Genomic DNA, 57,671 nt, shown 5'->3' on the forward strand with positions numbered 1-57,671 from the left:
CCCTCTAATTCATCTAAATAAAGAGAGATTATAGTTACATATATAAGAGCTAAATTAAAGCTTATGCCAAAAATATCTATATAATTTGTTATACTATTTTCTATAGTCATAAGCACAATCCCCAATAGACAAAGTAAAACTTTTTTCATTGTTTTTATCCCCTTTATCCTATATTTCTTGGTTCTATGACTACAACGTCATTTATATTTTTAAAATCAACATAAGGTTTTACAACTACATATTTTAATGACTTATCTTTATCATCAACCACTTTTTCAACTTCACCAATTGGTATACCATCTGGGAAGAATCCAAGACCTGATGTTGTTATTATATCTCCTTGAATTACATTATATGATGAGTCAAACATATATCCTTGCAAATATCCTTTGCTATTATAACTATCTTTATTGTCTAAAGTAGTATTTTGAGTAATTGTACCTTTAGCACTTGCATCCTTTGCTAGTTTAAAACTTACAGATGCCTTAGAATCCAATAGTGAAATTGCCTTACTATAATTGTTGGAAACTTCATAAACTATACCAACTAACCCACTGCCATTCATAACTATACTGTCTTTTTTTACACCTGAATTTTTTCCTGCACCTATGACAAAACTCTCATACCAGTTTCCATCATTTTTACCAACAACACTTGTAGAAATACTTGTCGCCTTATATTCTTCTTGTACAAAGTTAAGTGTCCTTTTTAACTCTTCTAGTGATTCTGTTTTATCTAATTTCGCATTTAAAGCTATCACATCTTTTTTAAGTTTTTCATTTTCTTCTTCTAATTTTTTTACCTTTTTAGAATTATCTTTGAAATTTGCTATGTCTTTAAAACCATTTTTGATAAAAGAAAATCCATCATTTATTCCTTTACCTACACTTGTAATAACATCTGAAGCTACTCCTAAGTTTACTGGACTACCACTAGAAAACTTACCAATTGATATACCCACAATTCCAATTAAAGTGATAGCAACTACGCCCGTTGCTATCACTTTAAAATTAATCCTTTTTTTCTCATTTTTGTTCTTGTCAAATCTCAAGGCCATCACCAACTTTTAATTTTTAGCATTCATCATTAATACTTTTTCAAAGATTTCTTGGTCTTCAACAGATTTTCCTGTTCCAAGCGCAACACAATCAAGAGGTGTTTCTGCTATTTGTACAGACATACCAGTTTCTTGTGTAATAAGTTTATCAAGACCTCTAAGCAAAGCTCCTCCTCCTGTTAGCATTATTCCGTTTTCCATTATATCTGATGCTAATTCTGGTGGAGTTTTTTCTAGTGTAGATTTTATCGCATCTACTATTGAACTTACAGGTTCTTTTAATGCTTCTCTAACTTCTGTAGAGCATATTTCTATTGTTTTAGGTAACCCTGAAATTAAATCTCTACCTCTTATTTGCATATTTATTTCTTCATCATCTTTAAATGTAGAACCTATGCTAATCTTAACATTTTCAGCAGTTCTTTCACCTATCATAAGGTTATATTCTTTTTTTACATAAGCAACTATAGATTCATCAAACTCGTCTCCACCAATTCTTATAGATTTAGCAGTAACGATTCCTCCCAAAGATATTACAGCTATTTCTGAAGTACCTCCACCAATGTCAACTACCATATTACCTTCTGGTTCTTCAACTTTTAATCCAGCTCCAATAGCCGCTGCCATTGGCTCTTCTATAAGGAATGCATCTTTAGCTCCTGCTTGTCTTGCAGCCTCTTCTATAGCTCTCTTTTCTACTTCTGTAACTCCAAAAGGAACACATATAGCGATTCTTGGACTTACAACACCTTTTTTGTCAGCTGCTTTTTGTATAAAATAGCTAATCATTGACTGAGTTATATCAAAATCAGCTATTACCCCATCTTTCATAGGTCTTATAGCTACTATATTTCCTGGTGTTCTACCTATCATTTTTTTGGCTTCCTCGCCTACTGCTAATACCTCTTTACTGTCATCTCTTATTGCGACAACTGAAGGTTCTCTAACAACAATACCTTGCCCTTTTATGTAAACTAATGTATTTGCAGTCCCTAAATCTATTCCCATATCCTTTGTCATCTTATTAAAACTAAAAAAACCTTTTTTTTCTTTCTTTTTTTCCTTAGCCATGATTTTACTCCTTCCTACTATTAAGAATCATGTTTAAAACATTCTCCTCTTATTTTATCACATATAAAGTCAAATTATCATATTTTCTTTAAAGCTAAAGTATAATCCATCTCCAATAATTATATGGTCTATTATTTCTATTCCAATTATTTCTCCACATTTAACAAGTCTTGATGTGATATTCTTATCTTCACTTGATGGTTCCACACTTCCTGAAGGGTGATTATGCATCACTATTATCTTACTTGCACTTCTTCTTATAGCTTCTTTAAAAACCTCTTTAGGATGGACTAATGACGAGCTTAAAGTCCCTACAGATACATCTACATCAGATATTATCTCATTTTTTGTGTTTAAAAGAACAGCTTTAAAAACCTCTTTTTTTAAATACCTCAGGCTATCCATATAATACCTCTGTATATCCCAAGGATTCTTTATTTTATATTTCATAGGCTTAAAACTAGCCACTCTAGAGCCTAGCTCTAAAGCTGCTTTAATTTGGGTCGATTTTGATAACCCAATTCCATCTATATTACACAGCTCCTCTATTGTCATGTCTTCTAAATGTCTAATACCCTGAATATCTCTATTTATTATATAGTTGGCTAAATCAATAGCATTTTTATTCTTGTTGCCAGTTCTTAAAAGTATAGCTAATAACTCAGCATTTGATAAGCTTTTTACCCCCTTAGCAAGCATCTTTTCTCTGGGTCTTTCCTCTGGTGCCATTTCTTTTACCTTAATGGTTGAATTAAATGACTTTTTCAGACAAATCACACTCCATAAAAAAGATTTATACTAAAATATTTTTTTAATAGTTCACCTAGCCTTGAAATTGGAAGACCAACTATATTAAAATAATCTCCTCTAATTTCATCAACTAACAAAGCTCCATAGCCTTGTATACCATACGCTCCTGCTTTGTCAAATGATTCATTAGTTTTCAGATAATCCTCAATATCCTGTTCTGATAACGTTTTAAATTTCACATCGCTGATTACATAGTCAATTACTTTTTTATCTTCGCACAAGTTTATTAAGCTAATACCTGTTATTACTTGATGCTCTCTTCCAGATAGTCTTTTTAGCATATCTCTTGCACAAGACTCATCTTTTGGTTTTCCTAAAATAGCATTGTCTAAAACAACAACTGTATCAGCTCCAATAACAACATCTTCATTATGTTCAGATGCTACATACATACTTTTTTCAAAAGCTAACCTCATAACTAAATGTTTTGGTGCTTCACCTTCCAATATAATCTCATCAATTTCACTTTTAATTATATCAAATCTTACATTTGTATTCTCTAGAATTTCTTTCCTTCTTGGAGAGGCTGATGCCAAGATTATATTCATTTATTCACCTCGTTTGTACGTAATTTGTACCTATTTAGTCTATCACTATATTGTAAAAAATTCAACAGAAATGTCGAACCTTTTTTGTTACACTATTGTTATATTTATTACCATTAGAATAAATATACATAAAATAGAGGTATGGAAATTATTCCATACCTCTGTTTTATGTACTCATTAGAGATATGGAAATTATTCCATATCCTTATTTTGTCCATATTACAAAATTTTAATAGCTTTCTTTGGACATTTTTCCATACATAAATGGCATCCTACACATTTATCTGCATCTACCTTATGTTTTTCTTTTAATTCTCCCTCTATTGCATCAAACTTACATTGTTTTTTGCACACTGTACAACCAACACAAAGTTCTTGGTCGATAGTAACTTTCTTCTTCTTAGTTATATCACCTGATATTACTTTTGTAGGACATTTCGCTACACACTGCATACAACCTACACACTTATTATGGTCTATCTTAGCTATTTTGTCTTCAAATATTATCGCATCAAATTTACAAGCTTTTACACACATTCCACAGCCAATACATCCAGCAGTACATTTTTCTTTAACAGCTTTACCAAACTCTTTGCTATTACACTCTACAACTACCTCGTGACTTTCTGGTTTTGTGATTATTATACCCTTAGGGCAAACTTCTTTACATTTTCCACAGTTTACACACTTTTCTTCATCTATTACTGCTACTCCATCAACTATAGAAATAGCGTCAAATTTACAAGCAACTTTACATGTTCCAAGACCTAAACATCCAAATTTACACATCTTAGCACCTGAATTTAAAACATTTGCTGCTCTACAATCAGATATTCCCTCATACTCATATTTATCTTTTGCACTTGAACAAGTTCCTTTACAAATAACTTTTGCTACTTGTTTCTCACCTGCTTCAGCACTTATTCCCATTATTTCTCCAACTTTTGCACCAACATCTGCTCCACCTACAGGGCAACCGTTAACTGGTGCGTTTCCTTCAACTATAGCATTTGCAAGACCTCCACAACCTGGAAATCCACAACCTCCACAGTTGGCTCCTGGAAGTACTCCTAGTATAGCTTCCACTCTCTCGTCTACTTCTACAGCAAACTTTTTAGATGCAAAATCTAGTACTATCCCGAAGATTAAGCCCATAATTCCTAAAACTAATACAGCTGTAAGTATCACCATTTTCACCCCTCTTTTTTATAGCTTTATAAGTCCTGTAAATCCTAAGAAAGCTATTGACATTAAACCTGCTGATATAAGCGTTATAGGGAAACCTTTAAATGCTTCTGGTATATCAGCTAATTCTAGTCTTTCTCTTATACCTGCGAATATTACTATTGCTAAAGTAAATCCAGCTCCTGCTCCAAATCCATTTATTATTGTTTCTACTAAGTTATAACTTTTTTGAACATTAACTAGAGCTATACCAAGAACTGCACAGTTTGTAGTTATAAGAGGTAAATAAACTCCTAATGCTTGATATAAAGATGGACTCATCTTTTGAATTACCATTTCAACGAACTGAACTATAGAAGCTATAACCAATATAAAAGCTATTGTTTGTAAGAATCCAGTTTCAGTTTTTACTAATAAAATTTGTATAAAATAAGTTATAATTGAAGCTAAAGTTAAAACGAATGTAACTGCAACTCCCATCCCTACTGCTGTATCAACTTTCTTAGAAACTCCTAAGAAAGGACATATACCCAAGAACTGAGATGTTATAACGTTATTGACAAGAACGATACTTAAAAATAAAAGTATTAAATTCATTTATTACACCTCCATTATGCTTTTTTACTTCTTAATTTATTAAATCCTGCAAATAGGAATCCTAATGTTAAGAATGCACCTGGTGGCAATATAAATATTAATACCGGTTGGAAAGATGCTCCAAATAGTGTCATTCCAAATAAACTACCATTTCCAAGTAATTCTCTTACTGCACCTATTATTGTAAGTGCAACAGTAAATCCAAGCCCTTGACCTACACCATCAACTATTGAAGGCATAGCTCCTGTTTTGAAAGCAAAACTTTCTGCACGAGCTAGTATTAAACAGTTAACAACTATTAATGGTATGTATATACCAAGAGCCTTATCAAGAGCAGGAACGTATGCTTTTAAAAGCATACCTACTATTGTAACAAATGTAGCTATAACTACTATAAATATAGGTATTCTTATCTTATCTGGTGTAATTTTTCTTATTAAAGATATAACTAAATTTGCACATATTAAAACTGCTGCTGTTGAAAGACCCATACCGATTCCATTTATTGCTGAAGTTGTAACGGCTAGTGTTGGACACATACCTATAACTTGAACAAATGTTGGGTTCTCATCTATTAGCCCATTTTTAAATACTTTAGCTAAATTCATAATTAACCCTCCTTATTTATTAAGAGCACTATTGAAAACATCTATAGCAGCATTTACTCCTGTAGTAACTGCTGTAGATGTAATAGTTGCACCTGATATTGCTAATATTTGATTATCTGCTGTTGTACTTCCTTTTGCTACTTCAAGAGGTTCAGCAGTTTTTCCTTTGTATTGACCCTTAAATGCATCATCCTTAGCTTTTGCTCCAAGCCCTGCTGTTTCTGACATATTACCAATGTCAACGCCTGTAACTTGACCATCAGATGATATACCTACCATAACTTCAACTTCTCCACCATACCCACTTGGCTTAGCTTTTAAAGTATATCCAACTACCTCAGAACCATCTAAGCCTTCATACACTTCAGCTATAAGATTATCTCCAAGGTTTTTATAAGTACTTTTATCCATTTCTTTAAACTCTTTTGCTTCTGGAAGTACTGCTTTTCTAAGTTCATTATTTGCTTGTATATTCCTTTGTTCTATTACTGGAGCTGTAACCTGATTTGTAGCTCCAAGTGCTAATGCAGCTATCGCACTTATAGCAAGTAAAGTTCCACCTAATCTCACCATACTATTCATTATTTAGCCACCTCCCCAAATACTCTATTTCTAACAAACTTATCTATAAGTGGAGCAAGACAGTTTACTAGTAGTATTGAGTAAGATACACCTTCTGGATATCCACCATACATTCTTATAACAGTCGTTATAAGACCAGCTAATACAGCGTATATTATTTGACCTTTTTTAGTCATAGGCGAAGTCGTATAATCTGTAAGCATGAAGAATCCACCTAACATAAGACCTCCAGCAAACAGCTGATATATTGCGAAACTTATATTAAATCCACCTAAAAGAAATGTTAATATAAATACAGTTGCTATGTAAAATACTGGTATAACATAATTTATTATGCCTTTATACATTAGGTATACTCCACCTAATAATAATAATATTGCTGATGTCTCACCTATACATCCACCAATATTACCAATCATCATATCAGCAAGCCTAATTCCATTGCCAGAAAGGTCTGCTAATCCTGCTGCTCCATTTTTTAAAAAGCTTAATGGAGTTGCTGTAGTAACTGCGTCTAAATTTTCACCTATCCAGTTGACACCTGGTTGAGTCCAAGCAGTCATTGCTACTGGGAATGATGCTAATAAAAATGCTCTTGCAGCAAGTGCTGGATTGACAAAGTTACATCCAATCCCACCAAATACCATTTTAACTACTAGTATTGCAAATATACCTCCTACTAGACACATCCACCAAGGAAGTGATGCTGGCACGTTAAATGCTAATAATAATCCTGTTACAACAGCTGAAAAATCTCCTATAGTACTTTTTTGCTTCGTAAATTTTTGATATAAAAATTCAGTACCTACTGTACCAAGTATACAAAAAAACATAGCACTCAAAGCATTAAGTCTAAAGAAGTATACTCCTGCTACTGCTGCTGGAAGGAGTGCTATAATAACTTGTTTCATTATATATGAAGTATCTTCATTACTTCTCACATGAGGAGAAGATGATACTATCAACTTATTTTCCATCGTTTTTCCCCCTTAACTTTCTTTATTTCTGAGCAGCTTGCTTTCTTCTCTTTGCTCCTATTTCTCTCTTTGCTGATCTTATAGATTGAAGTAATGGTCTTCTTGCTGGACAAATAAATGAACAAGACCCACATTCTATACAATCCATTGCTCTATGATATTCAGCCGTGTCATAGTCATCTTTTAAAGAATATGCACTTATGAAAAGTGGTTGTAAGAATGCTGGGCATACATCTGTACATCTTCCACATCTTAAACAGTTTTGAATATCTGGAGTACGTGATTCTTCTTCATCCAAACATAAAATTCCTGAAGAACCTTTATTAGTTGCTATTTCAGTAGTATACTGAGCTATTCCCATCATAGGTCCACCCATTATAACCTTACCAATCTTCTTATCTTCTTTAAATCCACCACATTGTTCTATTATTTCTGAAACTAATGTTCCAACTTTTGTTATTAGGTTCTTCGGTTCTTTGATGCAACTACCTGTTACTGTAGTGATTCTTTCTACCAAAGGCATACCTGTTTTAATAGATTTAGCTATTTGTGCTGCTGTGGCAACGTTGTCAACAACTGCACCTGCTGCTATTGGTAATCCACCAGATGGAACTTCTTTGCCTGTACACGCATAAATAAGTTGTTTTTCTGCTCCTTGTGGATATTTCACTTGAAGACCAACAACTTCTATTTCACTATAATCTTTAGCTACATTTTGAATTGCTTCTATAGCATCTGGTTTATTTGTTTCAATTCCTATAAATCCTTTTTTAACATCTAATACCTTCATTAATGCTCTTAAGCCAAATACAACATCTTCTGGATTTTCCACCATTAATCTGTGGTCTGCAGTTAAATATGGCTCACATTCTGCACCATTTAATATAACTACTTCTGCTTTGCTATCTGGCGGAGGTGATACTTTTACATGGTTAGGGAATGTAGCTCCACCCATACCTACTATTCCTGCCTCTTTTATGATACCTACTATGTCTTCTTTGCTCAAATCCTCTAACTGACCTTTTGGTTGAACACTCTCATGTAATTCTTCCTTAAAGTCGTTTTCGATAACTACACATTGAGCTGAACCACCTGGTACTTCATGTTGTTCAATAGCGATAACTTTACCTGATACTGAAGAATGAACATTACATGAAACGAACCCTTGTTGTTCACCTATTTTTTGCCCAAACTTTACTTCATCACCAACTTCAACAATAGGTTTAGCTGGTGCCCCTATATGTTGCTGAAGAGGAATGTAAACAATCTTTGGAGCTTGAGCTTTTTCAAGTGCCTTTGTGTTAGAGTACTCTTTTCTATATGGAGGATGTATCCCTCCCTTAAAAGTTAAGAGTTTCATTATTTTACCCCCTTATCTATAAAAAAACTTTTTTTCTGCCTTCTATAAGTATACTATATATATTAAAAAAGCTTAACAATTGTTAAAAAAATATCCGCATTTTTATAATTTATTTTATAAATCAAGCTCTATATATTAAGTCAAAGCGAGGAAAAGGATTGCTTAATTACACAATCCTTTTTATATATATTTCTAAAGTCCAAATATTCTGTATTTTATTTTATAGAATTTATAAACAGAGAATACTCTTGCATAGATGATAAAAGCAGACTTTTACTTACACTATATTTTTCTTCATTTGCAGCTTTTGAAGCTGTATCAATTTTTTCATTCACATTCTTTACATACTCTATTAAATTATCTTTAAATAATCTCATTTCAGAATAATCAATCTTTTCAGCTTCTTTTGATATATTTTGTGATATTGCCTTTCTATTTGTCAAAATAGTATTATATTTTTCCATATCTACATTATTTTCAGCATTCGACCAAAAACTTGATTCTTCTTTAAAGTTTGTTATTAATTTATTTAATTCTTTAGATATACTGTCTATATAAGCGTAATTACTTGTGTACTCTAAAGACAACATAGGTGCATCTAAGTGTGATAAAAATGCATCTGGAAACACCTTTCTTACACTGCTTATCTGCTTTCTAACATCATTTTCATCAAAAGAAGAATATGTCTGTATTTTTTTTACTCCATCCTTCTCCATAACTGAAAAAGGTATATCATTATTGACTAATGATGTTTGTATTTTTTTCAAATCATCATTATTATCTATTGCAGCAACTTGAATAGTATACATATCCCAGCCTTCTATAGTAGCCAATTTCACTTCTTCTGGTTCTTTAGCGTTATTTACTGTTTTTTCTGGATTAGTTTCTTGTTTATCATCTGAATTGGTTTGTGATTTAGATTTTTTTCCATTTTTTATTGAATTTAATTCATCAGATATATCTTTATAAGTTATATCTGATGAATTATTTAGAAATGGTATTTTAGCCGATACATACTCCAATATTTCTCCATCTTTTATTTTTGTATAAGAATAATAGCCAATAAGACACAAGCAAGCAATCGTTATAACATATTTACGCAAATCAATCTTATGTCTATTATTATTAAATCCTCTGTATATCGTTTTTCTTCTATTCATTAGTTTGTCCCTCCCAAAATTATATTATTAATAAAGTATATTTTTAAGAGTCACAATTTATGAATATAAATAATTATTTATTCTAATTTTTTAATAAGAAATTGTATTTATTAAGCAAATCTCCTTGCCCCAAGTAATGCTTTAGACCAATATGAACTGGTTAAATTGTCCACTTTAACCTTGTTAGGATTAGTCTGAGTACCACTACAGTGAATAAATTTACTATTACCTACATATATACCTACATGATTAGTTGTTCCATCACCATCAGTATCAAAATAAACTAAATCTCCTGGTGCATAATTCCCCATAGAAATTGCACTTCCAGATTTAGCTTGCTCTCTAGAAACTCTAGGAATAGAAACACCTACAGAATTTTTAAAAACATATTGTGTAAATCCAGAACAGTCAAATTTATCAGGTCCTGAAGCTCCCCATTGATATGGTATTCCAATAAGAGTATATGCAAAATCTACTACTGTTGAGCCTTTTGCTGTAGACTTATCTGAATTTCCAGTAAAGGATGAATTTGAGTTACTATTAGATTGAGAATTCTGATTAGATGATGAATTTGGATTTTCTTTTGTACCTTCATTAGTCTCAGAAATATAACTGGCACTCACCCATCCAGTTGTTCCACTCGATAGCTTTACCTTATACCAACCATTATTTTTAGCCTTTAATTCAACAACATCTCCACCATTTAATTTTCCTATTATAGAATAGCTTGTCCCAGGACCACTTCTTACATTTAAGCTCACAGTAGATATTACCTTACCATTTTTTCCCTCAATTGCCTCTTCACTAGATGGTTTTTTATCAGAATTATTAGTACTACTTGAACTAGAATTATTTGAATTAGAATTATTTGTCCCAACATCTTCTGACGTTTTTGAGATATATTGACTACTAGCCCATCCAGTAACTCCATTTGATAGTTTTATTTTATACCATCCATTACTTTGTTCTAATAACTTTACTACATCTCCATTATTTGCTTTACCAACTAATGAATAGTTAGTACCTGCACCACTTCTTACATTCAGTCTAGAACTCACATTTACTTTACCATTTCCACTGATAGTTGTTCCACTTGAAGTTGAATTATTTTGGTTTGATGTACCTTCAGACGAACCACTTGTTGATATGTATTTTGCACTTCCCCATCCAACAACAGAACTTGATACCCTTACTTTATACCATCCATTAGATTTTTCTAAAATTTCTACAGTTTTCCCTTTGTATAATTTTGCTACCTTGTCGCAATCAGAACTTGGCCCACTTCTTATATTCAAGGCACTTGCTGTCACTATTCCTTTTTCAAGGGCACTTGCATTTATGGAGCTAACAGATACTGCTACTGCTCCAATTCCTAAAGCCGTTATAGCTTTCTTCACTACTATCACTCCCCCAACAAATTTTTATAGTCATAAAGTCATAACATTATTATCCATTTTTAATACCTACAATTTAATGATAACTTATTCTATTATTAATTGTAAAGAAATTATAAACATATACTTAAAATTAATGATTTTTAGGAAGTATTTCAATCCAATAATTATCCGGGTCTGCTATAAAATAAATTCCCATACTTTCATTTTCAAAACATATGCAATCTAAATCTTTATGAAGTTTTTTTGCCTCATCAAACTCCTCAACTTCTAAAGCTAGGTGGAATTCATTATCTCCTAAATTGTATGGTCTGTCCCAATCTCTAAGCCAAGTTAATTCTAATGTATGACTAGTAATGCCATCTCCTAAATAAACTAATATAAAACTTCCATCTTCTGCTTCCTTACGCTTTACTTCTTTAAGCCCTAAAGCTTTTTTATAAAAATTTAAACTTTTTTCTAAGTCAGTTACATTGAAATTGTTATGGCAAAAATTAAACTTCATTTTGAAATCACTCTCCAATTTTTATTTTTTTTTATTATATCATTATTATAAATTTATTTAAATCACATTAAGTTAAAAATTTGAATAATTGTGTTCAATTACTAAATAGTGGTAAATTATTTAAAATAATATGTCAAAAAAAGAATAAGCTCTTTCAAACACATAAAAAATTTATAACCTAGTTATATTTAATCATGCAAATTGACAGAACTTATTCTTTAAAATTTTTATAATTAATGTTTCACTTCATCCAATTCCAAGTAAATCAATTAAAACTTTAATTTTTAATCTTTTCTTTGATAATATAATTTATTACTTTTTTTCTAATATCCTCAGCATTATAATCATCTTCTACTTCTATATCCAAAAGTTTTGCTATTGACTTCATATCTTCCCTAGTCTTTGACCTATAGCTCGATATTAATTCATCTTTTATTTTCTCAGGTTCTAAAAGATATTCTTCATCTCCTCTTTTGAAAACAACATATTTTTGAGCATATGAACTTCTATTATAGTATATATATCTTGATATTTTTCTTAAAATTTGATTATATGAAAGCCGCTTGTTAATATCAAGTTTTAAATACTCTGAAAAGGCAAATAGCTCTTTTTTTGATTTAAATAATGCTTCTTTCTTTATAGTTCTTGATATCGAAGTTACACTTTCTTGATATGCACACTTTTTTAACATTTTTAAATATACTCTATTAAGACCAATACTTTGATTGAATTTTTTTATGTTATTATTAATAATCTTATCCAAGTTACCTTCAAAGTATTTTTTTGCTCCTTTTTGTGATACATAACTCTCAAGTTCTTTGTGGGCCATATCAAGTATCATTTTTTTTAAATCCTCTTTATATCCCCTAGATTCCATGATACTCCCTCCCTTAGCTATTTATAGTATATTCAAAACGTCTAAGAAATGTGAGTCATTACAAATTTTTTTTACTTTTTATGTATATATTAATTTAAAAGAGGAGATAATAGTAATGTAAAATCAAACATACTCAATCTCCCCCATTTTTAGACCTCTATTACTCCCCAATAGAGGTCTTTTTTTAGTTTATTTTTTATTCAATTCCCTTTAATTCAAATCCTAACTCTGCTATTACTTCTTTTAACTTTTCAATTGACACATCGTCTTTCATATCTACAGATGCACACTTGTTTTCTAAATCTACATCTAAAACTTTAACACCATCTATGTCTTCTGTTAATGCAGTTTTAAGATGATTTACACAATGACCACAACTCATACCTTCTACTAATAGTTTCTTATTCATTTAATTACCTCCTTATACCCTATAAGGGTATTTTATCATATAGTTTATACTTTTTAAATAGCAATTAATCATTTAATTTAATTCATTCGATTTTATATCTAGATTAGATATTCCGTCATATACATCAAAATCATTTGGAGTAATTTTACCTTTTAATCTACTATTACTTACAATATAGTTGTTTCTGACAGCTAAACTTATAAATGTTGCATTATCTTTTACATATGTCTGTACATATTTGTATGCTTTTTTTGTTTCAATTTCAGATGAAGAGCTTGTAAGTGCAGACATATATCCATTTAACTTATCATCAGTATATCCACTACTTGCTATGATACTGCTTGCATCTGGTATACTTGATAATTTCCACCCAACCAATGCTAAATCATAGCTTTTAGAATTAAGAGCATTTTTCATGTCTTTATCTGATAGTTGATTTATTGTATTATTTATTCCTATAGCTTTTAAATTTTCACTTATTATATTTGCAGTTTTTATTCTCTCACTGTTATCTCTGTTTACTATTATTTTTAAGTTCATCTCAGAAAGTCTTTTCTTTACTTCCTCTTTTTCTCTCTTTTTTTTCTCCTCAGCTTCCTTTTTGATTCTATCCTCTTCTGCTTTTTTAGCTTTTGCTTCTTCTTCTGGAGTAAGTTTCTTTGTTTTCTTTTTAGTTAATTTTTTCTGCTTTTTTTCTGTTTTTTTGTCCTTTGGATTTACTGGATTTACATTTGCATATTCTACTTTAGCAAGGCATTCTATTGCTTTATCTTTACTAAACTCTAAATCTTTCATTTCGCTATTATAATATTTTGACTTTGAATTAAGTGGAAAATTAACTGGAGTAGCATCATCCATATAACCTTCACTAATAATTCTATCTTTATCTATAGAATGCGCAATTGCTTTTCTAAAATTAACATCTTTGAAAAAAGGATTATTATAATTAAATAATACACACTCATAATCTCTACCTTGATATTTTGTTATATTAAACTCTTTTTCTTGAAACTTACTTAAATCATTTAATGTAACATTGGTTATATCACTATCAAGAGCCATAACCATAGATGTCCTTGCATCTTCATTAGGCACCATACCTACTTTTATGTTTTTCATAGTATTCGGAACTTCTTCATAGTAATCCTTATTTACAGATAAAACCAGTCCTTCTCTTTCTGTATATGATTCTATTTTATATTTCCCATTTCCTATCATATTATTATTCTTGTCATTTACATCTTTTGAATCTAAATGATTTTGAGATACGATTGGAAAAATTAAACTATCAATCGAGAAAGCATATCTAGCTTTAAATTTTATTGTAAAATCTTTATCTGATTTAATATTCACAGAAGCTATGTTTTTAGTAAATTCATTATATGGACTATCTGTACTCTTTTGAATTAAACCAATAGTATAATTTATATCATTTGAAGTAATAGCTTTTCCATCATGCCACTTTGCATCTTTTAATTCTATATCTATGCTCATTCCATCCTGAGCTATATTATACTCCTTAACTAATTGAGGAGTTACATTGTAGTTCTCATCTATCGCAAATAAACCATCATAAACTAAATTCATTATATAACCAACAGACTTGTCAGTATTAGTTATAGGATTTATAGTTTTTGGAGTTACCATTGTTAGGTTTATATACTTAGAATTTATAGAACTTTGACTTTTTAAACTTGAATCGCTACTACTTTGTTTTGTTTTAGTATTACTACAACCAACTACCATAAGAGTTATAGCTAAAATAAATGTTAAGACTTTTATTCTCTTCATTAGTTTTTTCCTTTCTTGCCATATATCTCATTATAATGTTTATAATTATTTTTAACTTTTTCTACATATTTTGAAGTTTGCTCAAAAGGTATGTCATGTAGATTTTCTCCATCTTTACTATAATCATTATTTTCTAACCACTTCCTCACATTACCTGAACCACCATTATATGCAGCTATCACTAAATCCAATTTACCAAATTCTTTGTATAATTTATTCAAATACCAACAGCCAAGTCTTATATTAGTCTCTGGGTCGAAAATATCCACATTTTTTAGATTTAGTTCCTCTGCTCCCCAATCTCTAGTTATATCTAATATTTGCATTAATCCCTTTGCTTCTTTTTTTGAAACAGCAGAACTATTAAACTTACTTTCGGCTTTTATAACACTGTAAACTATATTTTCATCTAAATTAAACTCTTTAGAATACTTTTCTACATATTCTGAATATTTTTTAGGAAATAAAAATTTATGTATTACTTTGCTTTCCATTAATAGTGCTCCAAATAAGATTATAAAAATAGATAGAATCAATACTTTCTTACTATTCACGCCAATTCTCCTTCATGTACTCAATAAATTTATGTGCTTTACTTTCTAATTCAGTTATTGTTCCCGAATTATCTATTATATAATCACCATATTTGGATTTTTCTTCCTGACTCATTTGTGAATTTATCCTACTAAGTGCTTCCTGTTCACTGCAATTATCCCTCTTTTGTATTCTACTAATTTGTACTTCTTGTTCGCAAGTAACTACTAATAGCTTGTCAACCATCTCTAAAAAACCACTTTCTACCAATATTGCCGCATCTAAGACTACTATACTTTCACCTTTTTTTCTCAACTCTTCTATTTCACTTATTATTTTTTCTCTTATTCGTGGATGAGTCAAATTATTTAACTCCTTAAGTTTTTCTTTACTATTAAAAACTATTTTCCCAAGAGCTTTTCTATTTAGAGTTCCATCATCATTTTTTATATTTTGTCCAAAATGGTCAAATACTTTTTCTAATAACAGCTTATCATCAAATATCTTTCTAGATATAATATCAGCATCCACTATAGAAATATTAAGATTTCTAAATATATTTGATAGGCTGCTTTTTCCACAGCCTATTCCTCCTGTAAGCCCTAATATCAACATAAAATCACCTACTTTGTCTCATACCAAGAACTACCGACATTTAAATCTACATCTAAGTGAACATCCATATTCACGGCATTTTCCATTTCTTCTTTTACTATTTTCTTAACTATATCTATCTCATCATCAATTGCCTCAACTATCAATTCGTCGTGAACTTGTAGTATAAGTTTTGACTTCAAATTATTCTCTTCCAATTTTTTATGAACATTTATCATAGCAATTTTTATTATATCTGCTGCACTTCCTTGTATTGGTGCATTCATTGCAAATCTCTTTCCTCTATTTCTTTCCATAAAATTGCTTGACTTTATTTCTGGTATATATCTTCTTCTGTTTAAAATTGTTACAGCATATCCATCTTCACTAGCCTTTTCTACTGTCGTATCCATAAACTCTTTTATTTTATGGTATTTAGCAAAATAACTTTCGATATATTCTTTTGCTTTTGGGACAGGTATATTTAAATCGTCTGCCAATCCAAAATCACTTTTACCATATATAATACCAAAGTTTACTGCTTTAGCTGCACCTCTCAATTCACTAGTAACATCTTCCATAGGAACATTAAAAACTTGTGAAGCTGTTTTGGTATGAATATCTTCATGATGTTTAAATGCTTCTATCATATTTTCATCCTGACTCATATGTGCAAGAACTCTAAGCTCCACTTGTGAGTAATCGGCATCAACCAATTTACAGTTATCATCTGCAATAAATACTTTTCTTATTTTTCTACCCATTTCCATTTTTATAGGTATATTTTGAAGATTTGGTTCTGTAGATGAAATTCTTCCTGTAGTTGTTATAGTTTGATTAAATGATGAATGAATTCTATTACTTTCTGGATTTATTATATTTAAAAGTCCTTCAACGTAAGTAGAATTCAACTTTACTATTTGTCTATACTCAGTTATCTTATCTATTATTGGATGTTTATCTCTTAATTTTTCTAGAACATCTGCATTAGTTGAATATCCAGTCTTAGTTTTTTTAATTATTGGAAGCTCTAATTTTTCAAATAATATAACACCCAATTGTTTTGGTGAATTTATATTGAATGGCTCTCCTGATAATTCATAAATTTCCTTTTCTAATGTAGCTATTATTTCTTTAAACTCAATACTCAACTCATCCAAGATACTTTTGTCTACTTTTATACCTTCATACTCCATATGCCCTAAAACCTCTACTAATGGCATCTCTACATGATAAAAAAGACCATCCATACTCATATCCATTAGACTTCTTTCCATCATAGGAACTGTTTCTTTCACTGTGCATATTATTTGCCCCATATACTCAGCCAAATCCTCAAATTCTAAATCTTCATAGTTTTTGGATTTAACTCCTTTTCCTAACAAATCTTCTTTTGATTTAACCTTTTTTGATAAATATTTCATGGCTATTGCACTACAATCATATGAAGTGGATGAAGTTGAATCTATTAAATACTCAGCTATAGTTATATCAAAATACATATTTTCCAATTTAATATTATATGGCTTTAAAGATATATAATCATCTTTTAAATTATATCCATATTTTTTAATTTCGTTATTTGAAAGTATACTATCTAATTTTGTTACTTCATCTGAATCTATATAATATATTTTTTCTCCATCTACACTTATAAAAATATATATTATATTTTTTTCAATTATATTACCTTGTCCTCTAACAGTTTTTAAAATAACCTGTCCTTTTTTATTCACTTCATCTATAAATTTTTCTATATCTTTTAATTTTAATATTTCTATTTTTTCTTCTACTTGCTCTGTATCATTTGTATCAACTAAATCAACTAATCTTGATAAGAGACTTGTAAATCCAAAATATCTAAATTTATCTAAAAGCTCATCTTTATCATAATCACCAAAAATCATGCTATCTAAATTTACTTCTATTGGTACATCTCTTATAATGGTTGCAAGTCTTTTACTTTGAATAGCAATTTCTCTATTTTCCTCTATTTTCTTTTTTACACTTCCTTTAAGTTTATCTGTATTCTCTATTAAATTTTCTATACTAGAAAACTCTTTTATAAGCTTTATACCTGTTTTCTCACCGATTCCAGGTACTCCAGGTATATTATCCGACTTATCTCCCATAAGACCTTTTAAATCAATAAACTGCGTTGGAGTCATCTCATATTTTTCAATTACAGAATTAAAGCTGTATTCTTCAACTTCTCCAACCCCTTTTTTTGTTATAAGAGTAGTTGTATTATCTGAAGCAAGTTGAATAGCATCTTTATCTCCAGTTACTATGTATACCTTATATCCATTCTCTTCTGCTTTTTTAGAAACAGTACCTATAATATCATCTGCCTCATAGCCATCTATTTCTAATCTATTTATTTTAAATTTATCTAAAAGGTCTTTTAGTGGCTGTAATTGTTCTGCCAATTCATCTGGCATTCCCTTTCTTCCAGCCTTATACTCTTTATATTCTAAATGCCTAAATGTAGGTGCTTTCCTATCAAAAGCTACACTTATATGTGTTGGTTTATATATATCTATCATTTTAAATAGCATTGTTGTAAATCCATATATAGCATTGGTTTTTAACCCTTCTTTATTATTCATTTCTGGCAGAGCATAAAAGGCTCTATTTATTATTGAATTTCCATCTATTATAATTAATTTTTTTTCCAAATTATATCACTCCTAAAAATTATCTATTTTTGTAACATATATATTATATACCAATATGCTGTTATTTAATATTCCCATAATAATAATAGTATATTAAAATTAAATATGTTGCAAACAATATATTTTTTTGCTATAATAATAAACATGAAATACCCGAGTGGTGGAATTGGTAAATACAATGGGTTCAAAATCAAGTGTGTTGATTCATAAGTTTTTGTAATAAAAATCTAGTATTTATGATATTTTACAGTTTGATGAGTATTTTGTATTCAATATTTCTCTTGCATATTCTTGGAAAATCTAGTAAGATATACAAGTAGCTCGGATTTAAAATATAAGCCGCTGTGGCGGAACTGGCATACGCATACGACTCAAAATCGTACGGGAAACCATATGGGTTCGAATCCCATCAGCGGCACCAATAAAAAGAAGTCTTTAATGTACATTAAAGACTTCTTTTTATAATTATAGATATAAATAACATCTATCTTAATGGACTGTATAGAGCCACAACCAAAGGCAAACACCTATAGTTAAGTAATGTGTCCGTAATTTTTCTTTATTATTTTATTGAAATAGCTTTATTAATTCATTATAATATTATATCATTTTAAAAAAATTATGTAAAAAGTCAAAATTTACATATAGATTAATTAAACTTGTAAAAACACAGTTAAATTTGTACAATTAAGTACTTAAAACTTGTAAATACTTACTTTGCTATATATTTTAGATAAAGATATAATTGATTTAGTTGTTTTATTTATTATTCATTTATTAAATAATAAAAAGATAAGGAGTCTAATATGATATTCAGTAGTTTAATATTTTTATTTTTATTCTTTCCAGTCACACTCATTTGCTATTACTTGGCAAATCCTAAGTATAAAAATGTTATGTTACTTCTAGCAAGTATTGCCTTCTATGCATGGGGAGAACCAAAATATATTTTTTTGATGATGCTATCAATAATAGTAAACTATATATTTGGTATTAAAGTTTCTGACAGTAAAGATAAAAAAATATGGGTTGTGCTTTCTGTGATTTACAATATATCTATTCTTGCTGTATTCAAGTATAGCAATTTCTTTGTAGATAATATTAATTTTTTATTAAATACAAATATAACTATACCTGAAATTAAATTACCTTTAGGTATCTCATTTTTCACATTCCAAATAATGAGCTATGTAATAGATGTATATAGAAATGATGCTAAAGTTCAAAGAAAATTAACTAATCTAGCATTGTACATAAGTTTATTCCCTCAGCTTGTAGCAGGTCCTATTGTTAGATATCAGACTGTGGCAGATAGCATTGAGCATAGAGAACACAATTGGGACAAATTTACTCAAGGAGTAAACAGATTTGTTGTTGGTCTTGGAAAAAAAGTAATTCTAGCAAATCAATTAGGTGTAATCGCAGATGGTGTATTTAATAAGTCAGCTGGAGATTTATCAAGACTTGAGGCGTGACTAGGTATAGTTTGTTATACACTTCAAATATTCTATGACTTTAGTGGATATAGTGATATGGCCATTGGTCTAGGTAAGATGTTTGGATTTGAGTTTTTAGAAAATTTCAACTATCCATATATATCTCAAACAGTATCTGAGTTTTGGAGAAGATGGCATATATCTTTAGGTACTTGGTTTAAAGACTATGTGTACTTCCCATTAGGTGGAAGTAGAGTCTCTAGGGCAAAACTATATAGAAACCTATTTGTAGTATGGTTTTTAACTGGTATGTGGCATGGAGCTAGTTGGACTTTTATTATATGGGGTCTATATTATGGAATATTAATATCAGTAGAAAAAGCATTCTTAGAAAAGTTTCTATATAAGATACCAAGAATTGTAAGACACATATATCTACTTCTTATAGTCATGATTGGATGGGTATTTTTTAGAGTTGATGATTTAACAGCAGCTATTAAATTTATAGGTATTATGTTTGGTTCTGGAAATTATCCACTTGTCAGTAATGCATTCAATGTATTTATAATTGAATATTGGTATATAATTGTTGGAGCAATCATTCTATCAACTCCTATTGTAGAAGTTATAAAGTCATTAGTAGTTAAGAAGAATAAAAATACACTAAATATCACAGTGTGTCAAGTTACTAATGCGGCTTTCATAGTTGCTTGCATGTTTATTGTAATGGTAATGTTAAGTAGCTCAACTTATAATCCATTCTTATACTTTAGATTCTAATTTTGGAGGTACAGACATGAATAAAAATAAGCCAAGGATTGTTGCCATTTCATTTTTAATTATAATATTTGGATTTTTTATATTAAACTTCGCACTGCCAAAGAAAAAATTAAGTATAACTGAAAATAGAAATCTTGCAAAATTCCCAACTATAGAAAATTTAAAAAAAGGTGATTATATAACTAAGTTTGAAGAGTACTTTAATGACCATTTTGCATTTAGAGATAAAATGATATCACTAAACACAAAGTTCCAAGTTAATTTAAATAAAACTAAGGTAGGCAACTATTATTTAGGAGAAGATAACTGGATATTAGGTATGTTTCCAAAAATTTTAGATCAAAACCAATTAAACAGATATAAAGAGTCTATCAATTACTTATCTGGTCTAAGTAAAGATCTTGGAAAAGATGTGTATTTTACAATGATGCCACATAAATCTAATGTGCTAAAGCATTTATATCCTAAGTATGTTGATAATACTGGTAATATAGATATAAATTTAAAGAATTTTAAAAATACATTAAATCCAGATTTAATTAAATATATAGATATGGATGAGTATTTTTTAAGCAACTATTCAAATAAAGAAAGAGAAAATTTATATTTTAAAACTGACCATCACTGGACTGGATATGGAGCGTTTGAAGGCTTTAAAATGATGGCATCAAATATGGACTTAGGTCTATCTAAACAAGATTTAGACAAGCATTTTAATAGCTATAAAAAGTCTATAATTACTGATAAAAAGTTTGTGGGAAGTTATAATAAAAATATAGATATGCTAATTAAAGAAAAAGAAGATATAGTTTATATGACAAAAGCTAACCAAGATTATAGCTTTGATATAAATGGAAAAGAAAAAGAAGAAAAAGAAGTCTATGCAACTAAAAGAAATGATAAAGAGTGGGATTATGGTGGTGCATACATTAGAGGAGCTAAAACTAATATATTAACTATAAAAAATCCTAAAGCATTAGTAGCTAAAAAAATACTAATATTTAGAGATTCATACCAAGCTCCTACAACACTTTTATTTGCTGATATGTTTAAAGAAGTAGAGATAGCAGACCCTAGAAATATAAACGCAATAGATAAAACATACAAAGAAATTATTGAGGAAAGTAATGCAGATATTGTAATGTTTATGTATAATAGCTCTGGGTTTGATTCGATGATAGATGCAATGATAGATAAAGGAATAAAATAAACAATAAAAAACCTCTATTAAATTTTAAATTTAATAGAGGTTTTTTATTGTTTATTTTTTATTACTTTGGTAAAAATAAGCTAATCAAAATAAAAATAAGGAGATGTAGCACATTGAATAAAAGACATAATCTACTTATAGTATCAGCGATATTACCGATAGCTGTAATTACCTTTAATAATAAACAAAATGATATTACAATAAAAGAAGTTTTTAATGAGCATATTATACAGATTCAAAATAAAAAGATTGAACAAAGATATTACCTAACTAAAGATGGATGGCTATTAGGCAAATTCGCTAATTTATTACCCGATTATCATATTAAATCTTACTCCAAAGCCATTAATGACTTGAGTAACTTAAATAAGGAAAAAGATTTTTATTTTGTTTCACTTCCTCATAAGACAAACATGCTTAAACACTTATATCCAAGTGATATAGAAGGTAAAAATAATATAGATATTAACAAAGAAAACTTAGAAAATCAGTTAACAGATATAAATTTCATAGATATAGATGATTACTTTTATAGAAGTTTTACAGAAAAAGAAAGAGAAAACTTCTTTTTAAAAACAGACCATCATGGAAATTCATTAGGATCATTTGAAGAGTATAAGTTTATGCTTGATAAATTGAATCTTGGCTTATCTAAATCAGAAATAGATAACCATTTAAAAAGATACAGTACTCGATATGTAAATGACAAAATCTTTATAGGTAGTTATAATAAAAAGATGGGATATCCACTTAAGAAAAAAGAGTCTATAAGCTATGTTGAAATAAGTGATGCAAAGTACAAATATTTTATTAGTAATGGTACTAAAGACACTGAGATTAATGAAGATATCATAAAAGCCAAATTAAAAGATAAAAAAGAATGGGACTATGGCGGGGCTTATATGAGAGGTTGTGATTGTCATATACTTAAGATTAGAAATTCAAGCTCTTTAACTAATAAAAAAGCTCTTATATTTAGAGATTCGTATCAAGCACCTATGACCTGGATGTTGGCTGATACTTTTAAGGAACTTGAAATACTAGATCCTAGATATATTGAAAATATAGATATGACTTATGATGAGATAATTAAAAACAGTAATTCAGATGTAGTTTTATTTATGTATAATAGCTTTGGATTTGCTGGAATGATACAGGAAATGATTGACAAGGGAATAGTATAACATAAAAATAGTAACTAAATTAAATTTAAGGGGTTGTTTCAAAATAAAAATTTGAATCATCCCTTTTTTGTACCAACCTTTGATGCCAACTTATAAATTTTCAAAGCACTATATAGCTTCTATCAGTGTAGCATAAGTAATAAAAAAATACTCCCATACATCTGTTTAACAATAGAAATAAAATCACAAATATTTTTATATAGCCACTTATTCTTATGTAATACTATAGTACTTCTCTTTAAAACATATAGAATTCCATATAAAAAAGCCACAATACATAATACTTGTGGCTTTTAAAAATTTATAAAATTTGATATTTAGTATTATAACTTTTTATCTAATTTATTATATACAACAACACCACAAATAAATTGAAATAAAATAAGCAATCCAAGAACAATTAAAACCCATTTACTTATTACCATTACAGAGAATACACTCAATATAAAAACAATAAATATAAGAATTACTAAAACATAAAGCATGATTTGGTTAGTAATACGTCCAGATTTATCACGTAACATAATTCTTCTTTCATCATTCATCTCTATCCTTTGATTCTCTACCTTTTCTTCATATTCTAAAGCTCTTTCTGGTTTACTCCAATATATATATTGAAAAATCATACATACCCCAGGACCCAAAGTAGCCCCAGATAATCCCCAAATAAAAGCCTCAAATGAAAACTCTGTAAATGTAGCCAATAAAACAAGTAAAATTCCACAAATAAAATATCCAATTCCAACATATAATCTATTCTTTTTCATTTTTACTCCTCCTCATAAATAAATATTTCTTCAATATTCATATCAAAATATCTTGCTATCTTAAAAGCTAATATGATAGAAGGATTATATCTACCATTTTCTAATGAACCTATAGTTTGTCTTGATACTTGCAAAACAGATGCAAGTTCTTCTTGTCTTATGCCTCTCTTTTTCCTTATTTCTTCTAATCTATTTTTCACTTTGTTCTCCTTTAATATATTATTTATGTAAAGTTTCCTTTCCATAATTATACAACTATATTCCTTTTTTGTAAAGTCTCCTTTCCATTTATCAAAAAAAATTACAGACTATTTCTAGTCTGTAATTTTAAAAGTTTATGTTATTCGTTAATTTGGGGATTGTTTTTTAATTGGAATCCAAACTTCTGTAGTATAATCAGGAGCATTAACATCACCATTAGGATAAAGTTCAATATCTGGTAAATTAGCATATACATATCCGGAGCTTGGTAACCATTCAGTAATAATTCTTTTTTGTAGTTCTTGTATTGCCAAAGCATTTGGCATTGGAGATACACATTCAAATACTGCCCAGGTACCTGAGGGTATATAGTATTCATAAGTATCTTCTAATGCAGGCTCATCCGTTGAAGCAGCAATATAGTAATCTAAGCTTTTATTATCTGTGCATACACTAACTCCAAGCAACCCATGAGGTTCGTTATTTATTAACTCTGAAAGTTTATCAATTGTTCCATTTTTTATGGATTTAGCCCACAACTTGGGAACTTTATCAAAACACTCTTCTACAATCATATTCATACTTTCTTTTATACCAACAATACGGAATCCTTTCTTTTCTACAATACGATACTGCATTTCTACATTCCCTTTTACATAAATACTTAATGTCATCTTAGGATATGCTTTTAAAACAGCTCCCTTTGCTCTAGCCGCAGACGGAGAAATACTATGTATATTTTGAAAAGCTCTATTAAAAGATGTTGGTGAATCATAACCATATTTCTCAGATAGTTCTAAAATTTTAATGCTACTATTCTGTAGTTCAAATGCCGCTTTAGTCATGCGTCTTCGTCTAATATATTCAGACAATGGTACTTCTGCAATATATGAAAACATCCGTTGAAAATGAAAGGTTGAACAGCATGCGATTTTTGCTGCTTCTGCATAATCTACCCCATTTTCAAGATTATCTTCAATATAATTAATAGCTTGATTCAATTTATTTATCCATTCCATTTGATATTACCTCCAAGCAAATTATACAATCTAATAAAATAATATACCTCTCAATTCATGCACAAAATTGTAAGTATTTAAATTCGTAAGTATTTTTTAATTCATAAACATAATAAATAGAAAAGCTGCATTATACAATAAAAAGTTCAATAACATTATATTAAGAATGTTATTGAACTTTTTATAAAAATTAATTTAAGTGTAGTTAAATTAGGTATTAAACTATTTTATATATTACAATATCCAACTATCTTATAATCTTCTGGCACTTTGTAATCTTTATCTGGAGTACCTAAATTCCATTTCAACTCAAACATAGTTGCACTTATTATTGTTGCAAAGTAAAGCATAACTATACCTGTATCTATTTTTTCTTCGTATATACTAGTGTGCCCATCTTTTCTAACAGCTAAAACTACAACGCCTCCATCAACTATAAATCTCCATGGTTGCCTGTTTAATGTAGATGGTGCTAATCTTGCATAGTGAAATGCATCAAGAAGTGCTCTTTCTTCTAAGATTTCTATGCTTGCTTTATTTTCCCATTCATTCATATAAACAACATCTTCTACCCCTAGTCTAGAAGAACCCTTATCTGTTACAACTTGTATATCAGATTTTGAATAATTTTCCCCAATCTTTGTAGCATTTAATACTTTAGCATTACTTGCATTTTCTCCATATCCAATAGCTATAATTCCTGTTACCTCTTTATCTGAATTAATTCCAAGTTTTTCTTTTACCTTTTTGCCATCTTCAAAAGTAACCCAACAAGAACCTATTTCAAGTTCTGTTACTTTAAAGATTATATTTTCTCCTATGTATCCTGAATTTTCAATGTAATTATCTTTTACATCAGATAATATTATAATATAACTTGGAGAATCTATCATATTTCCTTTATACCCTGCCACTTTATCTAAATTATCAAAAACTTCACTTCTATTCATAATTCTTATATCAACATCTATTTCTGGAACTAGTTTCTTGCAAGATTCTGAGTATTTCTTAATTTCACTAAGATATTCCTCTTTAATATCTGTGTTTTTATATTCTCTAACAGACTTTCTATTTAATATGATTGTTTTATAATTCATAATTTTATCCTCCCCAAACTATTATTATTTTAATTATATACCCATTAATATAATACTTTACTCATTTACTTAATAAATAATAATTACAATTTTGTAATCATTTTTTATTAATAATATTCCACTTTTACATTAATAATGACCAGTTGTGCAAAATCCATTGCCAACCTTCAAATAAAAACATATTATAAAAGTAATATAAAATAACAAACAAATCTTAACAAAAAATTAAACTTTTTTTACACGAAAGAAGGCTTCCCGTTGCCTTCTTTATTTTTATAAAAAATAAGCTGTTTCTAAAATGATTTCACATTTTTGAAACAGCCAAGTTATTTTATAATGACAACTATAATTTGAGGATATGAGGGAGAGTTGTCATTATAATTTTAGGGTAATTATATTATGTTTTAAGCTAGTTCTTTCTATATTTATATAATACATTCTATATATGAATTTTATATGAGATTTGTATAAATGATACATGAAATTACATATATTTATTATATTAAATCTTATTATTACACTTTCCACAACAATACTCATATATCTCTACATTATTTGGAATATTTACAAATACAAATTCTTTACAATTCTCACAATACTTTAATATAGATATAGTTCCACAAGTGTAACATTCAAACGTTACACAATCCTCATTTTCCTCCACTATCTCAAATTTTTTACTATGTTCACCACACTCTGGGCACTTGTGATTATTTACATTCATAAACACTCCTCCTTATTAGTATAGTTACATGTCAAAGACTTAATTAATGTATTTATATTACTTATTATATATTCTATAATAAATCATATTCTAATATAATAAAACAAATTAAATAAAAAAAACCATAAATTTTAAATTTATGGTTTAATTCTTGTAATGATAACTCTATTTAAGGATGTGAGGGAGGGTTATCATTACAATAGGGTATTATATTATGGTTTTAAGCTAGTCTTTCTATGCTTTACATAATACATATTCTATATGAATTTTATATGATTTTTACATAAATATTTTATGAAATTTAAATTTTTTAGTCATTCTGAAATTTGTAAAAAGTTCTCTGAAAATCCATAACATCATAAACAGCCAACATTTAAGTAAAACATCATAAAAAAATTTGTTCAATAATTTTAACAAGTAATATCACCTCATCATAATTATTGACACAAACTTAAATAGACAATCTATAAATCTCCTATAAAACTTAATTTTAACACTTATTGATAGACAATTTCTCGTTTATCAATCTTATTTTGCATCTCCAAGAAAATTGCTTCAACTGAATGGTCAAATATATTACCTAGATAGATTCTTTTATCTTTTTGAAGTGAATAAGATTTTACACTACCATCAGAAGAAATGTATAAATGGCTCCATTCTGCACCATATTTTGAAAATCTTTCTTTTGTATCTATAAATCTCATATCTTCTATTTTTATTGCTTTTTCCCTATCTCCTCTTACTACTGTATGCCCTCTTTTTATTAAACTAGTTATTTTTATATCTTCCTTTAACTTTACATGTGTATCATCATTTTTTGAATATACTTTCCATATTACTTTATGACGATAATTATCTAATTCTTTTATTAAACTCCTATCAATAGTAAAACAATCCTTAGTTACTACAATTAAATCAAAATGGTCTAGCATATATTGAAATACTTTTCTCATATTTTTATTTTTTAAGATATCCTCACCAATAATCTCGATAAATCTACAGCCTTTCTCATACATACATTTTAATAAACTTGTGATTTCAGAAAAATACTTACTAGTATTGTTATTTCCATCTATTTCTATAGTAAAGTATAAAGGAGTAAGATACACTTTATTTCCTGTTATCTCAAATACACTTGACAATGTTTGTATCTCATCTTCAAAGGTTAAATACACATTCTCATAAAACATAAAAAATTCCATAATTTGGTCTCTCACATCAGGAATATTCCTATATCTATTAGATAATATATTTATTATATCTTCAGTAGTATTTTTCCCATCACATTCTGTCAGTACAATAATTTGTTTCCAACTTAAGCTATCCACATTTCCTATACTTTTTTTATATCCATTTTCCTCATCATAAATAGGAGCAATTATAAGGTTCTCCTTTGGCCACATATGAACCCTAGTTCCATCTTTTAGTTTTGGATATTTATTTTTTACAGACTCATAAAATCTACTTGTATTACCCATGATTTTTTACTCCCCCCATACTTTAAATATTATATGCTAAAAATAGCACTTTATTTTTATTAATTCAACACTTATTCAAAATTGGTCACTGTACGTGTTTAACTGGATTTCACATCAACTCTATTTATATGTTATTGATGTTTATATATACAAAGTCTTATTGATTAGACTTCAATGTAATCTTAACTATTTCTGGTTTACAATTAAACCTAATTAAAACTTTTGAGCCTCCTAAGCCTTTATTTAAAATCATAGTGCTGTTATCTTTTTCATATTTTCCCCAATCATACTCAGGAAAAAACTCTCTATTTGGAGATAATACACCTCCAATAAAAGGTATTCTTATTATTCCACCGTGAACATGTCCCGCTAAAACTAAATCAGCTCCCCATTTTGCATACTTTTCAAAGAAAAATGGTGTATGAGCTAAAAGTACATTATATTCATTTTCTTTTACTTTACCTAGAGTATCTTCTATAAAATCGTCACTTAATTCTAACTTTTTATTATTAGCAAAAAAATATGGATAGCATTCCAATGGTATGATTAAACCATACAAATTAATATGACTATCTCCTCTATATATTCTTACACATTCATTTTTCAGATTTATTATTTTCTTTGAATACAACTCCTTAAAATAATCTTTATATAAATGCTTGTACTTTTTTATCAAAGATTTTTGTTCGTGATTTCCAATTATATGGTATACTTCATATTTTTCTACTAAATTATCGATTAAATCTAATGCAACTTGAAAATTTTTATTTTCTCCATCAATTAAATCGCCTGTTATAAATATAACATCTGGATTTAATGACTCAATTTTATCTATCAATACATTATTATTTTTGTCAAATACCTTATTGTGTAAATCACTCACTTGAACTATTTTAAAGTTATCAAATTCTTTTGGAATTTTTTTGTTGAAAATATTATATTCTGTCGTTTCTATATGTTGAGTTTCATACTTATACAGAATATACAATAATGCTAATACTATCAATAAAACCTTTATAATCATATTCTCTTCCTCTTTATTCTATTTTATTAATATTATTATAATGCTTTTATGTTTTTTTTAAAACAATACATCAACATATATATATAAATCTTTTCGACATTATAAAAATAAGTCATCCTTTTCTAAAATTGTCATTTATTTTAGAAAAGGATAACTATAAAATTATCTATAAACTTCTATATTGTGAAATATAGTTTTTCCTTTATTTAAATTCTTATATACATGCTCTAAAGTTCCATCAAACCTAATAGAATGTCCAGACTCTAAAATATAAGTTTTCCCATCCACATTAAGGTCAAGTTTCCCTTCTATTACGAGTACATATTCTTCTAAAACATGACTATGTGTAGATGAAACATGAGTGCAATTTTCTTCAAGCTCAATTATAAAAAGTTCAAACCTTCTTTGAGGACTGAAAGGGTATATTGGATATAACTTCATATTCCCTTTTTGCTCAATAATAGGCTCTACTTCTTCTTTTTTTATGACCTCATAAGTATTTGTATTTTCATTTAATAGTGTTGTAAAATTTATTTTAAATCCAGATGAAATTTTCCATAAGGTAGATACTGTTGGACTTGATTCACCTCTCTCAATCTGTCCAAGCATTGCTTTACTAACACCTGTAATCTTTGAAGCTTTATCTAAACTTATGCCCATTTCTTGTCTCAATAACCTTAAATTTTCTCCCACATTAGGAAATTTATTATCCATGTTAAAATCCTCCTGATAGCTATTTGTATTCTATTATTTTCACTCCTGTAAGTTCTACTATCTCTTTTAATTTTAACATATGATTGTTACAAATTTCATCAAATTCATATATACAATCTTCAAGTCCTAATACCTTATATTTATCAATTCCAAATTTATGATATGGGAGCAATTCCATCTTTCCTCCTGGAACATTCTGTTTGACAAATAATGCAGTATTTCTTATATTTTCTTCACTATCATTTACTCCATAGATAATTGGTATTCTTATAACCATAGATTTATTCAACTTTGAAAGCCTACATATATTATCTAATATAATTTTATTACTTACCCCTGTATATTCTTTATGAATATTATCGTCCATAGATTTTATATCTACAAATATATGGTCTATTTTCTCAAATACATCATTTACTTTATTCCAATCAAAATATCCGCAAGTTTCAATTGCGATATTTATACCTTTATCATAAAAAACATCAACTAATTCTCTTAAAAAATCAATCTGAAGTGTGGGTTCACCTCCAGAAAAAGTTACACCTCCATTAGATTCAAAGAAAAATATAAAATCTTTTTCAACTTCCGTTACTATTTCTTCAACACTCATTTCTTCAGTCATTATACAGATAGCATCTTTGAGACATGCTTTGACACATTCTCCACATAAATCACATTTATTGTTTATTTGAGTTCTATCAAATAGTGAACTTATATTTTGATGACAAACATCTATACATCTATTACAAGATACACATTTATCCTTCATAACACCTAACTTTACTATATTACTCCACGAATCTGGATTAGAACACCACTTACATTTTAATTTACATCCTTCTAAAAATATAGTAGTCCTTATTCCATCTCCATCATTTACTGAAAAATGTTGTACTTTTACAACTCTACCTTTTTTGCTCATAATCTACCTCATAATTAAAAATTACTATGTGAATTTCTAGCTATTATAGCATCTTGCATTTCTCTTGATAAATTAACAAATTGAGTACTATATCCAGCAACTCTCACTAATAAATCTTTATATTCTTCTGGATTTTCTTGAGCCTTTAATAGAGTATCATTTGCTACTGTATTAAACTGTACATGGAATCCTCCTAAAGCAAAATATGATTTCACCATAGATGTTAGATTTCTAAGCCCTCTTTCTGTTTCTACTAAATCTTGATTCAGTCTTAAATTTAGAAGTGTTCCACCAGTATGAACATCATGATTTATTTTTGATGCAGACTTCATAGCTGCTAGTGGACTTGTTGTATCAGTACCAACAAATGGAGAAACTCCCTCTGTCAAAGGTTTTGTCGCTTTTCTTCCACATGGAGTTGCACCTACGATTTTTCCCGTTGGTACATAGTTTGATATTCCCATAAATGCACTATTAAATTTAGAACCAAAAATATCCTTGTATTTTCTAGTTTCAGTATAATAAAAATCAGAAACTTCAATTGCTAATGAGTCTACATAATCATTATCATTTCCATACTTAGGAACATCTAATGCAAGTTTTCTTAACTCTTCATAACCTTCCCAATCATTATTTAGTGCTTTTGTTAATTCTTCTAATGTAGTAACCTTATCTTCAAACACTAATTTTTTTATAGCTGCCAATGAGTTTGAAACCACACCTAACCCTATACCAGTTAATACAGGTCCTATATTATATTTTGCGCCTCCTTTGCTTAAATCAACCCCCTTATCCAAACATCCATCTACACAAGTAGATAAAAATGGTCTTGGTACCATTTCTTTATGAATTTGTTGAGCGACAGTAGTTCCTATAACAGAATTCTTTACAAGATATGCTAATTGCTTTAAAAACTCATCCTTAAGTTCTTCAAAAGAAGTAAATTCTGTGATATTTTTTGTATCTATCCCCATTTTTTCTCCAGTTAGTCTACTCTTACCTTCATTCATAGCATATTCTAAAGCTGCTGCAAAATTGATATTTACAGCTGAAGTCCATTGTCCTGTTTTTCTAAAATGAGGAACTACACAACCACAGTTACTCCAATCTCTAGCATCTTCTGCATCATATCCATCTTGTAATAACATTTGTGCCCCTGCACCATCACTGTGTATAGCAGGGAAACCAGTACCTTGTTTTACCAATTTGGCAACTGCCATAACAAAATTATCTGGTGCTCCCTGACTTACTCTAACGCTTAACCCTGGTTGATGAGTTTTTACACTTTCTGTAGCCTTTAAACACATATATGAGATATCATTCGTTCCATCAGTACCATTTCTCTTTTTTCCACCGACAGTAAGATTTTGGAATTGATTATATCCTGCAAAATAATTTGCCGTATTTGCTGATATAGTCCATACCCATTCTGATAACTTAATCCAAAGTGCTTCTATCAATTCTTGAGCTTCAGATTCAGTTATTTTACCTTCTTTAACATCATTTTCATAATATGGATACATATATTGGTCAAATCTACCTAAATTTAATGCCAATGGATTTTCTGATAGAATACCACCAAGTTGAACAAACCATACAAATTGTATTGCTTCATAAAAATTGGTTGGAGGATTTGCTGGTACATTCATACATATCTCTGAAATTTTTATAAGTTCTAACTTTCTCTTTTCATCTATTTCTTGTTCACTCATCTGTTTTGCAAGATTTGAATATCTTTTTGCCAGTATCATAATCCCCTCTGCAACTATAGAAACAGATTTGTAAAAATCTATTTTTTCAATATTTTCTGAAATCGATATATCTAATTCTTCTATTTTCTTATCTGAATCTTCTTTAATCCCTTTATATCCTTTTACAAACAGTACATCTTGATAATCTGGTGTTACCTCGCCTACTGCCTGTCTCCACTTAGAATCATTATCTATTATTCCTGTATCTACCAATATCTTAGCTGTATCTTCTGGAATTCTTGCTAAAAAAACTTCTTCTAAAGATTTTCCCTTCCAATATGGAAATATTTCTTTTCTTATAAATTCTATTTGTTCTTTTGATATTACATATGGGTCTTGAGTTCTTTTATCAAAAGTATCCATTTCCTTGTCTACCCATTGCCAAGAAAACTCTGGTGTCAATATCCCTGTTCTTCTAAATTTTCCTGCTGTACCTACAATTAATTCATTTTCAAATATTTTTATAGGAAGCTCTTTACATGTCTCCAAAAAAGCTTTAGCTCTTCTTATACATATAGCTTCTCCCTCAGTTTTTTTGTGTGATTCTGTAAAAATTCTAGCCCTTTCACAACATATCATAGGTTTAGAATTAATATATTCTTGTCTAAATGCTTCTATTCTATTAGTTTGACTCATTTAAAATCCCCCTTTGGATAAATATATACTATATTTTTGTATGTTATAACATACTTTAATTATATTATACTGTCCTTTAGTATAAAATGGAAGCAAAATAACTTATATTTTTTTCATGTACCTTGAACTACTATATATTAATACTTTCTTTGTTAAATCTATAAAGTCTAAAAAATTTATCTATGATATATTTCTATATTGTTATAGTTTTTTATGGTATATTAATGATTTGATTGCTTATTGCACTGTAATATGTTTATATTCTCTTTATATTAAAAATTTATTATTCAATACATATCACCTTCTTATGAAATTCTTATAACTTACTATTAGTAAAATTATAAGTTCCTTATTTTTTTGTATCAATATATGTACCCCGACTAGTAACTTAATCGACCCTACTGTCAGTACCTTGGTTTAATGGTATGTATATATTCAGTATAAACTCATCCTTATTATCTTCAAATAATAATTCTCCATTATATTTTTGTAAAGAAGATTTTATACTCTGAATTCCTATTCCATGCACAAACTTATCCATTTTGTCTGTTAACAATATATTTTTTTTGAAAGTAAGATGATTTACCTTACTATTTTCACATTTAAGTACAAAAAATGACTTTGTTATAGTTCCTTTAATTCTAATATATTTATTACTACTTTCATCTATTATTTTGTCACATGCCTCTATTGCATTATCTAAAGTATTGGAAAATATACTCGATACATCTATAGGTTTTACAAAATTTACTTTTGAAAAATTTATACAGCAAGTAAATTTAATTCCCTTTTTTGCACATATTTTACTCTTTTCATTGATTATAATGTCTAGTATCATGTTACCTGTATTATAAATATATTTAAACTCTTTAATTTCATCTTTTAAATTGTTAACATATTCATCAATTTCTTTGCTATTATTTCTAAGATTATCTATACAATAAATGTGGTTATTTATATCATGATAAAGTTTCTTAACTCTCATATGAGATTCTTGAATACTCAAATAATGTGCATATTGCATATCTAACTTATTTTTTATTAATTCATTTTGAGATTTTAATCTGTTTTCTTTTATTATTTCTTTAAACAATAGTATAAGAAATATACTACTAGCACCTACCAACTTTGGATTAACAAAATTATCAAAATAATATCCTTCTGAATATAATGACCCAAACCGTTCTAAATTTTTTAATATAAAATTTACAAACATATTCATTGTATTAGCTAATAAGGCAAATAATAAATATACATAGTTTCTCTTATCTTGGCTAAGTAATTTTATAGACTGCCTAAAAAAACTAAATATAAGATATATAAGAATAATTATTAAATTACTATATATCTGAATTTTTATAGATTCTAAGCGAGGTACCAATAAGGATTCTTTAGCCGAAATAACATTACCTGTAATTACAAAAAATAGTATTCTATATATAACAGTATCCAAACACTCATAATATACACTAAATAAATAAAAGAAAATAGAATACTTAATATAACCCATCCTGTAAAAATAATTATAGTATCCTCCCCAAGCAATAAATGCTACTATAGAAAATAAATAGTTTATATTATTAAAGTAATTTCCTCTATTAAATAATCTACTTATTTGAACTATAATATAAATCAGAAACAACAAAGTATAAAATACTATTTTTTCATTTTTTTCATCATCCTTTTTATAAATTAAAATTCCTTTCATTATAGAAAACTGTATAAATATAGATAAAACTACTAATAGCTCAGTCATAAAATTTAACATATTGTATCACCAAGAAATTTTAAAAATTTCTCCTTAACTTCTTTATATCTATATCTACTAATAGGTACTTCTTCTCCACTTTCCAGTATTGCAGTATTAGGCTTTATATTTTCAACATATCTTAGATTTACTATAAAGCTTTTATGGCATCTTATAAATTTATATAGATTTAATTCTTTTTCTATTTTACTTAAACTATATCTTATATTAAAATTCTTATTTATTGTGTGTATTAGCATATCTTTCTTTTGAACTTCTATATATTTTATTTCATTTAAATAAATCTTATATGTATTAGACTTATTTTTTATTGTAATATGACTTTCCTTATTTATTTCAATATCTTTGATACAAGTTAGCACATGTTTTTTTAGTTCTTCTAACTCTATTGGCTTTAGTAAATACCTATAAGCTCTTACCTCATATCCTTCTTGCACATAATCTATTAATGAAGTTACAAATATTATTTCCATTTCATTTTCTACTTCTCTAATCTTTCTTGCAGTATCCATTCCATTTAGTTTTTCCATTTTTATATCAAGAAGTAATATATCTATATCTTTTAAATTACTTTCCAGTAATTCTTCTCCACATATATACTTTTGTATCTCATATTCTATACTTATATTTTTTAATATATTCTCAAGGTAATCTTCTATTAAAAGTTGTGTTTCTTTTTCATCTTCACAAACTGCTATCTTAATCATAAAATACCTCCTTATATAATTTCTAGTTAATACAGTTAAAATATTTATAATATATTTAAAGATAATTTTGTATATCTGATACTTCATAATAACATTTTCAAATTATTTTTATCAATACTCAATCCCATATAACGGTTATTTTGATATGTCAATTTAAAGACAGAAATTACTATAATTAAAAACAGTGCTTACTGATAAAAGAAGGTGTCTTAAAATATTTAAAAAATAATTTTAAGACACCTTCTTTTATTTATTTAAACTTTTTAAGCTTTAAATAATACATTAATCTTCTAGCCATTTCTCTATCTTATCAGGTGAGCTATACCAGTCAAATTTGAACTTTATTTTCTTTTCCATAATACTCACTCTCCAAAATGATGTTTTTAAATAGCTTAAAAATCTATTTAAATAGTAGTAAACTAATAGCCATAACTCCCATTCCTGCAATCAATCCATAAATCGATAAATGATGTTCACCATATTCTCTAGCTGACGGTAATAATTCATCTAGTGATATAAATACCATAATTCCTCCTACAATTGCAAATACAATTCCAAGAGTTATATCGTTTAAAAAATTTCTGAGAAGTGCATATCCAATAATTGCTCCTAGAGGCTCAGACATACCAGATAAAAAAGAATAGTAAAAAGCTTTCTTCTTATCTCCTGTAGCATAATAAACTGGTACAGATACAGATATACCTTCTGGTATATTGTGTATAGCAATGGCTACGGCTATCGGAATAGCTATTGTAACATCATCAAGAGCTGATATAAATGTAGCTAATCCTTCAGGAAAATTATGAATTGCTATAGCTATTGCTGTAAATATACCTGTCCTCAAAAGAGATTTATTTTTTTTAATATTCTTTTCTTGTATATTTTCCATTTTCTTTATCTCATGTGGATTTTCTTCTTGAGGAATCAACTTATCAATAATAGCAATGATAGCCATGCCTATAAAAAAGGCTATTACAGTTGACCAGCTTCCCAATTTCTCTCCCATAGATTTTGTCAAAGCATCTTGTGCTTTAGGAAAAATTTCTATCATAGACACATAAATCATAACGCCAGCAGAAAATCCTAAACTTATAGAAAGAAACTTAGTATTTGTTTTTTTAGCAAAAAATGCTATACAACTTCCTATACCAGTAGATAAACCAGCCAATAATGTTATCAAAAATGCAAATACTACATTATTCAAATAAATCACCTTCTTTTCAATCAATATTGATTATCATTTTCTTTCATGCTATCATATATATTTTATATGGTCAATATTTATAAAAAATATACACAATAAAAAAACAGAGATATAAACTTAGTCTCTGCTTTTTCTTAATAGTATATTAAAATTATTTATTCAGAAAATCCACTGCATATTGAACGTATAAAGCAGTTCCAATTTCTAAAGCATCTTCATCTATATTAAAGCATCCATGATGATGAGGATAACAAGCACCTTTTGACTCATTTCTAGCTCCTACAAATGCTAGTGCACCAGGTGCTATGTTCATAAACTCAGCTAAATCTTCTGCTCCTGTTACTTTTTCAAATAGTGTTATACATTCTTCTCCAAATAACTTAACTGCTGCATCTGTAGCTATCTTTGAACATTCTTTGTCATTTATAACTGCTGGTGTCAAATACCCATACTCTAATTCTGCTTCTGCTCTATATGCTTCTGCTGTAGATTTTGCTATACGTTCTAAAATTCCAGGAATTTGCTTTCTAAGCTCCGGATTAAATAGTCTTATTGTACCTTCTAAAACAGCTTCACTAGCGATTACATTAAATCTAGTTCCAGAATTTAAAACTCCAACACTCACAACTAATGGCTCTAGAGGACTTACTTCTCTACTAACCATAGATTGCAGGTTCATAACTATTGCTGAACTTGCAAGTACTGCATCAACACCTTGGTGAGGAAGTGAACCATGACCACCTTTACCCTTTACAGTAATTTTAAAGAAATCGGCAGAAGCCATTCTTGGACCCTCTTCTACTGATATAGTCCCAGATTCTACATCAGTCCAAAGATGTATTCCAAATACACCATCTACACCTTCCATAGCACCATCTTTAATCATAGCTCTTGCACCTTTACCAACTTCTTCTCCTGGCTGAAAAAATAATTTTACAGTTCCATTAATACTATCTTTAATATCATTTAACACTTTTGCTGCTCCTAGAAGCATTGATGTGTGACCATCATGACCACAAGCATGCATAAGTCCTTCATTTTTTGATTTATATTCTACATCAGTACATTCAACAACCTGTAGTGCATCCATATCACCTCTAAGTGCTACAGTCTTTCCTGGATTAGCTCCTTTTATAGTTGCAATTACACCTGTACCTCCAGCTGACACATATGGTATCCCTATTTTATCAAGTTCTTCTTTAACTCTCTTTGATGTTCTAACTTCTTCCATACTTTTCTCAGGATTTTCATGAAATTCCCTTCTAAGCTTAATTACATAGTCTTTATAACTTTTTGTTATTTCTTTAATATCCATTCCAGACCTCCAAATAGTTCATATTCTTCTTATTTAAAATACTTTTTATCATTTAAATACTATATTAGATTTACAAAAATACCTGCTATTACTACAGATGCTATTGTAACTGTAGTAAATCCTCCAACAAGCATCTTTGGAAGCATTTTATCCATTAAAAATTCTTTTTCTTCTGGTGTTTCAGCCAGAGCCTTTACTGCTTCTTCAGTTAATATATAGTTTGGTGGGAAACCATAAAGTGCTGTAAGCGAAACTGAAAAAGCCATTTCTTTACTTTCACCTAAAAGCTTTCCTGCTATAATAGAGAAAATTCCCATACCTATTACACCAAATATTATGATTCCTACAAGAGGAACTGCCATTTCAGCAAGCATTGCTGGTGTAGCTTTTGCTAACCCTGCAAATATAAAAGCCATCAATGATGTCATTAACCATCCAAATGAACCAGACTTATTAAGCGGTTTTCTATCAACTATTCCAAGTTCTGATGCTATTACACCAAATATTAAACATATAACATATCTTGATACGACTTCATTTGTAAGATTTGTAAATTGTACTGCTAACCATGCTACAAATCCTAATCTAAGTATTATCATATATGTTGTATCATACTTTTCAGGTAAGTCTGGAATTATCTTAAATCTACTTTTTTGTTCAGGTAAATCCTCAACTTTTTCTTCAACCTTATTTGCTGTTACTTTTCCACTTCTAAAATCTGATAAAAGTCTTTTTCCTTCTTTTTTAAGCATTAATGCTGTAATAGGATAGCCTGCAAATCCTTGTGCAACATACATTAAAATTGCAAGTACTGCCAAACTTGCAAGACCTTTTGCTGTAGCTGCATCTGCCATCATTATAGATGCAACTAGCCCTCCAGTAAGAGGTGGTGTAGCTATTACTGCTGTATCCCATCCAAATACTAATGTACCTAATGCTAAAGCTCCTATACATACTCCTGCGATTCCTGCTAGAGCTATTACAATTGTTTTCCATTGACCTGCTAATTCTTTAATACTCATCATAGTTCCCATATGTGTTATTAATAAAAGCATTCCCAATTGAGCTAATGGTGTTCCTAAAGCAGCTAAATCTACAATATTTTCTGGGAAAAAAGTCCAAAATCCTACTATAAATATAATTGCTGATACAAAAACTGATGGAACAAAAGCTTTAGTTTTTGCTGAAACTACGTCTCCTATCGTCAGTGATACTAAAACTAAACAAAAAGCTGTTATTGCCTCCATACAAAATCCCCCCTCATAATAAATATATTTTTATAAAATGTATGTATAGTTATCCATTATTTTACTACTTTTGAAAAACATTTCAAGTCAAAATTCGATTTTTTTCACAAAATTTCATAAATTCGATAAATTAAAGTTAGTTTTCTAAATTATTCTTTTCATAAAAACGTTATCCCAATCATTGGCTATTTAACTCTATCCTTATATAAAGAATTAAATGTAATTTGCAAAAAATAAAACATAGAATACATTTTATTCATAAAACACCTCTATAAAATGAATTGGCTTTATGAATCTTAACATATTCTATGTTTGTAAATTTAATAGGTATGTTAGCTATAGTGTAAAATTTATATACTAGTTATTGTGTAACCTACTATATACTCCATTTTTATTTACCAACTCTTCATGAGTGCCTCTTTCTTCAATTCCTTTATCCGTCAACACTATGATTTCGTCAGCATTTTTTATAGTAGTCAATCTATGTGCAACAACTAAATTTGTTCTATTTTTACTTAATTCTTCTAAAGACTCTTGAATTTCTCTTTCTGTTACATTGTCCAAAGCAGATGTAGCCTCATCCAATATTATTATTGGAGGATTCTTTAAAAAGATTCTTGAAATTGAAATTCTTTGTTTTTGTCCACCCGATAATTTTACTCCTCTTTCTCCGATATAAGTATCATATCCATCTGGCAAATTCTCTACAAAGTCATGTATCCTAGCTTTTTTAGCAGCAGCTATCATTTCTTCATCTGTAGCATTAGGGTTTCCACAAAGAATATTATCTCTTATAGTTCCTGTAAATAAAAACACATCCTGTTGAACTATACCTATATTTTTTCTCAATGATTTTAAACTGACATCTCTTATACTCTTTCCATCAATTTTTATATCACCCTTATCAAATTCATAAAATCTTGGCAATAGGTTACATAATGTAGTCTTTCCTCCTCCAGAAGGTCCAACTAATGCTATAGTCTTACCAGCTTTTATAGATAAACTCAAATTATCTAAAACTTGAGTCTTATCTTCATATGTGAAAGATATATTTTCTATTTCAATATCACCTTTTACATTTTCAAGTTCAATAGGATTTTTAGCTTCTTTTTGATGGTCTTGTTCCATTATCTCTATAAATCTTTTAAAACCTGTCATACCATTTTGATATTGTTCTGTAAAGTTTATTAATTTTTTCATAGGTTGTATAAACATTTTTACATATAGTATATAAGCAGCAAAATCACCCAAAGTAATTTTTCCTATATAGGTAAAGTAACCACCAGCTATGACAGCTACCCACTCTAAGGTGTCCATGTATAAATTCATACCAGAATAGTATTCTGCCATTACTTTATAAGAATCTTGTCTTGCTCTTCTAAATAATTTATTGCTTCTTACAAACTTATTTAATTCTTCTTTCTCAGTACAAAAAGACTTAGTTACCTTCATACCTGCTATACTATTTTCTAAAGTAGCATTTACATCACCTATAGTAACCCTACTTTTCATAAAAGCTATATTCATCTTATCTTTTTTAGCTATTGCAAACCAAATTATAAATGGTAATATAGCAAATATTATAAGGGTAAGAGGAATATTTATATCTATAAGTATAAAGAATGAACCAAGCAACATTACTATAGAAATAAATAAATCTTCAGGTCCATGATGTGCAAGTTCTGTTATATCCATTAAGTCATTTACTATTCTAGACATAGTTACTCCAGATTTGTTATTATCAAAATACGTATTTGGAAGTCTTTGTAAGTGTGTAAATACTTCATTTCTCATATCGGCTTGCATATCCACACCAATAACATGTCCCCAATACTGCATAAAATAGTTAAGCCCTGCTTTTGCTATGAATATAAGTATAAGTGCTACTGCAAAAACTACTAACATTCTTAAGTTTTTATTTGGAACAACGTCATCCATTATATTTCTAGTTATCATAGGATAAACTAAATCACATAAGGAAAATAAAAAAGCTGCTATAAGGTCTAGTGTAAAAATTTTCTTATATGGCTTATAATATTTGACAAATTGTTTTATCATAAATGTTAAACCCCTCCTTTATTAGTACCTCTAAAAAATACCCATAAATTAGTATAACATAACAATAACTTTAAATCTTTTATAAACTTATAAATTAAAACAATATTTTTCATAAAATTGAAGATTTATATAATATGGTTGTATGCTTGAAACAACATAAAAAGAGTTATATCTATATAAATAAAATTTTATAAAGATACAACTCTATATTTAATACTAAATTTTTTTAATAAATACAAAACTATTTCAATGCATTCAATATCTTTTTATCTAATGCTGTCGTATTTATACCTGTTATATATCCTGTTGCCTTTATTGAAGGTATATCATAAGTTGTCGGTAGTATAGTAGTAGATACTATTAAATCAGCACCTTCTTGTTTTGTTACACATTCAGCGACTTTACATTGTACAACTTCTGCTTGTATATTATTTTCTTTAACCAATCTTTCTACTCTGTCACAAACTATTGTTGATGTTGCGATTCCTGCTCCACATGCTACCAATATTTTTTTCATATCTTGTCCTCCTACAATTTCTTCAATATTTTATAATTCAAAATACAACTGATGAATTTCTCATATCTTTATTTATATAAATAATTATATCATTTTATATAAAAAGAACATCTTAAAATTATTCTTTTAGTATGTTCCTTATTTCAACATTACTTACACTTAAAATATCATTTTTTATACAAGACTCTATGTACTTTGATATATTTTTATAGTCATTTAAGTCAAACTGTTCAATATTCAAGTTATATTCTATATCACTGACAATACCTATTAAATCAGACTTACTAGATAAAATGTCCTCATATTTATCTTTTCTAGTTACTTCCAATCTTTTAAACCTATAGTTTTTATATCCTTCTACGATAATTAAGTCCATATCTTCATATAATTTAATCATTTTATATAATGGATTCTTATCTTTTAGTTCTTCAATATATGCTACTCGTTTATCTGATATTATACAGACTTTTCTTGCCCCAGATTTTCTATGTTTGTAAGTATCTTTTCCTTCCTCATCCATATCGAAATCGTGACATGTATGTTTAATAACTCCAACACGATACCCTTTTTTATTTAATTCTTTTATTATGCCTTCAATCAACGTAGTTTTACCTACTCCTGAATAGGAGACAACTGACAATATATTATACATAAAATTGTGTCCTTTCATAAAACTATCTAATAACAACATCTACCAATTGATTTTCTTTTATTGTTTCATTCTTTTTAATCTTAATCATACAATTACTTCTTAGAGTTGCAGATAATCTCGCTTTGGCATCTTTCTTATCATTTAGCTCTACATACAATTTACCTTCACTTGTATATAGTTTTCCACTTACAAATCTATCTTTATTTGAAAGTTTATTAAATTCTCCTCTAAATATAGCTTTTATACAATGAATTCCTTTTTTATGTGTCAAATACTCAATAACAGGAACTACCACATTATCAAATACCACGATTGCTGCATGTGGATTGCCAGAAAGACCAAACAATAGTTTTTCTCCCAATGTAGCTACATAACAAGCACCACCAGGTTTAATGTTTATCTTCCAAAATAATTCTGTTGCCCCTATTTTTTTGAATACATCTGGAATTAAATCTTTATCTCCAACAGAAACACCACCTGTGGTAATTAAGAAATCTACATTCTGTAACATATCTCTTACCTTTTTTTCTAACTCCAATATATCATCAGAACAATTGCATATTATATCTGCTTGTATTCCAAGTTTTAATAGTCTTGAATATAAGGTATATCTATTGCTATCGTATATCTTACCATTCTCTAAAATCTCATTTATATCTTGTAGCTCTGTTCCTGTATTCAAAATTCCAACTTTTAAATCATCATAAACAGTTACTTTGGATATTCCAAGACTTGCTAATACCCCAATACCATCATATCCTATATTCTGATTTTTATTAATAATCAATTGCCCCTTTTTTATATCCTCACCCTTAAATATGTAATTATCGTATTCCTTTAATTTTACATTTAAAGTTATCATATCACCTATAACCGTTACATCTTCTTTTTTTATTACACAGTTTGCACCCTTTGGTATCTTTCCACCAGTCATTATCTTCACTGCTTCATTTTTATTTAATACACTGTCAAACACTTCTCCTGCATACAAAGTCCCTATAACCTTTAAATTTCTATTTTCAGAATTTGCATTATATGCATAACCATCATATGGTGACCCATCAAATGGAGGACTATCAATTGTTGAATATATATCTTCTGCAACTACTTTATTTACTGCATCTATGAGATTTACTCTCTTGACCCTGTTTATTGGTAAAACATTTTTTTCAATAATTTTTATGGCATCTTCTAATTCTATCATTTTAAATACTCCCCAATATATTTTTTATTTAAGATATTTCTATGTAATATATTATAGATTATAAAAGTTGGAAATAATTTTATCTTATATTTAATTATAACTAATAGTTATCTATAAGTGCAGTTCAAATTTTATAAGTCTAATAAAAAAACTGTTCCTAGCTAGAAATTTCCTTCTATCTTGAAACAGCATCGTATGCCTTAGAATATTTTATTCTAATAAAGTTCCTTTTATTATTTTCACAATTTTATCACTTTCAATAGTTTTTATAGATTTTATTTTGTTATCCACAATACTTATTGTAAGTACCTCTTTTTTTAATATTTTATTATCTTCTTTCAACCTATAGCTCCTAACTACTTTACTACCTTTATGATTATATGCTGTTAAATCATAATTCGCATCTCCTACAATTTCATTTATTCTAGACTCTTCAACTCCAACATACTCTCCTAAGTCAATACGTCTAAAGTTTTCTAGTGATACAGCCGATTTTTCATGGTCACTTTTTTCAATCGTAATACTAGATGCAGTATCAATGGCTACTATGCTCTGTAATGAGAAAGAATTAGTTTCAACATTGACAACTTTATTTTCATTAATATCAATATATAAAGCACTTCCATCTAGTTCATTATTTCCAGTATATTTGGGATAGACTAATGTCATATAACTTGATGTGTTTATATCCTGCATTGTATTTGATTCTTTTAAAACTTTAGGTTTTATATAATAAAATGTATTATAGGGAATACCCATATTCTTTATAATATACTTATAATCTTTATTCATAATTTCATTAACATCATTTTGAACTTTTGTCATAGTTTTTTGCTGTGTTGCTTTACTTGCTACTTGAGTTTTATCTTTAGCATTTTCTTTATGACATCCAACAAGTATAATACCTAAAATGGTTACACAAACTAATGACCTTTTTAACTTCATAAATCAATCCTCCTTTCTTAAATTTTATAATATTTATCTATATCTCACTGTATGATTATCTTTTTTTTCAATAATTATATTTATTATTTTATAAAATAATTATATAATATTTATTTGAATTTAATAAGATTAAGAAGCTATTTGTAATTTTTCTGTAATAAAACACATTTTAAAGTTGAATTTTGAAAATTCAATTTACGATATTTTTATTGTAAGTATCCTTATAACATTATACCAAATTATTCCTAAACAATCAAAAACTCCATGAATATTTAAAGGTTTTCTATTTTAAAAATCACCTTTACCTATTAATTTATCAAATATGTTATAATAGTTTTAGATAATTTAAGGAGGATTAAGTAATGGATTTTAAACAACTTGAAGTATTTGTTGCTGTTGCAAAACATCAGAGTTTTTCAAAAGCCGCAAGAGAACTTTTTTTAACTCAACCTACTGTAAGTGCACACATACAAAACTTAGAAAGAGAATTAGAAACTGTACTTATAAATAGAAACAACAAAGTTATTACACTCACAAAATCTGGTGAAATTCTTTATGAACATGCTATATACATATTAAACAACTGCAAACGTGCAATTTATGATATAAAAGAATATTCAGGAAAAATAGAAGGTATTATAGATATAGCATGTAGTTCTATACCTGAAACTTACATTTTACCTGATTTTATGAAGAGTTTTTCTATGAGTTACCCAGATGTAAAATTTTCTATAAGCCATTATGATTCTCAATATGCTATATCAGAAATTTTAAATGAACGAATAAGCTTTGGATTAGTTGGTTCTAAAATCAATAATCCTCAAATAGAGTACCTAGACTTGTTAGATGATGAACTTGTTCTTATTGCTCCTTCAGATTTTAAAATTGATAATAAAAATAATTACATCGATATAGGAGAATTGGCTTATCTAAATTTTATTATGAGAAAAGAAGGGTCGGGTACAAGAAACTTAATACTAAGCACACTTAATAAAAATAACTTTCCAGTAAATAAATTAAATGTAATAGCTCATGTAGAATCAAATGAAGCTATTAAAGAAATGGTCAGATTAGGTCTTGGCGTATCCTTTATATCGTACATTTCAGCTATTGATTATCTCAATTCAGGCAAAATAAAATGCTATAAAATAAAAGATGTTGATTTTAATAGAAAATTTTTCTTTATTTACTCTAAAAAGAAAACTTTTTCCCCACTAGAAGATAAATTTCTAAACAGATTATGTGAGTATTTCGAAATCATAATATAATAATTTTAATAAATAATGCTTACTTTTAGGCTTATAACTAATTAATAAGATAATTATAACTGTCACATAAATACTTATAAATTATTATGAATTATCTTTCTTTTTTATTTAATTTACTTAAAAAATTCCTTGTTCAAATTAACTTGGGATTTTTTTATTTATACTACTCCAATAGTAACTAATACTATACAAATAATCATAGCTGAAATTAATATCATAGTTGTCTTTACCTTTTTTCCTAATATCCAATACGTTAATGCATCATAAAACCTTGTAAGAAATTCTAATACCATATTCAAATTCATTCCAGAAAATAATTTAACATTATATAAATTAGTTAATCTTAACATTGCTGTACATACACTTGCTCCATATAAATCAGATAAAATTATATATTCACATTCTTTATTTTCTAATATTGTTTTTTCTAATTCTAAATCAAAATCTGAATCACCTTGCCCAGGATACAAACCGTATGGACTAACACAATTTGCTAAATCTCCTACTATCATTTTTACTTAAAATAATTTTTAATTTGACAGTTCTTTGTTTTATTATCTCCAGTGTTATAGTTGCTATTTTACAAAAAAATAAGACCGTTGTATAACAGATTAAAATTGTTTATACAACAGCCTTTATTCACTTACTACACTTATACTTTTTATAAATTTATATTAAAAAATGCCTTATATCCCTTATACATTTCATATATATCTACTTTAGAGACAATCTCATGTGGTGCATGCATATTTAAAACTCCAACACCGCAATCTATAACCTCTGCACCTTGATTTGCTAATATATGGGCTATAGTTCCGCCTCCTCCTTGGTCTACCTTTCCAAGTTCAGCAGTTTGCCATACTACATTTCCTTTATTAAAAATTCTCTTTACTTCTGACATAAATTCAGCATTAGCATCATTACATCCACTCTTTCCTCTTGAACCTGTATACTTAGTTAAGACTAGTCCATTTCCCATATATGCAGAATTTCTCTTTTCATATGCTTCTCCAAAATTTGGGTCATACCCAGCAGAAACATCAGCTGATAGTACCTTACTATTTGCTAAAGCTCTTCTCACTTTAATATCACAATAATCTCCTTCTAAAGCAATTAGTTCAGCCACAGTATTTTCAAAAAACTTTGAGTGCATACCTGTATTCCCTTTAGAACCAATTTCTTCTTTATCTACACATAATGCAACTGAGGTAAATTCTGGTTGTTCAGTTTCTAGTATAGCTTTTACAGCAGCGTATGAACATACTCTATCATCATGCCCATATCCCAACACCATTGACCTATCAAACCCTAAATCTCTTGCTTTACCAGCTGGAACTACTTCAATTTCAGCACTTAATAAATCTTCTTCAACTATACCGTATTTCTCATTTAAAATCTTTAATATATTTGCTGTTATAGGCTCTTTTTCTTCATCATCTAAAGGTATATTACCAATCAATATATTTAGAGCTTCACCACTAATTCCTTCAGATAGTTTCTTTTGCATTTGGTCTCCAGCTAAATGAATTAATAAATCAGTTACACAAAATACTGGGTCATTATCTTCTTCCCCAATAGATATATCAACTTTTGTTCCATCATTTAGTATAACTATACCATGTAAAGCAAGTGGAATAGCTGTCCACTGATATTTTTTTATTCCACCATAATAATGAGTCTTAAAAAAGCCTAGATTACCCTCTTGATACAGTGGATTTGGTTTTAAATCTAATCTTGGTGAATCTATATGACTTCCTATAATCTTCATACCCTTTTCTATATAATTTTTACCTATTACAAAAAGTGCTACTGCTTTTTCTTTATTTATAACATAAATCTTGTCACCACAACTTATGCTTCCTTTTTCCATAGCTTCATCTATTGAAATATAACTATTTTCTTTAGCCAATTTTATAATTTCTTTTACTGAAAGCCTTTCAGTCTTTGACTTACTTAAAAAATCCATATAATCGCGAGAATATTGCATAATTTGTTCAGTAGTATTTTCTTTTCTTTCAACATCCCATGCATTCTTAAATTCATATTTTAAACTCATATTTTCCTCCTACTAAGTTTTAATTTTTATTATTTTTCATGTATTGTTCATATTCTTCTGGTGAAACTACTTTGACACTATCTAGTCTTGATTTAAAGTGGGCTCTAAAGTTTTCTAAATATTCTTTCCTTAAAATTTCTCTTTCTTTGATTTCATCAGCAGAAAGAATTCCCTCTCTATTTTTCTTTGCTAATTCATTAATCCTATCTAATTTCTTCTTGTCAAACATTTTTTCCTCCTAAAAAACTTCTATTTATTTAATAAAATAATTTATTACTTTTTATATCTAACTTGTTTTTATATTCACAAAAAAACTCATCTATGTTATCACTTATTATAGATATTCCCTTTTCCAGCTCTTCCATGCTTGGACGAGCTATATTGATTCTAAAGAATCTATCATCTACTAGATTATCAAAAAAATAAGTTCCTGGAAGCATTGATACACCTCTATTTAACATAAAACTTGTAAATGCTTGAGATGTATATCCTCTTGGTAATTCTAAAAAAAAGTTTATTCCTCCACAAGATTTTCTAACTTTTAATTTACCACTCAATTGGTCATTAATCAAGCTTTTTGCCAATTTGTACTTATCAGTATATATATTCTCTATATAACTCAAATAATTTTTCCAATCAAAATTATTCATATAGTAATACATTGATTTTTGAATTAAACCCGGTGTTGATATATCTGATGAATATTTAGCCCATAAAACTTTTTTTAACAATTCATTTGGCATTTCTACAATTCCTATCCTAAGACCTGGCATAAGTATTTTTGAAAAGCTCTTTATATACACTACTCTATTTTTATCATCATAACTTCTAACTGTTCTATTATCTTTTGACTCAAAAACAAAATCACTTATAAAATCATCTTCTATTATATAAAAATCATGTTCTTCTGCCAATTCTATTAACTTCTTTTTTTTATACGTTGAGTAAGATATTCCGGTTGGATTTTGAAAATTAGGCATAATATATATAAGTCTTGGTTTTATTTTTTCCAACTTTAATTTTAAAATACCTATATCAATTCCATCATCTAACATAGGTATAGATATTATTTTTGCACCTCTACTTTTAAACACTTCAATTGCTCCATTGTAAGAAGGTTCTTCCATAAAAACAACGTCTGAATAACTTATAAGCCCTTTACAAACTATATCTATACCTTGTTGAGCACCTGATATTATTTGAATATTTTCCTTAGTAGTTTTTATATTTCCATCACTTAGATACTCTACCATCTTGTCTCTTAATTCTTCAGAGCCAAGACCTTCATCATAATCAAATATTGAACTACCATCTTTAGATAATGCCATATTTACAGCATTTTTAAATGAATCGATAGGAAACATATCATTAGATGGATTTCCATTGTCAAAATGAATTAAATCTTCTCTTTGTACAATAATCTTATTTTTACTGTTATCTATACTATTTTTATAAGAATTTGAACTCGATACAAAAGTTCCACTTCCTACAATTTTATATACATATCCTTCATTTTCTAAAAGCTCATATACCTTAACTATAGTAGTATTATTTACTTGTAAAAAATTTGATAGTTTTCTTATTGGAGGCAGTTTTTCATGTTCAACTAACTCTTTATTTATTATCAGTTCTTTTATATGATTAAATATCTGTATATATTTAGTTAACTTTTTCTCACTTAAATCTATTCTGTATCTTTCCACATTTATCACCGCTCATTGTATTTATATTTTATTGATGCTTTCATACATATTTGATATTATTTAGTATGTATATATAATACCAAAATTTTTATAAAAAGGGGAAATATTTATGTTTTAAGACTATCACATGCATTCAAGTTTCTCTACTGACGGAAAATCTACAATTGAAGAAATGATAAAAGTATATCCTTCAAATGTATAAAGACTTGGGAGGAGAAATCATAACTACAGGCTCAGATTCACATCATATAAGTCAAATTGCGTATGAGTTTGACTACATATATTCATTACTAAAAAATATGGGATTTAAATATGTATTTAAATTTAATAAATTAAAACCAGAATTTATAAAATTATAAATTTTTACACCTCCTTGTGAATATATTTAAAAGATAAGGAGGTGATTTTTTTGAAAGTACCTTATTTAGTACTATCAACAGTTATTTTATTTATATCCAATTTTGTTGTAAGAATATTTGGTTTTTTATATAAAATATTCTTATCAAGAGCATTAGGCGAAACAGGTCTAGGTATTTATCATATGATTTTTAACTTTTTGATGATTTGCTTAGCCGTTACAACAACAGGTATACCTACTGCACTTAGTTGTTTAGTTGCAAAGAGAAAAGCTTTAAACGATAAACACAATACTAATGCTTTATTTATATCAACTTTATATATATCATTCTTCGTAGCACTAGCTATATCTATAGTTGCATCTTTCAATAGTTCTTTTTTATCACTTAAGTTTTTAAAAGATGCTAAATTAAACCTATTTATACTAGCAGTTTGTCCTGCTATAGTTATAATAACTCTTTCAAATGTACTAAGAGGATATTACTATGGTATAAAGAATGTAAAAATCCCTGCTATTGGACAAATTATTGAACAAATCGGTAAAATATTATTTGTTTTTTTACTTGTTATGTATATAAATAATAAATCTATGAATTGTTATATTGCCCTGTTAGGTATATCGATTGGTGAATTGAGCAATATCATATTTATGCTTATCTGCTTGTGGCGAGATTCATCATTTGACAATAGGTATATTATAAGCATAAAAGATTTTTATAATTCTTCTATCGAAACATTAAAAATGTCCATTCCCATAACTTGTAATAGAATGTCAAACATACTTTTGCAATCTATAAGTTCTATGATGATACCATCAAGATTAGCATTATCAGGAATGACTTATCAGCAATCCTTAAGTATGTATGGTATCGTCAGTGGAATGGTAATGCCTTTTATATTTTTACCTTTTACTGTTGGTTCAGCGCTTATTGTAAACTTAATACCTACTATTTCACAGGAAATAGCTCTAAGAAAACGTAAAAGCGTTATAAAAAAAATCAAATACTCTATACTTCTAACTTCATTTGTAGGTATACTATCATCAATATTTTTTTATTTCTTTGGAAAAGATTTGTGTATACTAGTATTTAAAAATACACTTGCTGGAGAATATCTAAAAGCTATGTTTTTAGTTCCACTATTTATGTCACTAAATCAAACTCTATCTGGCATTTTACATTCAATAAGAAAAGAATTAGCTTCAAGTATAAATACTATTGTTGGTATGCTAATTCAACTAGTAGCTTTATATGTATTTCTTCCTGTCCCAGGGCTTAATATTTATGCATATATATACACAATAACAATAGTATCAATATTTACTTCTCTATTACATACTATAGTACTTTTTAAATCACTAAAATCTATACGTTAGGTATAAAAACGTGAAGGCTAACAATGTAAATTATCTACTTTGGTAGCCTTCCTTAGATGATTTTTATTTATAATTTAAACTATTTATATATCTACCTATCTATCTGTGGCAACTTGGCTTACCACTTCCATGATTAGGTCCACATTGCGAAAAATCACATACTTTAGCGAAAGTATCAACAAGTCTTGGTTGGATTGGATTTGGTGATGCTAAAACTACTATTTGCTCACTTATTAATGTGCTAACTGTTTCTTGTAAGCAAAGTACTAAATCTATATCATTTGGTATTATTAATTCATGGAAAGGTTCACAACATTCATTACATTCTAATTTTAATATAGATTTTCCTATACAATCTACAGTTAAGTTAGTTTGGTATTCTTGTCTTAAAGTAACAGCTCTTCCGTCAGCTGGCAAGCATATTGGTGCTGAAAGTGTGTTAAAAGTAAATTCTACATAATCAACTCTCTTCTTAGATCCACCTCCTGCTCTGACTGCTGGGAAAGCTAATGCAACGAATTCTGTACATCCACATCTACCTCTTAGTTCTAATACTAAATTACGAACTGCTACAGTTAATCCTCTTTGTTTATAAGCTACTGATTTGCCTTTTCCTTGTCTACAGCATTCAGCGTTTCTTTCTCCACATACTGCATATTCAAAAGTTGTTTCACAGTTTCTTCCTACTATATCTCCCAATGGGTCTAAGTCAAAATCTTCTAAAGTCGTCATTCCTGTATCTATAACGATTCCATCATTACTTAAGCATATTTTGTCTATAGTTACACTTGCTCGACCTGCACTTGGAACTGAACCAAATACTTCTACTACTTCTGTTTCAAAAGTTAATGGCTCTCCATTTGGACCAGTTGCATCTGTAAATGTTTGGAATTGCATAGTATCAAATATTCTATTAGCCTCTATTGCAAATGGAACTGCATTTGATACAGAGAAATTTCTTGGAGATATAGGATTACAGCATTCTGGTCCACATTTGTTTTCAAAACATTCATCTGAATCCATTTGACATGGTTCGCAATCACATTTACAACTGTCATGGCATTCAAACTTGTCATCACATGGATTAGGTTTACATGGGTTGCATGGCTTGCAATCATCATGACAATCACACTTATTATCAGTATTACATCCATTATGATGGTGTGATTTTTTAAACCCTCTCATGTCCTCTGAATTTATTTCATCTGTATACACTTCTTCACTCATTGTAGACATTGGCTGATTTATCATTCTTCTTTTATTTTTTTTATAATCTTGCATTTTTCATTGCCCTCCCTGTAAGCGATTCTTATTAAGTCTTTGGCTTTTTGAAGCCTAATTAATACTATGCTCTTATAATCTTAATTGTTACTTGCTTTTTAAATTTATCAATAATTAGGTATATTTAGTAGAAAAATGCATTTTAATAAAAAAAGTACTACTATTTTAAATAGTAGCACTTTTTTTGTCCCGAAACACCGGTGGCTAAGTAAATTCACACCCTAGGCACTCCCAGGTGGGTGACTTGCTAGTAACCTTTAACGTCCAAAATCAACCAGGCATGTTATAATTTACCAGACACGGTCTCCCGTATTTCATTTGTAGGTTGAATTTAAAAAAGCCTTATCGTATGTTTCAGGATATATTATTATTATATAATAAATTTTGAAATTTTTAAAGTGGTTTTATATAGTAATTGAGATAATCTTATTCTATCATTACTTTTTCTTCCTTTTTTCTTTATGTATTTAGTTAATTATCGCTTTTTCTTAACTCTAGTTTTAGTATTTTTTTCATTATAATTATGTTTAGGTTCTTGCTCATTAATATTGTATAGTTCTTCATCATACACTATTTCTTCGTCATTTTCGATATTTTCATAGTCTACGTTCTTATCTTCTACCAATTCATCTTCATTATCATCTATTTCACCTTCATCTGTTAACTCTTCCTCATCATAATCCAATTCTTCGTCTTCATAATCTAATTCCTCATCTTCATAATTGTCTTCATCATCATTATCATCACCTCTTAGGAGACTTCCTAGCAATTTGAGATTATTCATACTGCCAAGATTGTTTATATTTGCCAAAGAACTTAGACTAAATCCACCTTCTCCAAAGTCATCTGGTAAAAATAATTCTGCAAATAAATCTATCTTCTTTTTCATTCCTATAGCTTTTTCAACTGAATTTTTTCTTTTTTCTGGGAATATATCTATAATTTCCTTTATCATCATATTCTTTTTATCATCACTATCCATTTTTCTAAAAAAATCTGTTTCATCTTCTATATCTACCACGTCTATATTATTTAATTTTTTTATTCCTCTAACCAAATCTAAAACACTCTCTATTTTTATTAGTATTTTTCTTTCATCTCTTGACATGTATTTTTTAGTTCTTGTTATTATTTCCATTCCCATTTCTAAATCTTCTTCACTTAAATCCATAAGCCTTAAACCTCTTTTTATGTCATTTGCATCAAACCTTAAATTGCCATGTATAGACTGTGATAGTTTATCATTTGCATTTTTTTTGTTTTTTCTAACTCTATTATTTCCTTTTGATTTATTTTTATCATCAAATATAGAGATATTACCATTACTCAATGCAATCACTCCAATCAAAAATAGTAAGTTATTCAAGACAATTCCCCCTTATATTATATAATTGCCCTATATTAAAGTATGTTTTTCATATTTTAATGTTCCATTTTTAAAGCTCAGTGCATATATATTATCTATAAGAATTTTTATTTATATTATATATCACTTACAATTCACCACTTCAATATTGTTTCTATATATAAATAGTATGAATATAATTCAATATATATTTATAGAAAGGGGTTTTTTTATGAAAAAATTAGATGCAGAGTCATTAGAAAAAATGGCTAAACAAAAAAATATTGATAAGGATAAGATAGAAAAGATGGCTGATAATTACAAAGGAAAGTCAGAAAGTGAACTTATGGAGGAACTTATAAAAATAGGCAAGAACTTAGATGGAAAAGATGAAGTAGTATCAAAGTTCAAAGCATTTTTGGATGAAAATCAACGCAAAAAATTGGATACCATAATGGAAAAAATATCAGATGCAGAAACTCAAAGAGATACTAAACCATCTAAAACGAAGAAGGTTAAACCTACTAAAGGTAAGTCAAATTCACCTGCACCAAAAAATACACCAAGTGGTCAACAAAAAAAATCTAAAGGCTTATTTAAGAAAACTAAAAAGTCTAATCCTCATGAATAGATAAAAAACGAACTATTTAGATAATTAGACAATTATTTTTTAGCTAAGCTATTCTTAAATTTTATATTATTGACATAAAAAATGGGAGTGTCTCAAAATGAACTTTTTAGTTCATGAGACACTCTTTTTTGTATGAAATCAAATATATTTTCATCATTTCATCAACGAAAAAAAGGCTTATCTCTATTTTGAGACAGCCTCATTGATTTTATTAGTTTTATTTTCTTCTTTCTATAACACTTTCTCTATCCACAATTCTATAAGGTAATTCTATTTTCTTATTTTCAATTAATTCCTTATTTATTAACTTTATAACCATTCTTATTGCTACTGCTCCCATATCGTATAAAGGTTGATATACTGTAGTAAGTTTAGGTCTATACATTCTAGCTATCTTAACATCATTAAATCCTGCAACCGATATATCCTCTGGAACTTTATATCCAGCATCACATATAGCATTTATAGCACCTATAGCAGCCTCATCACCTGTTACAAAAGCTGCATGAGGTATTATTCCATCATCTAACAATTCTTTCATGCTATTGTATCCACTTTCATAATCAGTTCCACCATACTTAATTAAACTCTTGTCTAATTCTATATTGTTATTTGAAAGTGCTTTCTCATAACCAGAAAGTCTTTCCATTTCTAAAACAGTATCGTCTTTACTAGTCATTATAAAGGCTATCTTTTCATGACCTTTCTTTATAAGATGTTCTGTCATATCAAAAGTAGCTTCTTTATTACTGGTACTTACTGTATATATATCATAATTTCTAGCAGTTTTACTTATATAGGTTGCTGGTATTCCACAATTTTGTATATAGTTGATGTGGTCTTGTTCAACTACCCACGAAATCATAACTATACCTTCCACTTGTTTTGCTCTCAATAGATTTATACTCTTAAGTTCTTGCTCTTTATCAGAGTATGTATTTGCTAAAAGAATATCATAATCATACATTTTAGCAACTTCTTCTATTCCATTTAACACCTCATTAACAAAAGAATCTGAAACTTCTGGAACTATTACCCCTATTAATTGACTCTTCTTAGTTACTAAGCTTCTAGCAAGCGGATTTGGTATATATCCAGTCTCTTTTATAACCTCTAAAACTTTTTGTTTGACTTCATCAGTTACAGGTTTTGAATCATTTATAACTCTAGATACAGTAGATATTGACACGCCTGCTTGTTTAGCAACATCTTTTATCGTTATATTACCTTTCATCTTCATCCTCCTTATTTTACTAAATTTATCTAAAACTGAACCAAATTCTTGAAGGTTCCTATTTTAACTACATTTATATGAGTTTTTATTTTACCATAAAAACAGTTACACTTAAATACATTATATTTTATATTATACCCTATATTCAACAAATTTAATAATATTCATTTTTAATTTAAATTATATTAAAAAATAAAATAAAAAAATGCTGGTATAAAATACCAGCATTTTTCCATTCTAATGATTTCAGTATTAGCAGCCGCAGCCTCCGTCACCATCAAAGAATCCACCACATGAACAAGTTATTAGTAATAATATTAAGAAAGGTATCCATGACATTATATCAATGTCTCTCCAGCAATCTTCAAAAGCCAAGAATAGGAAGAATAGTACTATTATCCACCATCCTCCTCCTCCAAAACATCCTTCTTCTCCAAAGAATCTATCTAACATAACAAAGCCCTCCTTTTTTTAATAACTGCACTCTTATTCTAAGCATCCACCACAGCAGCAAAGTATTAATAAAACTATTAGGAATGGTATCCATGCCATTATGTCAAATTCTGCCCAGCTATCTCCAAAAGCTAAGAATAGGAAGAATAGTACTATTATCCACCATCCTCCTCCTCCAAAACATCCTTCTTCTCCAAAGAATCTATCTAACATTCTACGTTACCTCCTGTTGATATTTTGTTGAGCTTTTCGCTCCTAACATATACTATGCATTTGGTTTCCATTTTGCTAATGTATTTTTATTATTTTTTTAATTTTTTCTTATCCTAAAAAAGTAAAGTTTGTACATTCATACAGACTATAAGTATAGTAAACAACCACTTGACAGAATATTTTATTTATAATGAAGTATTAAATTTCTAATCTAAACTAAAAAAGGCAAAACCATAACTTGTATAAGTTACTGGCTTTGCCTATTTAATAATCAATATTTTTTAGCAACAACAACCATCATCGAAGTTAAATAACAACAATACTATTAGTATAACCCATATCCATATATTGTCATCGCATAATAAGTCTTCTAAAATGTCTGTACATAATAATAAGAATACTATAACTATTATTATCAACATTTTATTACCAAAAAATCCTTCGCATCCTCCAAAGAA

General features: G+C 28.4%; 57 protein-coding genes, 1 tRNA gene, 1 other RNA gene and 1 pseudogene (2 of these 60 cut by a window edge). 9 read left to right on the forward strand and 51 right to left on the reverse strand.

Annotation, left to right across the window (positions count from 1 at the left end):
- The 20 genes from mreD to polA all read right to left on the reverse strand — a co-directional run.
- Window positions 1-149, reverse strand: the 5' portion of a protein-coding gene (gene mreD, locus IR152_RS07915; RefSeq protein ID WP_227451242.1) for a rod shape-determining protein MreD. The gene continues 340 nt to the left of window position 1, outside the view; only the first 149 of its 489 coding nucleotides appear in the window; the start codon lies at window positions 147-149; its stop codon lies off the left edge, out of view.
- A 14-nt stretch (window positions 150-163) separates the two neighbouring features.
- The gene (gene mreC, locus IR152_RS07920; protein ID WP_227451243.1) at window positions 164-1,057 is read right to left on the reverse strand and encodes a rod shape-determining protein MreC; all 894 of its coding nucleotides are present in this window, start codon (window positions 1,055-1,057) and stop codon (window positions 164-166) included.
- 9 nt (window positions 1,058-1,066) lie between these two features.
- Entirely contained in the window at window positions 1,067-2,128 is a 1,062-nt protein-coding gene (locus IR152_RS07925; protein WP_054273165.1) for a rod shape-determining protein, read from the reverse strand.
- A 69-nt stretch (window positions 2,129-2,197) separates the two neighbouring features.
- The gene (gene radC / locus IR152_RS07930) at window positions 2,198-2,857 is read right to left on the reverse strand and encodes a RadC family protein (RefSeq protein WP_227451332.1); all 660 of its coding nucleotides are present in this window, start codon (window positions 2,855-2,857) and stop codon (window positions 2,198-2,200) included.
- A gap of 44 nt (window positions 2,858-2,901) precedes the next feature.
- Complete coding sequence (locus IR152_RS07935; protein WP_227451245.1) at window positions 2,902-3,486, reverse strand: Maf family protein; 585 nt, start codon at window positions 3,484-3,486, stop codon at window positions 2,902-2,904.
- A gap of 219 nt (window positions 3,487-3,705) precedes the next feature.
- A complete protein-coding gene (locus tag IR152_RS07940; protein WP_227451246.1) occupies window positions 3,706-4,677 on the reverse strand; it encodes an RnfABCDGE type electron transport complex subunit B in 972 nt (323 codons plus the stop codon).
- Window positions 4,678-4,692: 15 nt separating this feature from the next.
- Window positions 4,693-5,268: an electron transport complex subunit RsxA gene (gene rsxA, locus IR152_RS07945; RefSeq protein ID WP_227451247.1), complete on the reverse strand. Its 576-nt coding sequence runs from the start codon at window positions 5,266-5,268 to the stop codon at window positions 4,693-4,695.
- 14 nt (window positions 5,269-5,282) lie between these two features.
- Window positions 5,283-5,876: an RnfABCDGE type electron transport complex subunit E gene (locus IR152_RS07950; RefSeq protein WP_003419045.1), complete on the reverse strand. Its 594-nt coding sequence runs from the start codon at window positions 5,874-5,876 to the stop codon at window positions 5,283-5,285.
- Window positions 5,877-5,888: 12 nt separating this feature from the next.
- A complete protein-coding gene (locus IR152_RS07955) occupies window positions 5,889-6,458 on the reverse strand; it encodes an RnfABCDGE type electron transport complex subunit G (RefSeq protein ID WP_227451248.1) in 570 nt (189 codons plus the stop codon).
- On the reverse strand, window positions 6,458-7,435 hold the full coding sequence (locus tag IR152_RS07960; protein WP_227451249.1) for an RnfABCDGE type electron transport complex subunit D: 978 nt from the start codon (window positions 7,433-7,435) through the stop codon (window positions 6,458-6,460). The genes IR152_RS07955 and IR152_RS07960 overlap by 1 nt, the downstream gene beginning before the upstream one ends.
- A gap of 22 nt (window positions 7,436-7,457) precedes the next feature.
- Window positions 7,458-8,795 carry an electron transport complex subunit RsxC gene (gene rsxC, locus IR152_RS07965; protein WP_227451251.1) on the reverse strand — a complete coding sequence of 446 codons (1,338 nt, stop codon included), beginning with the start codon at window positions 8,793-8,795 and terminating at the stop codon, window positions 7,458-7,460.
- A gap of 215 nt (window positions 8,796-9,010) precedes the next feature.
- Complete coding sequence (locus IR152_RS07970; protein ID WP_227451252.1) at window positions 9,011-9,955, reverse strand: hypothetical protein; 945 nt, start codon at window positions 9,953-9,955, stop codon at window positions 9,011-9,013.
- Window positions 9,956-10,065: 110 nt separating this feature from the next.
- Window positions 10,066-11,352 (reverse strand): C40 family peptidase, encoded by a 1,287-nt coding sequence (locus IR152_RS07975; RefSeq protein ID WP_227451253.1) that lies wholly within the window; start codon window positions 11,350-11,352, stop codon window positions 10,066-10,068.
- A 130-nt stretch (window positions 11,353-11,482) separates the two neighbouring features.
- Entirely contained in the window at window positions 11,483-11,854 is a 372-nt protein-coding gene (locus tag IR152_RS07980; RefSeq protein ID WP_227451254.1) for a VOC family protein, read from the reverse strand.
- 277 nt (window positions 11,855-12,131) lie between these two features.
- The gene (locus IR152_RS07985; RefSeq protein WP_054273156.1) at window positions 12,132-12,731 is read right to left on the reverse strand and encodes a hypothetical protein; all 600 of its coding nucleotides are present in this window, start codon (window positions 12,729-12,731) and stop codon (window positions 12,132-12,134) included.
- 196 nt (window positions 12,732-12,927) lie between these two features.
- A complete protein-coding gene (locus IR152_RS07990) occupies window positions 12,928-13,140 on the reverse strand; it encodes a heavy-metal-associated domain-containing protein (RefSeq protein ID WP_227451255.1) in 213 nt (70 codons plus the stop codon).
- A 72-nt stretch (window positions 13,141-13,212) separates the two neighbouring features.
- Window positions 13,213-14,931 carry an ABC transporter substrate-binding protein gene (locus IR152_RS07995; protein WP_227451257.1) on the reverse strand — a complete coding sequence of 573 codons (1,719 nt, stop codon included), beginning with the start codon at window positions 14,929-14,931 and terminating at the stop codon, window positions 13,213-13,215.
- A complete protein-coding gene (locus IR152_RS08000) occupies window positions 14,931-15,485 on the reverse strand; it encodes a lytic transglycosylase domain-containing protein (RefSeq protein WP_227451258.1) in 555 nt (184 codons plus the stop codon). The genes IR152_RS07995 and IR152_RS08000 overlap by 1 nt, the downstream gene beginning before the upstream one ends.
- Window positions 15,478-16,080, reverse strand: a complete 603-nt coding sequence (coaE, locus tag IR152_RS08005) for a dephospho-CoA kinase (protein ID WP_227451259.1) — start codon at window positions 16,078-16,080, stop codon at window positions 15,478-15,480. Before coaE ends, IR152_RS08000 begins: the two co-directional genes overlap by 8 nt.
- A gap of 8 nt (window positions 16,081-16,088) precedes the next feature.
- Entirely contained in the window at window positions 16,089-18,737 is a 2,649-nt protein-coding gene (gene polA / locus IR152_RS08010) for a DNA polymerase I (protein ID WP_227451260.1), read from the reverse strand.
- Between the two features lie 338 nt (window positions 18,738-19,075).
- Here polA and IR152_RS08015 point away from each other — a divergent pair.
- The 5 genes from IR152_RS08015 to IR152_RS08030 all read left to right on the forward strand — a co-directional run bounded on the left by IR152_RS08015 (window position 19,076) and on the right by IR152_RS08030 (window position 23,347).
- Window positions 19,076-19,158: transfer RNA gene (locus tag IR152_RS08015), tRNA-Leu, on the forward strand.
- A 385-nt stretch (window positions 19,159-19,543) separates the two neighbouring features.
- Complete coding sequence (locus IR152_RS20410) at window positions 19,544-20,212, forward strand: MBOAT family O-acyltransferase (RefSeq protein ID WP_413927480.1); 669 nt, start codon at window positions 19,544-19,546, stop codon at window positions 20,210-20,212.
- Between the two features lie 57 nt (window positions 20,213-20,269).
- Entirely contained in the window at window positions 20,270-20,953 is a 684-nt protein-coding gene (locus IR152_RS20415) for an MBOAT family O-acyltransferase (protein WP_413927481.1), read from the forward strand.
- Window positions 20,954-20,969: 16 nt separating this feature from the next.
- Entirely contained in the window at window positions 20,970-22,163 is a 1,194-nt protein-coding gene (locus IR152_RS08025; protein WP_227451261.1) for a DHHW family protein, read from the forward strand.
- Between the two features lie 113 nt (window positions 22,164-22,276).
- Entirely contained in the window at window positions 22,277-23,347 is a 1,071-nt protein-coding gene (locus IR152_RS08030; RefSeq protein ID WP_227451262.1) for a hypothetical protein, read from the forward strand.
- Window positions 23,348-23,670: 323 nt separating this feature from the next.
- On the opposite strand, the gene IR152_RS08035 is transcribed toward IR152_RS08030, so the two are convergent.
- From IR152_RS08035 to IR152_RS08130, 20 genes are all read right to left on the reverse strand, one after another.
- On the reverse strand, window positions 23,671-24,114 hold the full coding sequence (locus IR152_RS08035; RefSeq protein ID WP_227451265.1) for a hypothetical protein: 444 nt from the start codon (window positions 24,112-24,114) through the stop codon (window positions 23,671-23,673).
- 2 nt (window positions 24,115-24,116) lie between these two features.
- The gene (locus IR152_RS08040) at window positions 24,117-24,314 is read right to left on the reverse strand and encodes a helix-turn-helix transcriptional regulator (RefSeq protein ID WP_227451266.1); all 198 of its coding nucleotides are present in this window, start codon (window positions 24,312-24,314) and stop codon (window positions 24,117-24,119) included.
- A gap of 147 nt (window positions 24,315-24,461) precedes the next feature.
- Complete coding sequence (locus IR152_RS08045) at window positions 24,462-25,334, reverse strand: AraC family transcriptional regulator (RefSeq protein WP_227451267.1); 873 nt, start codon at window positions 25,332-25,334, stop codon at window positions 24,462-24,464.
- 227 nt (window positions 25,335-25,561) lie between these two features.
- Window positions 25,562-26,431, reverse strand: a complete 870-nt coding sequence (locus tag IR152_RS08050) for a nitroreductase family protein (protein ID WP_227451268.1) — start codon at window positions 26,429-26,431, stop codon at window positions 25,562-25,564.
- Window positions 26,432-26,933: 502 nt separating this feature from the next.
- Window positions 26,934-27,155 carry a hypothetical protein gene (locus IR152_RS08055; protein ID WP_131042756.1) on the reverse strand — a complete coding sequence of 74 codons (222 nt, stop codon included), beginning with the start codon at window positions 27,153-27,155 and terminating at the stop codon, window positions 26,934-26,936.
- A gap of 497 nt (window positions 27,156-27,652) precedes the next feature.
- Window positions 27,653-28,633: a hypothetical protein gene (locus IR152_RS08060; RefSeq protein WP_227451270.1), complete on the reverse strand. Its 981-nt coding sequence runs from the start codon at window positions 28,631-28,633 to the stop codon at window positions 27,653-27,655.
- A gap of 157 nt (window positions 28,634-28,790) precedes the next feature.
- A complete protein-coding gene (locus IR152_RS08065) occupies window positions 28,791-29,657 on the reverse strand; it encodes a metallophosphoesterase (RefSeq protein WP_227451271.1) in 867 nt (288 codons plus the stop codon).
- A gap of 162 nt (window positions 29,658-29,819) precedes the next feature.
- The gene (locus IR152_RS08070) at window positions 29,820-30,371 is read right to left on the reverse strand and encodes a helix-turn-helix domain-containing protein (RefSeq protein ID WP_227451272.1); all 552 of its coding nucleotides are present in this window, start codon (window positions 30,369-30,371) and stop codon (window positions 29,820-29,822) included.
- A 19-nt stretch (window positions 30,372-30,390) separates the two neighbouring features.
- Entirely contained in the window at window positions 30,391-31,293 is a 903-nt protein-coding gene (locus tag IR152_RS08075) for a glycyl-radical enzyme activating protein (protein ID WP_227451273.1), read from the reverse strand.
- A 14-nt stretch (window positions 31,294-31,307) separates the two neighbouring features.
- Window positions 31,308-33,680, reverse strand: a complete 2,373-nt coding sequence (locus IR152_RS08080; RefSeq protein WP_227451274.1) for a glycyl radical protein — start codon at window positions 33,678-33,680, stop codon at window positions 31,308-31,310.
- 388 nt (window positions 33,681-34,068) lie between these two features.
- The gene (locus IR152_RS08085; protein ID WP_227451276.1) at window positions 34,069-35,448 is read right to left on the reverse strand and encodes a sensor histidine kinase; all 1,380 of its coding nucleotides are present in this window, start codon (window positions 35,446-35,448) and stop codon (window positions 34,069-34,071) included.
- Window positions 35,442-36,155 (reverse strand): two-component system response regulator RgbR, encoded by a 714-nt coding sequence (gene rgbR / locus IR152_RS08090; RefSeq protein WP_227451277.1) that lies wholly within the window; start codon window positions 36,153-36,155, stop codon window positions 35,442-35,444. Before rgbR ends, IR152_RS08085 begins: the two co-directional genes overlap by 7 nt.
- Before the next feature lie 400 nt (window positions 36,156-36,555).
- The gene (gene zupT, locus IR152_RS08095; protein WP_227451279.1) at window positions 36,556-37,359 is read right to left on the reverse strand and encodes a zinc transporter ZupT; all 804 of its coding nucleotides are present in this window, start codon (window positions 37,357-37,359) and stop codon (window positions 36,556-36,558) included.
- A 151-nt stretch (window positions 37,360-37,510) separates the two neighbouring features.
- Window positions 37,511-38,674 carry a M20 family metallopeptidase gene (locus tag IR152_RS08100; RefSeq protein WP_227451280.1) on the reverse strand — a complete coding sequence of 388 codons (1,164 nt, stop codon included), beginning with the start codon at window positions 38,672-38,674 and terminating at the stop codon, window positions 37,511-37,513.
- A gap of 59 nt (window positions 38,675-38,733) precedes the next feature.
- Window positions 38,734-39,921 (reverse strand): hypothetical protein, encoded by a 1,188-nt coding sequence (locus tag IR152_RS08105; protein WP_227451281.1) that lies wholly within the window; start codon window positions 39,919-39,921, stop codon window positions 38,734-38,736.
- A 357-nt stretch (window positions 39,922-40,278) separates the two neighbouring features.
- Window positions 40,279-41,979: an ABC transporter ATP-binding protein gene (locus IR152_RS08110; RefSeq protein ID WP_227451282.1), complete on the reverse strand. Its 1,701-nt coding sequence runs from the start codon at window positions 41,977-41,979 to the stop codon at window positions 40,279-40,281.
- A 241-nt stretch (window positions 41,980-42,220) separates the two neighbouring features.
- A complete protein-coding gene (locus IR152_RS08115; protein ID WP_227451283.1) occupies window positions 42,221-42,496 on the reverse strand; it encodes a PTS sugar transporter subunit IIB in 276 nt (91 codons plus the stop codon).
- Window positions 42,497-42,614: 118 nt separating this feature from the next.
- Window positions 42,615-43,187, reverse strand: a complete 573-nt coding sequence (gene mobB, locus IR152_RS08120) for a molybdopterin-guanine dinucleotide biosynthesis protein B (protein WP_311315435.1) — start codon at window positions 43,185-43,187, stop codon at window positions 42,615-42,617.
- Entirely contained in the window at window positions 43,171-44,352 is a 1,182-nt protein-coding gene (locus IR152_RS08125) for a molybdopterin molybdotransferase MoeA (protein ID WP_227451285.1), read from the reverse strand. Before IR152_RS08125 ends, mobB begins: the two co-directional genes overlap by 17 nt.
- A gap of 210 nt (window positions 44,353-44,562) precedes the next feature.
- Window positions 44,563-45,297: a hypothetical protein gene (locus tag IR152_RS08130; RefSeq protein WP_227451286.1), complete on the reverse strand. Its 735-nt coding sequence runs from the start codon at window positions 45,295-45,297 to the stop codon at window positions 44,563-44,565.
- Between the two features lie 362 nt (window positions 45,298-45,659).
- Between IR152_RS08130 and IR152_RS08135 the strand changes: the two genes are divergently transcribed.
- Window positions 45,660-46,565: a selenium metabolism-associated LysR family transcriptional regulator gene (locus IR152_RS08135; RefSeq protein ID WP_227451287.1), complete on the forward strand. Its 906-nt coding sequence runs from the start codon at window positions 45,660-45,662 to the stop codon at window positions 46,563-46,565.
- Between the two features lie 158 nt (window positions 46,566-46,723).
- Here the strand turns inward: IR152_RS08135 and IR152_RS08140 are convergent, their stop codons facing one another.
- The 4 genes from IR152_RS08140 to IR152_RS08155 form a co-directional block, all read right to left on the reverse strand.
- Complete coding sequence (locus IR152_RS08140) at window positions 46,724-47,077, reverse strand: PTS sugar transporter subunit IIA (RefSeq protein ID WP_227451288.1); 354 nt, start codon at window positions 47,075-47,077, stop codon at window positions 46,724-46,726.
- Between the two features lie 149 nt (window positions 47,078-47,226).
- Window positions 47,227-48,621 carry an aminopeptidase gene (locus tag IR152_RS08145; RefSeq protein ID WP_227451289.1) on the reverse strand — a complete coding sequence of 465 codons (1,395 nt, stop codon included), beginning with the start codon at window positions 48,619-48,621 and terminating at the stop codon, window positions 47,227-47,229.
- A gap of 19 nt (window positions 48,622-48,640) precedes the next feature.
- Window positions 48,641-48,850 carry a DUF896 domain-containing protein gene (locus tag IR152_RS08150; RefSeq protein WP_227451290.1) on the reverse strand — a complete coding sequence of 70 codons (210 nt, stop codon included), beginning with the start codon at window positions 48,848-48,850 and terminating at the stop codon, window positions 48,641-48,643.
- Window positions 48,851-48,878: 28 nt separating this feature from the next.
- Complete coding sequence (locus IR152_RS08155; RefSeq protein ID WP_227451292.1) at window positions 48,879-50,324, reverse strand: PLP-dependent aminotransferase family protein; 1,446 nt, start codon at window positions 50,322-50,324, stop codon at window positions 48,879-48,881.
- A gap of 179 nt (window positions 50,325-50,503) precedes the next feature.
- On the opposite strand from IR152_RS08155, the pseudogene IR152_RS08160 reads away from it, so the two are divergent.
- A pseudogene (locus IR152_RS08160) lies at window positions 50,504-50,683 on the forward strand (phosphatase); the annotation flags it as partial.
- A 50-nt stretch (window positions 50,684-50,733) separates the two neighbouring features.
- Window positions 50,734-52,056 (forward strand): polysaccharide biosynthesis protein, encoded by a 1,323-nt coding sequence (locus IR152_RS08165; RefSeq protein ID WP_227451294.1) that lies wholly within the window; start codon window positions 50,734-50,736, stop codon window positions 52,054-52,056.
- A gap of 99 nt (window positions 52,057-52,155) precedes the next feature.
- On the opposite strand, the gene IR152_RS08170 is transcribed toward IR152_RS08165, so the two are convergent.
- The 3 genes from IR152_RS08170 to IR152_RS08180 all read right to left on the reverse strand — a co-directional run bounded on the left by IR152_RS08170 (window position 52,156) and on the right by IR152_RS08180 (window position 54,703).
- Window positions 52,156-53,337 (reverse strand): hypothetical protein, encoded by a 1,182-nt coding sequence (locus IR152_RS08170; protein ID WP_227451295.1) that lies wholly within the window; start codon window positions 53,335-53,337, stop codon window positions 52,156-52,158.
- Between the two features lie 182 nt (window positions 53,338-53,519).
- A non-coding RNA gene (ssrS, locus tag IR152_RS08175) (6S RNA) lies at window positions 53,520-53,701 on the reverse strand.
- A gap of 111 nt (window positions 53,702-53,812) precedes the next feature.
- Window positions 53,813-54,703, reverse strand: a complete 891-nt coding sequence (locus tag IR152_RS08180; RefSeq protein WP_227451296.1) for a hypothetical protein — start codon at window positions 54,701-54,703, stop codon at window positions 53,813-53,815.
- Window positions 54,704-54,914: 211 nt separating this feature from the next.
- Between IR152_RS08180 and IR152_RS08185 the strand changes: the two genes are divergently transcribed.
- A complete protein-coding gene (locus IR152_RS08185; protein ID WP_227451298.1) occupies window positions 54,915-55,313 on the forward strand; it encodes a hypothetical protein in 399 nt (132 codons plus the stop codon).
- Between the two features lie 217 nt (window positions 55,314-55,530).
- Here IR152_RS08185 and ccpA read toward each other — a convergent pair whose 3' ends face one another.
- From ccpA to IR152_RS08205, 4 genes are all read right to left on the reverse strand, one after another.
- Window positions 55,531-56,553: a LacI family transcriptional regulator CcpA gene (gene ccpA / locus IR152_RS08190; RefSeq protein WP_413927482.1), complete on the reverse strand. Its 1,023-nt coding sequence runs from the start codon at window positions 56,551-56,553 to the stop codon at window positions 55,531-55,533.
- A gap of 246 nt (window positions 56,554-56,799) precedes the next feature.
- Window positions 56,800-57,000 carry a hypothetical protein gene (locus tag IR152_RS08195; RefSeq protein ID WP_054273107.1) on the reverse strand — a complete coding sequence of 67 codons (201 nt, stop codon included), beginning with the start codon at window positions 56,998-57,000 and terminating at the stop codon, window positions 56,800-56,802.
- 33 nt (window positions 57,001-57,033) lie between these two features.
- Window positions 57,034-57,213, reverse strand: coding sequence for a hypothetical protein (locus IR152_RS08200; protein WP_003418911.1), 180 nt, complete (start codon window positions 57,211-57,213; stop codon window positions 57,034-57,036).
- Between the two features lie 281 nt (window positions 57,214-57,494).
- Window positions 57,495-57,671 carry the 3' portion of a hypothetical protein gene (locus tag IR152_RS08205; protein ID WP_009888870.1) on the reverse strand. 30 nt of this gene lie beyond the right edge of the window, so only the last 177 of its 207 coding nucleotides appear in the window; its start codon lies off the right edge, out of view; the stop codon is at window positions 57,495-57,497.

Origin of the sequence: Clostridioides sp. ES-S-0108-01 (genome assembly GCF_020662285.1) — a bacterium.
Taxonomy (GTDB): domain Bacteria; phylum Bacillota; class Clostridia; order Peptostreptococcales; family Peptostreptococcaceae; genus Clostridioides.

Excerpts from the sequence above, each read along its gene's own strand:
- IR152_RS08050 (WP_227451268.1), bottom strand. The coding sequence starts at position 26,431 with ATGAATTATAAAACAATCATATTAAATAGAAAGTCTGTTAGAGAATAT.
- IR152_RS08105 (WP_227451281.1), bottom strand. The coding sequence starts at position 39,921 with ATGGAGGCAATAACAGCTTTTTGTTTAGTTTTAGTATCACTGACGATA.
- IR152_RS08100 (WP_227451280.1), bottom strand. The coding sequence starts at position 38,674 with ATGGATATTAAAGAAATAACAAAAAGTTATAAAGACTATGTAATTAAG.
- IR152_RS08145 (WP_227451289.1), bottom strand. The coding sequence starts at position 48,621 with ATGAGTTTAAAATATGAATTTAAGAATGCATGGGATGTTGAAAGAAAA.
- IR152_RS07980 (WP_227451254.1), bottom strand. The coding sequence starts at position 11,854 with ATGAAGTTTAATTTTTGCCATAACAATTTCAATGTAACTGACTTAGAA.
- IR152_RS08045 (WP_227451267.1), bottom strand. The coding sequence starts at position 25,334 with ATGGAATGGATAAATAAATTGAATCAAGCTATTAATTATATTGAAGAT.
- IR152_RS08140 (WP_227451288.1), bottom strand. The coding sequence starts at position 47,077 with ATGATAGTAGGAGATTTAGCAAATTGTGTTAGTCCATACGGTTTGTAT.
- IR152_RS07925 (WP_054273165.1), bottom strand. The coding sequence starts at position 2,128 with ATGGCTAAGGAAAAAAAGAAAGAAAAAAAAGGTTTTTTTAGTTTTAAT.
- mobB (WP_311315435.1), bottom strand. The coding sequence starts at position 43,187 with ATGTTGTTATTAGATAGTTTTATGAAAGGACACAATTTTATGTATAAT.
- IR152_RS08060 (WP_227451270.1), bottom strand. The coding sequence starts at position 28,633 with ATGGGTAATACAAGTAGATTTTATGAGTCTGTAAAAAATAAATATCCA.
- IR152_RS08195 (WP_054273107.1), bottom strand. The coding sequence starts at position 57,000 with ATGTTAGATAGATTCTTTGGAGAAGAAGGATGTTTTGGAGGAGGAGGA.
- IR152_RS08150 (WP_227451290.1), bottom strand. The coding sequence starts at position 48,850 with ATGTTTGACAAGAAGAAATTAGATAGGATTAATGAATTAGCAAAGAAA.
- IR152_RS08135 (WP_227451287.1), top strand. The coding sequence starts at position 45,660 with ATGGATTTTAAACAACTTGAAGTATTTGTTGCTGTTGCAAAACATCAG.
- IR152_RS08115 (WP_227451283.1), bottom strand. The coding sequence starts at position 42,496 with ATGAAAAAAATATTGGTAGCATGTGGAGCAGGAATCGCAACATCAACA.
- IR152_RS08185 (WP_227451298.1), top strand. The coding sequence starts at position 54,915 with ATGAAAAAATTAGATGCAGAGTCATTAGAAAAAATGGCTAAACAAAAA.
- IR152_RS07950 (WP_003419045.1), bottom strand. The coding sequence starts at position 5,876 with ATGAATTTAGCTAAAGTATTTAAAAATGGGCTAATAGATGAGAACCCA.
- IR152_RS07985 (WP_054273156.1), bottom strand. The coding sequence starts at position 12,731 with ATGGAATCTAGGGGATATAAAGAGGATTTAAAAAAAATGATACTTGAT.
- IR152_RS08130 (WP_227451286.1), bottom strand. The coding sequence starts at position 45,297 with ATGAAGTTAAAAAGGTCATTAGTTTGTGTAACCATTTTAGGTATTATA.
- IR152_RS08065 (WP_227451271.1), bottom strand. The coding sequence starts at position 29,657 with ATGATTATAAAGGTTTTATTGATAGTATTAGCATTATTGTATATTCTG.
- IR152_RS07995 (WP_227451257.1), bottom strand. The coding sequence starts at position 14,931 with ATGAAGAGAATAAAAGTCTTAACATTTATTTTAGCTATAACTCTTATG.
- IR152_RS08085 (WP_227451276.1), bottom strand. The coding sequence starts at position 35,448 with ATGTTAAATTTTATGACTGAGCTATTAGTAGTTTTATCTATATTTATA.
- IR152_RS20410 (WP_413927480.1), top strand. The coding sequence starts at position 19,544 with ATGATATTCAGTAGTTTAATATTTTTATTTTTATTCTTTCCAGTCACA.
- IR152_RS08055 (WP_131042756.1), bottom strand. The coding sequence starts at position 27,155 with ATGAATGTAAATAATCACAAGTGCCCAGAGTGTGGTGAACATAGTAAA.
- IR152_RS07935 (WP_227451245.1), bottom strand. The coding sequence starts at position 3,486 with ATGAATATAATCTTGGCATCAGCCTCTCCAAGAAGGAAAGAAATTCTA.
- radC (WP_227451332.1), bottom strand. The coding sequence starts at position 2,857 with ATGGCACCAGAGGAAAGACCCAGAGAAAAGATGCTTGCTAAGGGGGTA.
- IR152_RS07960 (WP_227451249.1), bottom strand. The coding sequence starts at position 7,435 with ATGGAAAATAAGTTGATAGTATCATCTTCTCCTCATGTGAGAAGTAAT.
- IR152_RS20415 (WP_413927481.1), top strand. The coding sequence starts at position 20,270 with ATGGCCATTGGTCTAGGTAAGATGTTTGGATTTGAGTTTTTAGAAAAT.
- IR152_RS08070 (WP_227451272.1), bottom strand. The coding sequence starts at position 30,371 with ATGGATAATAAATTTCCTAATGTGGGAGAAAATTTAAGGTTATTGAGA.
- IR152_RS07990 (WP_227451255.1), bottom strand. The coding sequence starts at position 13,140 with ATGAATAAGAAACTATTAGTAGAAGGTATGAGTTGTGGTCATTGTGTA.
- IR152_RS08080 (WP_227451274.1), bottom strand. The coding sequence starts at position 33,680 with ATGAGTCAAACTAATAGAATAGAAGCATTTAGACAAGAATATATTAAT.
- IR152_RS08025 (WP_227451261.1), top strand. The coding sequence starts at position 20,970 with ATGAATAAAAATAAGCCAAGGATTGTTGCCATTTCATTTTTAATTATA.
- IR152_RS08075 (WP_227451273.1), bottom strand. The coding sequence starts at position 31,293 with ATGAGCAAAAAAGGTAGAGTTGTAAAAGTACAACATTTTTCAGTAAAT.
- coaE (WP_227451259.1), bottom strand. The coding sequence starts at position 16,080 with ATGTTGATATTAGGGCTTACAGGAGGAATAGGCTGTGGAAAAAGCAGC.
- ccpA (WP_413927482.1), bottom strand. The coding sequence starts at position 56,553 with ATGAAGATGAAAGGTAATATAACGATAAAAGATGTTGCTAAACAAGCA.
- IR152_RS08200 (WP_003418911.1), bottom strand. The coding sequence starts at position 57,213 with ATGTTAGATAGATTCTTTGGAGAAGAAGGATGTTTTGGAGGAGGAGGA.
- IR152_RS07940 (WP_227451246.1), bottom strand. The coding sequence starts at position 4,677 with ATGGTGATACTTACAGCTGTATTAGTTTTAGGAATTATGGGCTTAATC.
- rsxC (WP_227451251.1), bottom strand. The coding sequence starts at position 8,795 with ATGAAACTCTTAACTTTTAAGGGAGGGATACATCCTCCATATAGAAAA.
- mreC (WP_227451243.1), bottom strand. The coding sequence starts at position 1,057 with ATGGCCTTGAGATTTGACAAGAACAAAAATGAGAAAAAAAGGATTAAT.
- IR152_RS08170 (WP_227451295.1), bottom strand. The coding sequence starts at position 53,337 with ATGCAAGATTATAAAAAAAATAAAAGAAGAATGATAAATCAGCCAATG.
- rgbR (WP_227451277.1), bottom strand. The coding sequence starts at position 36,155 with ATGATTAAGATAGCAGTTTGTGAAGATGAAAAAGAAACACAACTTTTA.
- IR152_RS08125 (WP_227451285.1), bottom strand. The coding sequence starts at position 44,352 with ATGATAGAATTAGAAGATGCCATAAAAATTATTGAAAAAAATGTTTTA.
- IR152_RS08035 (WP_227451265.1), bottom strand. The coding sequence starts at position 24,114 with ATGAAAAAGAATAGATTATATGTTGGAATTGGATATTTTATTTGTGGA.
- IR152_RS08110 (WP_227451282.1), bottom strand. The coding sequence starts at position 41,979 with ATGATAAAACAATTTGTCAAATATTATAAGCCATATAAGAAAATTTTT.
- rsxA (WP_227451247.1), bottom strand. The coding sequence starts at position 5,268 with ATGAATTTAATACTTTTATTTTTAAGTATCGTTCTTGTCAATAACGTT.
- IR152_RS07955 (WP_227451248.1), bottom strand. The coding sequence starts at position 6,458 with ATGAATAGTATGGTGAGATTAGGTGGAACTTTACTTGCTATAAGTGCG.
- IR152_RS07970 (WP_227451252.1), bottom strand. The coding sequence starts at position 9,955 with ATGAATAGAAGAAAAACGATATACAGAGGATTTAATAATAATAGACAT.